The sequence below is a fragment of the Catenulispora pinistramenti genome (assembly GCF_018274385.1).
GTDB lineage: Bacteria > Actinomycetota > Actinomycetes > Streptomycetales > Catenulisporaceae > Catenulispora > Catenulispora pinistramenti.
Window position 1 is genome coordinate 115,344 of the sequence record NZ_JAAFYZ010000001.1, and the last position, 57,671, is coordinate 173,014.

Sequence of the window (57,671 nt, forward strand, 5' to 3'; positions counted from 1 at the left end):
CCACCGCGCGGTGCTCGAAGACCGACCGGGTGGTGGCCAGCGACCACGCGACGTCCCGCGCCTGGATCTCCGGGTGCGCCAGCACGAACTCGCGCAGCCGGCCGGCCTGTGCGCACAGGGCTTCCTCGGTCCGCCCCGACACCGGCCAGCCGACGGCACCGACCAGAACGGGACCGGCGGCATCGGCGGGACCGGCGGCACCGGCCGCCGGTTCCGGTCGGTCCGCCCCGGTCTGCGTCCCCGGCTCGGCCGGCGGCTCAGCCAGGATCACGTGCGCGTTCGTGCCGCTGATCGCGAACGAGGACACCCCGGCCCGCCGGACCCGGTCCGGGCCGGCCGGCCAGGCCGCCGGCTCCGTCAGCAGCTTGATGTCCCCGGCGGTCCAGTCCACCTTGGACGAGGGCCGGTCCACGTGCAGGGTCCGGGGCAGCCGCTCGTGCTGCATGGCCAGCACCATCTTCATGACCCCGGCCACGCCGGCGGCCCACTGGGTGTGGCCGAAGTTCGACTTGATCGAGCCCAGCCACAGCGGCCGGCCCTCGGGCCGGTCCTGGCCGTAGGTCGCCAGCAGCGCCCCGGCCTCGATCGGGTCGCCGAGGGTGGTGCCGGTGCCGTGGCCCTCCACCACATCGACGTCGGTACCGCGCAGACCGGCGCCGGCCAGCGCCGTCTTGATCACCCGCTGCTGCGAGGGACCGTTCGGGGCGGTCAGGCCGTTGGAGGCGCCGTCCTGGTTCACCGCGCTGCCGACGAGTACTGCCAGCACCGGGTGGCCGTTGCGGCGCGCGTCGGACAGCCGCTCCAGCACGACCACGCCGACGCCCTCGCTCCAGTTGGCGCCGTCGGCGCTGTCGGAGTACGCCTTGCTGCGGCCGTCGTGCGCCAGCCCCTGCTGACGGGAGAAGTCGACGAACCGCTCCAGGGTCGCCATCACCGTCACCCCGCCGGCCAGGGCCAGCGAGCACTCCCGGGCCCGCAGGGACTGCGCCGCCAGGTGCATGCCGACCAGCGAGGAGGAGCACGCCGTCTCGATGGTCAGCGCCGGGCCCTCCAGCCCGAAGGTGTAGGAGAGCCGGCCGGAGGCGACGCTGGCGGTGGTGCCGATCATCAGGTAGCCCTCGGCGCCCTCGTCGATGGCCAGGCCCGGGCCGTAGCCGGAGATCGCGGCGCCGACGAAGACGCCGGTGTCCGAGCCGCGCAGCGCCACCGGGTCGATCCCGGCCCGCTCGAACGCCTCCCACGACGTCTCCAGCAACAGCCGCTGCTGCGGGTCCATCGCCACCGCCTCGCGCGGGCCGATGCCGAAGAATCCGGGGTCGAACTCACCGGCCTCGTACAGGAACCCGCCCTCGTTGACGTAGGAGGTGCCGGCCCGCCCGGACGGGTCGTAGATCCCGTCGATGTTCCAGCCCCGGTCGGTCGGGAACTCCCCGATGCAGTCCCGGCCGGTGTCGAGCACCTCCCACAGGTCCTCGGGGCTGCCGATGCCGCCGGGGAAGCGGCAGCTCATCCCGACGATCACGATGGGGTCCTGGGCCGCCGCGCCGGACCCGCCGGCCGACGGTGCGCCGGCCGCGGGGTCCGCGATCCCCGCGAACAGTTCGCTGTCCAGGTGCGCGGCCAACAGGGCCGGCGTCGGGTAGTCGAAGATCAGGGTCGAGGACAGCCGCAGCCCGGTGGCCCCGTTGATCCGGTTGCGCAGGTCCACCGCGGTCAGCGAGTCGAAGCCGAGGTCCTTGAACGCCCGCTGGGCGTCCACCGCGCTGGTCGAGGCGTGGCCGAGCACCGCGGCCGCGCTGGCCTGGACCAGGTCGACCAGGGCGTGGGCGCGGTCGTCGGCGGGCAGGGTGCCCAGCCGCTCCCGCAGCGAACCGCCGGCGCCGCCGGCCGCCGGCGCGGCCGCGGCGGACGGCCGGGCCGAGATGCCGACCAGGGTGCGCCACAGGGCCGGGACCGCCTCGCCGCGCGCCGCCGCCGCCCGCTGGCCGGCGACGTCGAGCAGGGCCGGGACCAGCACCGCCTCGTCCCGGGCCAGCGCGGCGTCGAACAGCGCCAGACCGTCGGCGGCCGGGAGCGCGGCCATGCCGCGGGCGGCCCGGGTGCGCTGGCCCTCGTCCAGGGTGCCGCCCATGCCGCCGGTGGCCCACAGGCCCCATTGGAGCGCGACCGCCGGGAGTCCGGCGGCCCTGCGGTGCGCGGCCAGACCGTCCAGGAAGGCGTTGCCCGCGGCGTAGTTGCCCTGGCCCGCACCGCCGAACAGGGCGGAGGCCGAGGAGTACAGGACGAACGCCGACAGGTCGCGGTCGGCGGTCAGCCGGTGCAGGTTCCAGGCCGCGTCGGCCTTGGGGCGCAGGGACGCGGCGATCCGCTCGGGGGTGAGCGAGGTGAGCACGCCGTCGTCCAGGACACCGGCGGCGTGGACGACCACTGACAGCGGGCGGTCCGCCGGGATCGTCCCGGCCAGCGCGGCCAGGGCGTCGTATTCGGCGGCGTCGCAGGACACCACCCGGGTGTCGGCGCCGGACTGCGCCAGGTCGGCGGCCAGCGCCGCGACCCCGGCGGCGGCCGGGCCGGCGCGGCCGGCCAGGATGACGTTCCCGGCGCGGCCGGTCCGCACCAGATGCCGGGCCGCCAGCCCGGCCAGCGTCCCGGTGCCGCCGGTGACCAGCGCGGTACCGGCGGCCGGGGCGGGCACCGGGATGGTCAGCACGATCTTGCCGATGTGCTTGGCCTGGCTCATGAACCGCAGGGCGTCGCCGATCCGGCGCACGTCCCAGCACCGGATCGGCGCGGCGGTGAACACCCCGTCCTCGATCAGGGTCCTGATCCCGGTCAGCATCTCGCCCAGCCGGTCCGGGCCCGCCGTCTCGCTGGTGGCGAAGGTGCGGTAGCGCACGCCCGGGTGGGCGGCGGCGATCTGGTCGGGATCGCGGGCGTCGGTCTTGCCCATCTCGATGAAGGCCCCGCCGCGCGGCAGCAGCCGCAGCGAGGCGTCGGTCAGCTCGCCGGCCAGCGCGTTCAGGACGATGTCCATGCCCTGATCCGCGGTGACGGCGGCGAACTTCTGCTCGAAGCCGACGTCCCGGGAGGAGGCGATGTGGTCCTCATCCAGGCCCATGGCTCGCAACGCGCCCCACTTGCCGGGGCTGGCGGTGGCGAACACCTCCAGGCCCAGATGCCGGGCGACCTGTACCGCCGCCGAGCCGACGCCGCCGGTCGCGGCGTGGATCAGGATCCGCTGACCGGGCACGGCCTGGGCCAGATCGACCAGGCCGTACCAGGCCGTCGTGAACGCCACCGGTATCGCCGCGCCCCGGGCGAAGGACCAGCCGGTCGGCAGCGGCACCGCGGTCCGCGCGTCCACGACCGTGAACGGGCCGAAGCCGCCGCCGGCCATCGCCATCACCCGGTCGCCGGGCGACAAATGCGGAACCCCGGGACCGACCTCGGCCACCACCCCGGCGACCTCGTTGCCCAGCAACGGCTCCCCCGGGTACATCCCCAGGGCGGTCAGCACGTCGCGGAAGTTCACACCGGCGGCGCGGACCGCGATCCGGACCTGCCCCGGACCAAGCGGGTCCAGCGCCTCCGGATACTCGGCGAAGGCCACGCCTTCCAGGGTGCCGGCGCGCGCGACCTCGGCCCGCCAGGGACCGGCCGGCAGGGCCAGCGGCGGGGCCGGGCGGACCAGGCGGCGGGCCAGGACGGCCCCGGCACGGACCGCCAATTCCGGCTCGCCGGAGGCCAGGGCGCCGGGCAGCAGGTCAGAACCCTGGCCCGGGACGTCCAGCAGGACGAAGCGGTCGGGGTTCTCGGTCTGCGCGGTGCGAATCAGGCCCCAGACCGCGGCGCCGGAAAGATCGGCCACGTCCTCGCCGGAGGTGGAGATCGCCCCGCGAGTCAGCACCACCAGGCGGGCCGCCGCCAACTCCTCGGCGGCCAGCCACTGCTGCACCACGGCGAGGACGTCGGACACGGCATCGCGAGCGCAAGCCGCGGTGTCCTCAGCGGTCTCGGTCGCGGTCGCCGAAGGCGAACCAGCAGGGGCACCCACCGCGAGCAACACCTGATCCGGAACCGGCTCACCGGCCCGCACCGCCGCGGCCAAAGCCGCCACATCGGCGAACGCGCCGTCCACCGGCAGCCCGGTGACGTCACCGCCGCCGAGCGCCACGATCCGCCCGGCCGGCTCGCCGGCCGGCACCGAGGTCCAGTCCACCGCGAACAGCCCGTCGCGCACCACGGCCCCGCCGCCGTGCCCGGCCGTGATCGCCCGCATCACCAGCGAGTCGACCGAGATCACCGGGGCGCCCCGGCCGTCGACGGCGCTCAGGGTCAGGCCGCTGCCCCCGTCCGGGGCCAGGCGGACCCGCAGCTGCGAGGCGCCGGAGGCGTGCAGGCCGACCCCGCGCCAGGCGAACGGCAGCGGGATCTCGCCGGGGCGCCCGGCCGGCAGCACCAGGCCGGAGACGTGCAGTGCGGCGTCCAGCAGTGCCGGGTGCAGGCCGAACCAGCCGGCCTCGGAGGCTGCCTGGTCCGGCAGCCGCACCTCGGCGAACACCTCCTCGCCCCGGCGCCAGGCCGCGTACAGGCCCTGGAACGCCGGGCCGTAGCCGTTGCCGCCGGCGGCCATCCGCTCGTACCAGCCGTCCAGATCGACCGGCGTGGCCTCGGTCGGCGGCCAGACCGCCAGGTCCCCGGCCGCCATCGCGCCGCCGCCGGGCGCCAGCGTCCCGCTGGCGTGCCGGGTCCACGGCGCGTCCAGGGCCGGGCGGGCGTGGATCCACACTGGGCGCAGGCCGTCCTCGGCGGCGCCCACGGTCACCTGGACCTGGGTCAGCGGGCCGTCGTCGGCCAGGATCAGCGGCGCTTCCAGGGTGAGCTCGTCGACCCACCCGCAGCCGACCGCCTCGCCGGCCCGGACCGCCATCTCCACGAACGCGGTGCCGGGCAGGATCACCGTCCCGCCGACCGCGTGGTCGGCGAGCCAGGGCTGCACCCGGGGCGAGAGCCGGCCGGTGAGCACCACACCGCCGTCGCCGGCCAGTTCCACCGACGCCAGCAGCAGCGGGTGGCCCATGGCGTTCAGGCCCGAGGCGGCCATGTCCGCCTCGCCGAGCACACCGGTGGGCCAGAACCGCTGACGCTGGAAGGCGTAGGTGGGCAGCTCCACCCGGTTCCCGGAGCCCAGGACCGCGGCCCAGTCGACCGGCGCGCCGTGCACCCAGGCCCGGGCCAGCCCGGTCACGGTCGTGGTCGCGGCGTCGTGGTCGGGACGGAGCAAGGAGACGAACTCGGCGTCCGGCGCGGCTCCGGCGCCGAGGGCCGACAGCGTGCCGTCCGGGCCGATCTCGACGAACAGGTCGATGTCCAGACCGGCCATGGTGGTCACGGCGTCGGCGAACCGCACCGCGCCCCGGGCCTGACCGGCCCAGTAGGCACCGTCGCAGGACTCGACGACCGCCCCGGTGGCCGTGCTCACCCACGGGACCTCGGTCCGGGCGAAGCCGATGGCTCCGGCGACCCGCGTCAGCTCGGCCAGCATCGGGTCCATCCGATGGGAGTGGAACGCGTGGCTGACCCGCAGCGAGCGGACCCGGGTGCCCCGGTCGGCGAACACCGCCGCGACCGCGTCCACCGCGTCCTTCTCGCCGGAGACCACGGTCGCCGACGGACCGTTCACCGCGGCGATGTGAACGCCTTCAACGCCGTCGAGCGCCGCCAGGACCTCCGCTTCCGGCGCCGCGATCGACGTCATGGCGCCACCGGTGGGCAGCGCCTGCATCAGCCGGCCCCGAGCCGCCACCAACGCACACGCCTCGGCCAGCGGGAGCGCCCCGACCGCATGAGCGGCCGCGACCTCGCCCACCGAGTGCCCCGCCACGGCAGCCGGCGCGACCCCCACCGCTGCCAGCATCGCCACCACGCCGACCTGCAAGGCGAACAAGGCAGACTGCGCATAAACAGTCTGATTCGCCAACTCCCCGGCATCGGCAGCCGTGCCGAGTGCCACAGCACGCACCGGCAGACCGAGATGCCCCTCGATCAGAGCGCAAGCCTCATCGAAAGCCGCCGCGAACACCGGCGAGGCCGCGTACAAACCCGCGGCCATCCCAGCCCGCTGCGAACCCTGACCCGCGAAGACGAAACCCACCCGGGTCCCGGTCCGCGCCACACCGCTCACGGTGTGCTCGGCCGGCGTGCCGTCCTGGAGCGCGGCCAGTTCCCGCACCGCGTCGGCCGCGCTGTCCGCGGCGCCGAACACCACCGCCCGGTGCTCGAACACCGACCGGGTGGTGGCCGCCGACCACGCCACATCGGCCAGCGCGGGCCCGGCTTGGCCGTCCAGCAGTTCGCGCAGTCCGGCGGCCTGACCACTGAGCGCCTCCGGGCCCCGGGCGGACAGCACCAGCGGCACCACACCGGTCAACGGCGCCGGGGCCGGCCCCCGGTCAGTCAGTTCCTCAGCACTGAGAGCCGGCACCGATGCGGGCGGCTCCTCTACGATCACGTGCGCGTTCGTCCCGCTGATCCCGAACGCCGAGACCCCGGCCCGGCGCGGCCGGTCGCCGGCCGGCCAGGACCGCGCCTCGGTCAGCAGCTCGATCTCCCCGCTCGCCCATTCCACCTGGCCCGAGGGCCGGTCCACGTGCAGGGTGCGGGGCATGACGCCGTGCTGCATGGCGAGCACGACCTTGATGACCCCGGCCGCCCCGGCCGCGGCCTGGGTGTGGCCGAAGTTCGACTTCACCGAGCCCAGCCGCAGCGGCCGGCCCTCGGGCCGGTCCTGGCCGTAGGTCGCCAGCAGCGCCCCGGCCTCGATCGGGTCGCCGAGCCGGGTCCCGGTGCCGTGCCCCTCCACCATGTCGACGTCCGAGGGGGTGAGCCCGGCCCCGGCCAGCGCGGCGCGGATCACCCGCTGCTGGGCCGGGCCGTTCGGGGCGGTCAGACCGTTCGAGGCGCCGTCGCCGTTGGTGGCGGTGCCGGTGATCACGGCCAGCACCGGGTGTCCCCGGCGGCGCGCGTCGGAGAGCCGCTCCAGCAGGAGCACGCCGGCGCCTTCGCTCCAGCCGGTGCCGTCGGCGGCCTCGGCATACGGCTTGCACCTGCCGTCGGCGGCCAGCCCCTGCTGCCGGGAGAAGTCGACGAAGGTGCCGGGGCGCGGCATCACCGTGACCCCGCCGGCCAGCGCCATCGAGCACTCGCCCGAGCGCAGCGCCTTGGCCGCCAGGTGCATCGCGACCAGCGAGGAGGAGCAGGCCGTGTCGATCGTCACCGACGGCCCCTCCAAGCCCAGGGTGTAGGCGACGCGGCCGGAGATGATGCTGGTGGCGCTGCCGGTGATCTGGTAGCCGGAGGCCTCCTCGGAGGTCACCTCGTAGCCCGAGGCGCCGGCGCCGACGAACACCCCGGTCGCGCTGCCGCGCATGGCCGCCGGGTCGATCCCGGCGTTCTCGAAGGCCTCCCAGGAGATCTCCAGCAGCAGCCGCTGCTGCGGGTCCATGGCCAGCGCCTCGCGCGGGCTGATCCCGAAGAACGCCGGGTCGAAGGCCGCCACCTCGTCCAGGAAGCCGCCCTCGGCCACGTAGGAGGTGCCGCTGTGGTCCGGGTCCGGGTCGTAGATCTGGCTCAGGTCCCAGCCGCGGTCGGTCGGGAACGGCCCGATGGCATCGCCCCCGCGCTCCAGCAGCCGCCACAGGTCCCGCGGACCGCGGATCCCGCCGGGAAACCGGCACCCCATGGCCACGATCGCCAGCGGCTCGGAGTCACCGGCCTCGATCCGGCGCAGGCGCTGGCGGGTCTCCTGAAGTTCGGCGGCAGTTCTCTTCAAGTACTCGAAGAGCTTGTCCTGGTTCTCCATAGCACTGTCTCCCATTAGTTTTCACCGAACTCCCGGTCCAGGAAGTCGAAGACCTCGTCCGGGGTGGCGGAGCCGAGATCGACCACCGCCTCGTGGGCCTGCTGGGCGCCCTGGTCCCCGATCCAGCGGGACAGCAGGGCCTGAATCCGCCGGGTGACGTCGTCGCGGGTCCGGGAGTCGGCGGTCAGGCCGGCCAGGCTGGTCTCCAAGCGGGCCAGCTCGTCGAAGATCGGCGCCGGCGCGTCGGCCGGGACGACGTCGTCGTCGAACATCAGGGTCCGCAGGTACTCGGCCACCGCCGCCGAGCTCGGCCAGTCGAAGACCAGCGTCGAGGGCAGCCGCAGCCCGGTCGCGGCGTTGAGCCGGTTGCGCAGTTCCACGGCGGTCAGCGAGTCGAAGCCGAGCTCCTTGAACGCCCGCGCCGGTTCCACCGCCTCGCGCGAGGAGTGGCCGAGCACGTCGGCGACGTGCGCCCGCACCAGCTCCAGCAGCATCCGGTCGCGCTCGGCCCGGGCCATGCCGCCGAGCTGCTGCACGATCGAGCGGTCCGCGGCCACCGGGGCGCCGCCGGCCGCCGGCCGCGCCGGGCCGCCGGCCAGGCCCCGCCACAGCGCCGGCACCGGCTCGCCGCGGCCGGCCCGGGCCCGCATGCCGGGCACGTCCAGCAGCGCCGTCACCAACAGCGCCTCGTCCCGCTCCAGCGCGGCGTCGAACAGGGCCAGGCCCTGCGCTGCGTCCAGGGCGGTCATCCCGCCGCGGTTCATCCGGCTCTTCTGCTCGGCACTCAGATCGCCAGTCAGGGCACTGGCCTCGGCCCACAGCCCCCAGTCCAGAGCCACGGCGGCCAGACCGGAGCTGCGGCGACGCGCGGCCAAGCCGTCCAGGAAGGCGTTGGCCGCCGCGTAGTTGCCCTGGCCCGAGCCGCCGAACGCGGCCGCCGCCGAGGAGAACATCACGAAGGCGTCCAGGTCCAGGCCCGCCGTCAGCTCGTGCAGGTGCCAGGCGGCGTCGGCCTTGGGCCGCATCACCGCCGCCACCCGGTCCTCGGTCAGCGAGGTGACCACGCCGTCGTCCAGGACGCCGGCCAGGTGCACCACCGAGGTCAGCGGCCGGTCGGCGGGCACCGCGGCCAGCACTGCGGCCAGCGCGTCGCGATCGGCGGTGTCGCAGGACACCACCGAGGCCGCGGCCCCGCTGTCGGCCAGCCGCGCGGCCAGCGCCGCGACCGCCGGAGCCGCCGGGCCCGAGCGGCTGGCCAGGACCAGCCGGCCGGCCCGGCCGGAGCCGGCCAGGTGCCCGGCGACCAGTGCGGCCAGCGTCCCGGTGCCACCGGTGAGCAGGACCGTGCCGTCGCGGCGCGGCGTGGTCGGCACCGTCAGCACGATCTTGCCGATCTGTCGGGCCTGGCTCATGAAACGCAGCGCGTCGGGCGCGCGGCGCACATCCCAGCACCGCACCGGCAGAGCCGTCAGGCTCCCGGCCGCCAGCAAAGAGGTGATCTCGGCCAGCAGCTCGCCCAGCCGGTCCGGTCCGGCCTCGGCGGTGGAGAACGCCCGGTAGCGGACGCCGGGATGGTCGGCGGCCACCTGCTCGGCGTCCCGGATGTCGGTCTTGCCCATCTCGATGAACGCGCCGCCGCGCGGCAGCAGCCGCAGCGAGGCGTCGGTCAGCTCACCGGCCAGGGCGTTCAGGACGATGTCCATGCCCTGGTTCGCTGTGCCGACCGCGAACTTCTCCTCGAAGCCGGCGTCGCGGGAGGACGCCAGGTGATCGTCGTCCAGGCCCAGGGCCCGCAACGCGTCCCACTTGGCCGGGCTGGCGGTGGCGAACACCTCCAGCCCCAGATGCCGGGCCAGGTGGACCGCGGCCATCCCGACCCCGCCGGCCGCGGCGTGGATCAGGATCCGCTGACCGGCCCGGGCCCCGGCCAGGTCGACCAGGCCGTACCGGGCGGTCACGTAGGCGACCGGGACGGCCGCGGCCTGGGCGTGGGTGAGCCCTGCCGGGACGGGGGCCGCCAGCCGCGCGTCGAGCACGGCCACCGGCCCGACCGCACCGGTCGCCATGCCGAGCACCCGGTCGCCGACCGCGATCCCGGTCACCGCGCCGCCGATCTCGGTGACCACCCCGGCGACCTCGCTGCCCAGCTGCCCGCGGTCCGGGTCCAGCTCCAGCGGCAGCAGGTCCAGCGTGGCCATGACGTCGCGGAAGTTCACCCCGGCCGCGCGGACCGCGACCCGGATCCGGCCCGGGCCCAGCGGTTCCAGCGCCGCCGGGTGTTCGACCAGGCCCAGGCCGTCCAGGGTGCCGCGGTTCAGCACCGCCAGGCGCCAGGGCCCGTCGGCCGGCGGCACCAGCGTGCCGAACGGCCGGGACAGCCGCCGGGCCAGCACGATCCCGGCCCGCACGGCCAGCTCCGGTTCGGCCGAACCGAGCGCCGCCAGGAGCGTGCCGACCCCGTCGGAGCCTTCGTTCGGCAGGTCGGCGAGGACCAGTCGGTCCGGGTTCTCGGACTGCGCCGAGCGGATCAGGCCCCACAGGGCGGCGCCGCCCAGGTCGCCGACGAAATCGCCGGGGCCGGTCGCGACCGCGCCGCGGGTCACCAGGACCAGGCGGGCCGACAGCAGTTCGTCGGCGGTGAGCCAATGCTGGGCCAGGGCCAGGGCGTCGGCGGTGGCCCGGCGGGCGGCGGCGGCTTCGTCGGCCGGGTTGTCGGCCGGGTTGTCGGCCGGGTGGTCGCTCTGGCCGCCGGTCTGGCTGCCGACCGCGGCCAGCACGGTGTCGGGCACCGGCGCGCCGTCCCGGATCGCCGCGACCAGCGCGGCCAGGTCCGGGAACGTCCCGGTGAACGGGATCGCGGCGGCCAGGCGATGCCGGTCCGGGCCGACCAGGACCATGCGCCCGGCCGGGGCGTCCTCGGCGACCGGGGTCCAGTCCAGGCTGAACAGCCCGTCCCGGGTCGGGCCGGTGGCCGCGCCCAGCCGGGCCGCCGGCACCGGCAACGACACCATGGACTCCACCGACAGCACCGGGAGCCCGGAATCGTCGGCGACGGCCAGGGTCAGCCCGGAGCCCTTGGCGTCCACGCCGAGCCGCACCCGCAGCGCGCCGGCCCCGGAGGCGTACAGCGTCACCCCCTGCCAGGCGAACGGCAGCAGGATCTCGCCCGGTCCGGCTTCCCCGACCACCGGACCGGCCAGCATCGAGGCGTGCAGGACGGCGTCCAGCAGCGCCGGGTGCAGCCCGAACGCCGCGGCCTCGGCCGCCGCCGGTTCCGGCAGCCGGACCTCGGCGAACACCTCGGCGCCGCGCCGCCACACCGCGCGCAGGCCTTGGAAGACCGGGCCGTATCCGTACCCGGATTCGGTCAGCCGCTCGTAGAAGCCGTCCACCGGGACCGGCGTCGCGTCGGCCGGCGGCCAGGCCGCCAGCCCCTCCACCGTGCCGGGGCCGACCACCGGGGCCAGCAGCCCGGTGGCGTGCCGGGTCCAGCCGGTCAGCTCGTCGGCGTCGACCGGCCGGGAGTGGATCTCCAGCGTCCGGTAGCCCTCGGCGTCCGCGTCGGCCACCCGCACCTGGACCTGCACCCCGGCGTTACCGGCCGGCAGTACCAGCGGCGTCTCCAGGGTCAGCTCTTCCAGCCGGGGGCAGCCCGCGACGTCGCCGGCCCGGACCGCCATCTCCACGAACGCGGTGCCGGGCAGCAGCACCACGCCGCCCACCGCGTGGTCGGCGAGCCAGGGCTGCAGACTCGGCGCCAGCAGACCGGTCACCAACAGGCCGCCACCGGCCGCCAGTTCCACGGCCGCCGCGAGCAGCGGGTGGTCGGTGGTGTCCAGCCCGATCGACGAGGCGTCGGGACGGCGCGGCACCGGCACCGGCCAGAAGCGCTCCGACTGGAACGCGTAGGTGGGCAGCGGGACCCGGCGGCTCGCGCCGACGACCGCCGGCCAGTCGACGTCGACACCGCGCACCCACGCCTCGGCGAACGAGGCCAGCAGGCGCTCCGGGCCGCCGTCGTCGCGCCGCAGCGAGCCGGAGACCAGGGCGTCGGGGGCACCGGCGCGTTCCAGCGTCTCGGTGACGGGAGCGGTGAGCACCGGATGCGGCGACATCTCCAGGAAGATCTCGTGCCCGGAGTCGGCCAGGGCGCGCACGGCCCGGTCGAACTCGACCGTCGCGCGCAGGCTGTCGAACCAGTAACCGGCAGCCAGCTCAGGGCCCTGAAGCCACTCGCCGGAGACAGCCGAGACCATCGGAATGCTCAGCCGGCCGGGGGTGATCGGGGCGAGCGCGGCGGTGATCTCCTCGCGCAGCTGCTCGACCTGGGCGCTGTGTGAGGCGTAGTCGACGGGGATACGACGGGCCCGGACCTCATCGGCCTCACAAGCCGCGAGGAGTTCGGACAGCGCGTCCGGCTCGCCGGAGACGACGGTCGCGGACGGGCCGTTGACCACCGCGATCGAGAGGCGGTCGCCGAAGCCTGCGATCCGAGCCCGTACCGCCTCGACCGGCTCGGCTACGGAGACCATCCCGCCCGCGCCGGCCAACACCCGCAGCGCACGGCTACGAAGAGCCACGACCCGCGCGCCGTCTTCCAAAGACAACGCACCGGCGACAGTCGCAGCAGCGATCTCGCCTTGGGAGTGGCCGACCACGGCATCCGGGACCACCCCGGCGGCCTGCCACACGGCAGCCAGCGAAACCATCACCGCCCACAAAGCCGGCTGCACGACATCCACGGCCTCAAGCGCGGCCGGATCAGCCAGAACCTCGTCCAGGGACCAGTCCACGAACGGCGCCAAGGCGCGGCCGCATTCGGCGAGGCGGTCAGCGAACACCGGCGAAGACTGGGCCAGTTCGCGGCCCATACCGGCCCACTGAGCACCCTGCCCCGGGAACACGAACACCGACCGGCCGGACACCGACGTCGAACCGGCCACCACCGAACCGGCGGTCTGGCCGGTCGCCACCGCGGCCAGGCCGGCGGCCAGTTCCAGACGGGCCGATCCCACTACTACCGCTCGGTGCTCGAACACCGAGCGCGTGGAGGCCAAGGACCATGCCACATCGCGCACGTCCAGCTCCGGTCGCGCGACAGTGGATTCCCGCAACCGCTCAGCCTGCGAGCACAGCGCCGAATCCGAACGGCCCGACACGGTCCACGGCACCACGCCACCGACCACCAGGCCAGCCGCGGTACCAAGACCCGCCGCACCCACCGGGTCAGCCTCGGTCACCGCGCCAGCCGCACCCGCCGGATCGGCTCCGGCAGCTCCGGCAGCCTGCGCATCCTCGGCGACCGGCGGCTCCTCCAGAATCACGTGCGCGTTCGTCCCGCTGATGCCGAACGAGGACACCCCGGCCCGCCGCGGACGCCCGGACGCCGGCCACGGCACCGACTCGGTCAGCAGCCTGACGTTGCCCGCGTCCCAGTCGATGTGCGGCGACGGCTCGGTGATGTGCAGGGTCTGCGGCAGCGTCCGGTTCTGGAGCGCCAGGACCATCTTGATCACGCCGGCGGCGCCGGCCGCGGCCTGGGTGTGGCCGATGTTCGACTTCACCGAGCCCAGCCACAGCGGCCGGTCCTCGGGCCGGTCGCGGCCGTAGGTCGCCATCAGCGCGCCGGCTTCGATCGGGTCGCCGAGTTCGGTGCCGGTGCCGTGCGCCTCGACCACGTCCACGTCGGCGACCGAGAGCCCGGCCCCGGCCAGTGCGGCGCGGATGACCCGCTGCTGCGACGGGCCGTTCGGGGCGGTCAGGCCGTTGGAAGCGCCGTCCTGGTTCACCGCGCTGCCCCGGACCACCGCGAGGACCTGATGTCCGTTGCGGCGCGCGTCGCTCAGCCGCTCCAGCACCACCATGCCGACGCCCTCGGCCATGCCCATGCCGTCGGCCGTCGCCGAGAACGCTTTGCTGCGGCCGTCGGGGGCCAGGCCCCGCTGCCGGGAGAACGACACCAGGTCGCCGGGGGTCGCCATGATCGTGACACCGCCGGCCAGGGCCAGCGCGCACTCCCCACCCCGCAGTGCCTGGGCCGCGAGGTGGATCGTGACCAGCGAGGACGAGCAGGCGGTGTCCACGGTCACGGCCGGGCCTTCGAGCCCGAGCACGTAGGACACCCGCCCGGACAGCACGCTGGTCGCGTTGCCGGTCATCAGGTGGCCTTCCAGCCCGCCGGTCCCCTGCAACGCCGCCTGCAGTCCGACGCCGTAGTTGGACGTCGCGCCGCCGACGAACACGCCGGTCCGGCTGCCGCGCAGGGCCCGGGGATCGAGCCCGGCCCGCTCCAGCGCCTCCCAGGACACTTCGAGCAACATCCGCTGCTGCGGGTCCATCGCCAGCGCCTCGCGCGGGCTGATCCCGAAGAACGCGGCGTCGAAGTCCGTGGCCGCGCCGACGAAGCCGCCGCCGCGCACGTAGGAGGTGCCCTCGCGGGTCGAGTCGGCGTCGTAGATCAGGTCCAGCGGCCACTCCCGGTCCCGCGGCAGGTCCGAGACCGCGTCGGTCCCGGTGGACAGCAGCCGCCAGAAGCCCTCCGGGTCCCGGACGTCGCCGGGGTACCGGCAGCTCATCGCCACGATCACGATCGGGTCGGCGTCCGAATCGGCGGCCGGTCCGGCCGGGGCCGCCGGCGGGTTCGCGACCGTGGCCGGCTCGGCCTCCGCCGCCCCGAACATCTCAGTGCGCAGATACCGCGCCAGCACCAGCGGGGTCGGGTAGTCGAACAGCAGCGTGGCCGGCAGCCGCAGCCCGGTCACCCGGCTGACCTGCTGGCGCATCTCCAGCGTGGTCAGCGAGTCGAAGCCGAGGTCGGCGAAGGCCCGCTCGGCGTCGACGGCGTCGGCCGAGTCGTGGGACAGGACGATGGCCACACCGGTGCGGATCAGGTCGATCAGCGCCCGCTCCTGCTCGGCCGCCGGCCGGCCGCCCAGCCGCTCGGCCAGCTCGCCCCGGTCCAGGGCGGTCTGCGGGCCGGCGTCCGTGCCGGTGGCGGCCTGTTCCTGCTGAGCGGCCACCACCTCGGGCAGATCCCGGACGAACGGGCTGGGCGCGGCGGCGAACTGCGGCCAGTCCACGTCCATCACCGCCAGCAGCGGGTCGCCCTCGGCCAGCGCCTGGCCCAGGGCCTTGAGCGCCGGCTCGGGATCCATCGGCGGCAGCGCGCCGCGCCGCATGCGCTGCCGGACCGCGTCGTTGGCCTCGGCGACACCGCCGCCGGCCCAGGGTCCGTAGGCCACGGACAGCGCGGCCAAGCCCTGCGCCGCCCGGTGTTCGGCCAGCGCGTCCAGGTAGGCGTTCGCGGCGGCGTAGTTGCCCTGGCCCGCGCCGCCCAGCGTGGCGGCGGCGGACGAGAACAGCACGAAGGCGTCAAGGTCCTGATCGGCGGTCAGCTCATGCAGATGCGCGGCGCCGGTGGCCTTGGCCGTCAGGACCGAGGCCAGGCGGGCGGCGTCCAGGCCGTCCAGCAGACCGTCGTCCAGGATGCCGGCGGTGTGCAGGATCGTGGACAGCGCCGGGCCGTCCGCGCCGATCCGCGCGAGCAGACCGGCCACCTCTTCCCGGCGGCCGACGTCGGCGGCCAGCACCGCCACCGCCGCGCCGCGCTCGGCCACCTGCGCGGCCAGGCCCGCGACCCCGGTCGCGACCGGGCCGGACCGGCTGGTCAGCACCACTCGCGGGGCGCCCAGGCCGGCCAGCCAGCCGGCCAGGTGCCCGGCGAGGGCGCCGGTGCCGCCGGTGATCAGGACACTGCCGCGCGGCGACCACTCGTCGGCCACGGTCCGCGCCAGCGGCGCGTGCCCCAGCCGCCGGGCCAGGATGCCAGAGCCGCGCACCGCGACCTGGTCCTCCTCACAGCCGGCCAGCACCGCGCACAGTCGCTTCGCGGCCCGGTCGTCCAGCCCGGCGGGCAGGTCGATCAGGCCGCCCCAGCGGTCCCGGTGCTCCAGGGCCACCACCCGGCCCAGGCCCCAAGCCTGGGCCTGCACCGGGTTGGCCAGCGCCTCGCCGGCCCCGGTGGCGACGGCGCCGCGGGTCAGGACCCACAGCGGGGCGTCGGCGCCGATATCGCCGAGCGCCTGCACCAGGGTCAGTGTTCCGGCCAGACCGCGGGAGACCTCGGGCTGGTCGGTCAGCGGCGTCTCATCCAGGGCGAGCAGCGACACCACGCCGGAAACCGGAGTCCCGGCTTCGGCTTCGGTGATCCGCGCCACCAGCGCCGCGCGGTCGGTGTCGCCGTCGATCACGACGGTCTGCGCACCATGACTGGCGAGTGCCCGCGCCGTCTCGGCGGCGGTCTCCGCTTCCGTCTCCGGCGCCACGATGAGCCACCGGCCGTTCAGACGCACGTCCTGCGGGTCGGCGACCGGGGACCACCAGACCCGGTACCGCCAGTTGTCGATGGCGGCCCGTTCCCGTTCCCGGCGCCGCCAGGCGGCCAGCGCCGGGACGATCTCGTCGAAGGAGCGGGTCCCGTCCACGGCCAGGGTGTCGGCCAGGACTCGCAGGTCGCCGCCTTCGACGGCGGCCCAGAACTCGGATTCGGCGGGCAGGCCCGATCCGTCGGCTCCGGCCGACAGGACAGAACCCTGCGACGTCAGCGGGGCCGGCCAGAGCCGGCGTCCCTGGAAGGCGTAGGTGGGCAGCGCGATCCGCCGCCCGCCGCCGAGGACCTTGGCCCAGTCCACGGCGACGCCCTTGCCGAAGGCCCGCGCCATCACCGAGAGGATCTGGACCGCGCCGCTGTTGTCCTGGTGCGTGGTTCCGGAGACCACCGGGGTGACCGCGATGCCGGTCTCCTCGAAGACATCCGCGACCGCGCCCTCCAGCGTCGGATGCGGAGACACCTCAATGAACGAATAGAACCCTTCGTTCGCCAGATCACGGATCGCGTCGGCGAACCGGACCGTGTTGCGGACGTTGGCGAACCAGTAGCCCGCATCCAGCTCGTCACCGGGGACCCACCGGGACAGGGCCGTCGAGAAGAACGGCACCCGGCCCGCGTCAGGCACCACGTCGGCCAGGTCTCGCGCCAGCGCCGATTCCAGCGTCTCCACCCCGGCCGAATGCGCCACGAAATCGGTCTCCGGAACCCGCCAGCGCATCATCCGCTGCGCAGCCAGCTCCGCCTCGAACTCGGCAACCGCATCCGGCTCACCAGACACCACCGTCGCCGCCGGACCGTTCACCGCCGCCACCGAAAGCCGCTCACCCCACGGCTCCATCAGGGCACGAACCCGCTCCTCGCCCATCACCACGGACACCATCGCGCCCGACGACCCCAGACCCGACAGAGCCCGTGACCGCACCACCACCACGCGCGCCGCATCGCTCAGCGACAACGCACCGGCAACCGTCGCCGCCGCGATCTCACCCTGCGAATGGCCCACCACCGCATCCGGTATGACGCCGGCGGTCTCCCACACCGCGGCCAAAGACACCATCACCGCCCACAGGACCGGCTGCACAACCTCAGCCGCATCCAACGACGGCGCACCCTCAAGCCCGTTCACCACATCCAGCAACGACCACGACACCAACGGAGCCAACGCAGCCGCACACTCCGCCATCCGCGCCGCGAACGCCGGGCAGGACACCAACAGCTCGCGACCCATACCAACCCACTGCGCACCCTGACCAGGGAAAACAAACACCGTCTTCCCGACATCACCCGCGACACCGGTCATGACAGTCGGCAGGCCGCGGCCCTCGGCGAGGGCGTCCAGACCGGCCAGCGCCTCGGTGCGGTCGGCGCCCAGCACGATGGCGCGGTGCTCGAACAGCGATCTCGTGGTGGCCAGGGACCAGCCGACGTCCTGCGGGTCCGCGTCCACGCCATCCGCGTTGTCCATGCCGTCCATGGCGTCCAGGAACCGGGCGAGCCGGGCTGCCTGGGCCCTCAGGCCGTCAGCGGTGCGGGAGGAGACGAGCCACGGCGTCACCCCGGTCACCAGCGGCTCGGCCGGACCGCCGACGCCCAGGTCGGCCGGGTCGGCCGCCGGCTCCTCGGCCGGCGCCTGCTCGATGATGGTGTGGACGTTCGTGCCGCTCATGCCGAACGCCGAGACCCCGGCCCGGCGCGGCCGGTCCACGGCCGGCCAGGCGACCGGCTCGCTCAGCAGCCTGACGTTCCCGGCCGTCCAGTCCACGTGCGACGAGGGGGTCTGGGCGTGCAGGGTCCGCGGCAGCACGCCGTTGCGGATCGCCATCACCATCTTGATCACCCCGGCGACGCCGGCGGCGGCCTGGGAGTGGCCGATGTTCGACTTCACCGAGCCCAGCCACAGCGGCCGGTCGGCCCCGTGGTCCAGGCCGTAGGTGGCCAGCAGCGCCTGGGCCTCGATCGGGTCGCCGAGCACCGTGCCGGTGCCGTGCGCCTCGACCGCGTCCACCTCGTCCCCGGACAGCCCGGCGGCGGCCAGCGCGGCGCGGATGACCCGCTGCTGCGAGGGGCCGTTCGGGGCGGTCAGGCCGTTGGACGCGCCATCCTGGTTGATCGCGCTGCCGCGGACCACCGCCAGCACCTCGTGCCCGTTGCGGCGGGCGTCGGAGAGCCGCTCCAGCAGCAGCATGCCGATGCCCTCGCCGATACCCATGCCGTCTGCGGAGTCGGAGAACGCCTTGCACCGGCCGTCCGGAGCCAGGCCCTGGGTCTGGCTGAAGCCGATGAACACCGCCGGGTTGGCCGTCACCCACACCCCGCCGGCCAGCGCCAGCGCGCACTCGCCGTTGCGCAAGGCTTGCGCGGCCAGGTGCAGGGCCACCAGCGCGGAGGAACACGCGGTGTCCACGGTCACCGCCGGACCGATCAGGCCCAGCGCGTAGGACACCCGGCCGGACAGCACGCTGGCGGCGTTGCCGGTGATCATGTGCCCGTCCAGGTCGCCGAGGCTGGCGCTGTAACCGGACGGCGAGGCGCCGACGAAGACGCCGGTCTGGGTGCCGCGCAGCGCGACCGGGTCCAGGCCGGCCCGCTCGAACGCCTCCCAGGAGGTGTCCAGGAGCAGCCGCTGCTGCGGGTCCATGGCCATCGCCTCGCGCGGGCTGATCCCGTAGAAGGCGGCGTCGAAGTCGGCGACTCCCTGGGCGAAACCGCCGGCCTTCACATACGAGGTGCCCGGGTGTGCCGGATCGGGGTGGTAGATCTCTTCGATGTTCCAGCCCCGGTCCCGGGGGAACTCCGCGACCGTGTCGGCGCCGGCGTCCACCAGCTGCCACAGGTCTTCCGGAGTGCGCACCCCGCCCGGGTAGCGGCAGGCCATCGCCACGATGACGATCGGGTCGTCGTCGGCCGCGGCCCCGAACGGCTGCGGGACCGGCGTCACCGGATCGGCGGCCGGTGTGCCGCCGAGCCGCGTGCGCAGGAAGTCGGCGACGGCGGCCGGGTTCGGGTGGTCGAACAGCAGCGTGGCCGGCAGCCGCAGACCGGTCTCGGCGTTCAGCCGGTTCCGCAGTTCCACGGCGGTCAGCGAGTCGAAGCCGAGGTCGCTGAACGCCCGGCCGGCCGGCACGGCCTCGGTCGAGGTGTGGCCGAGCACGCTGGCCGCCTCGGTCCGCACCAGATCGACCAGCAGCCGGTCCTGGTCGGCGCGGGACAGTCCGGCCAGCCGCCGGCCCAGGCCGGTCGGCTCAAGGGCACCGGCCGGACCGGTGCGCTCGGCATCGGCGTCGGCGTCGGCGGCCAAGGCGCTCCGCACCTCGGGGAGATCGCCGATCAGGGTACTGACCCGGCGCAGGCTGAAGGCCGGGGCGAACTTGGCCCAGTCGACGTCGGCCACGGTGAGCAGGTCCTCGCCGGCGTCCAGGGCCTCGCCCAGCAGCCGGACCAGCGTCGCCGGCTCCATCAGCCGGAGTCCGCGGCGCTCCAGGTACCGGGCGCCCTCGCCCTCGGTCATGCCGCCGCCGCCCCACGGGCCCCAGGCCAGCGAGGTGGCCGCCAGGCCGCGCGAGCGCCGGTCCTGGACCAGCGCGTCGAGGTGGGCGTTGGCCGCCGAGTACCCGGCCTGGGTGCCGCTGCCCCACGTCGCGGCGATCGAGGAGAAGACCACGAACGCGTCCAAGTCCAGCCCGGCGGTCAGCTCGTCCAGGACGGTCGCGCCGACCGCCTTGGCACGCAGCGCGCAGGCCAGCTCCTCGGTCGTGCTGTCGGCGAGCGCCGTCGACTGGACGACGCCCGCGGTGTGGATCACGGCGTTCAGTGGGGAGTCGCCGGCCGCGAGGCGGTCCAACAGCCCGGCGGTCCGGGCGCGGTCGGCGACATCGCAGGACACGACCTCGACCGCAGAACCCTGTGACGCCAACAGCGCCGCCGAGCGGGCCACCCCGGCAGCGGCCGGACCGGTGCGACCGGTCAGCACGATCCGCGGGGCGCCACGCTCCGCGAGCCAGCCGGCGACGTGGCCGGCGACCGCTCCGGTGCCGCCGGTGACCAGGACCGTGCCGCGCGGCGTCCAGGATCCGGTGCCGCCCCGGCGCTCGGCGGCGCGGGTCAGGCGGCGGGCGGATACCCCGGTGGCCCGGATCGCGACCTGGTCCTCGACGCCCGATCCGGTGTCGGCGGCGGCCAGCACCCCGCACAGCCGGGCGGCGGCGCGGTCGTCCAGCACCGCGGGCAGGTCGACCAGACCGCCCCAGCGCTCGGGGTGTTCGAGGGCTGCGACCCGGCCCAGGCCCCAGACCTGGGCCTGCACCGGGCTGGTCTGCGGATCGTTCGCCCCGGTGGCGACGGCGCCGCTGGTCAGAACCCACAGCGGGGCCTGCACGTCGGCATCGCCGAGCGCCTGCACCAAGCCCAACGTGCCGGCCAGACCGGCCGGGACATCCTGCCGGCTCGGCAACGCCCGCTCATCCAGCGCCAGCAACGAGACCACACCGGCGATCGCTTCGGACCGATCGCCCAGCGCCGCCTCGATCAGAGCGCCCAGCACCACGCGATCGGTGCCCGCGTCGCCGAGGACGTCGACGACCACCGACGCCACCTGGGCACCACGAGCAGCCAAGGCTTCCCCGGTCGCCGCGACCAGGTCCGGCCGGACATCCGTCGGCGTGACGAGCAGCCAGGTCCCCGACAGCGTCGAGGACGCGGGGTCGGTGAGCAGCTTCCAGTCGATCCGATAGCGCCACGCCTCGGTCGCCGCCCGGTCCCGCTCGCGGCGGCGCCACGCGGCCAGGGCGGGCACCACCTCGCCGAGCCGGTCGCGGTCGCCGACGTCGAGGGTGTCCGCCAGCGCCGCCAGGTCACCGCGCTCGACGGCGGCCCAGAACCGTGCGTCGACCGTCTCGGCCGGGCCGACCCCGGGCCGGGCGGCGAGGGCCGACGCCTGGTTCGGCTCCGGCCAGAACCGCTGCCGCTGGAAGACGTACGTGGGCAGCCCCACCGGCCGCCCCGGGACGACCGCGGACCAGTCGACGCCGACCCCGGCGGCGAACGCGGCGGCGAAGGCCCGGATCAGCCGCTCGGCCCCCGGGTCTTCCCGCTCGACGGTCCCGGTGACCAGGTCGAGGTCGTACCCGGCGTCCTCGGCGGTCTCCGAGACCGCCGTGGTCAGCACCGGCTGCGGCGAGACCTCGATGAAGTTGCGATAACCGTTGCCCGCCAAGGTCCGGACGGCGTCGGCGAAGCGGACGGTGTCGCGGACGTTCGCGAACCAGTAGCCGCCGGTGAGCTCAGTGCCCTCAATCCAGCTGCCGGTGACCGTCGACAACATCGGAATCCGTGCGGCCTGCGGCTCGATCCCGGCAAGACCCTCGGCCAGCACACTCTCAAGCGCATCCGCACCAGCCGAATGCGCGACATAGTCCACCACCGGGAGCCGCCACCGCAGCACCCGCTGCTTCGCCAACTCCGCCTCGAAAGCGTCCACCGACTCGGGATCGCCCGAAACAACAGTCGCAGCAGGCGAATTCACCGCAGCGACTGCAAGTCCCTCGCGCCCCGCGATCAGCTCCCTGACGCGATCCTCGGGCATGACGACCGACACCATCGCGCCAGCCGCGTTCAGCGAGGACAGAGCCCGCGACCGGACGACGACAACCCGCGCCGCATCCTCCAACGACAACGCCCCGGCAACCGTCGCCGCAGCGATCTCGCCCTGCGAATGACCGATCACCGCATCCGGGACCACCCCGGCGGCCTGCCAGAGGGCAGCCAGGGACACCAGAATCGCCCACAGCACCGGCTGGAAGACCTCGGCAGCATCAAGCGAAGGCGCGCCGTCGGTCCCGGCCACCACATCCAACAGCGACCACGACACCAACGGAGCCAACGCTTCTGCGCACTCCGCCATTCGCGCCGCGAACACCGGAGACGAGCTCAACAGCTCTCGGCCCATGCCGGCGAACTGCGCACCCTGACCCGGGAACACGAACACCGACCGACCCGCGCCAGCGTCCGACACCACACCGGAGACCACCGCATCAGCAGCCTGACCAGTCGCCACCACCGCCAACGACTCCGCATACGACCCGAGCACCACAGCCCGGTGCTCGAACACCGACCGCGTCGCCGCGAGTGAGTAGCCAACATCGCGCGGATCCAGCTCCGGCCGCGCCAGCGCGAACTCCCGCAGCCGGCCGGCCTGCGCCCGCAACGCCGTCTCGCTACGCCCGGAAACCACCCACACCGGGCTCGGCGCGGCCAGCACCGCGGGACGGTCGTCGATCGGCTCCGAGGCCGCGAGCGACGCCGAACCGGGGTTCTCAGGGTCCTCATCCGGCTCGGCCGCGCTCGGCGCGGGCGGGTCGGCGAGGATGATGTGCGCGTTGGTCCCGCTGATGCCGAACGAGGAGACCCCGGCCCGGCGCGGCTTCTCCCCGGCGGGCCACGGCCGCGCCTCGGTCAGCAGCTTGACGTTCCCGGCCGACCAGTCGATCAGGTGCGAGGGCTGCTCGGAGTGCAGCGTGCGCGGCAGTTCCTCGTTCTGGAGCGCCAGGACCATCTTGATGATCCCGGCCACGCCGGCGGCGCACTGGGAGTGCCCGATGTTGGACTTGACCGCGCCCAGCCACAGCGGCCGCTCCGCGCTCCGGCGCCGGCCGTAGGTGGCCAGCAGCGCCTGGGCCTCGATCGGGTCGCCGAGGGTGGTCGCCGAGCCGTGCGCCTCCACGGCGTCCACGTCGTCGGGGGCGACCCCGGCGTTCTGGAGCGCGGCCTGGATGACCCGCTGCTGCGAGGGGCCGTTCGGCGCGGTCAGACCGTTCGACGCACCGTCCTGATTCAGTGCGCTACCGGCGACCACGGCCAGCACCTGGTGCCCGTTGCGGCGGGCGTCCGAGAGCCGTTCGAGGACGACGACACCCGCGCCCTCGGCCCAGCCCGAACCGTCGGCGTCCGCGCTGAACGACCGGCAGCGGCCGTCCGCTGAAACGCCGCGCTGCCGCGAGAACCCGACGAACACCGCCGGGGTGGACAACACCGTCGTGCCGCCGGCCAGGGCCAGGTCGCACTCGCCGATCCGCAGCGCCCGGCAGGCCAGGTGCATCGCGACCAGCGAGGAGGAGCACGCCGTGTCGATCGTCACCGCCGGGCCCTCCAGGCCCAGGGTGTAGGAGACACGGCCGGACAGCACGCTGGTGGACACACCGGTCATCAGGTAGCCCTCGGAGGCGGTGCCCGCGAGGTCGGCGCCGTAGCCGGAGGCGAAGGCGCCGGCGAAGACACCGGTGGCCGAGCCGCGCAGCGAGGCCGGGGCGATTCCGGCCCGCTCCAGCGCTTCCCAGGACACCTCCAGCAGCAACCGCTGCTGCGGGTCCATGGCCAGCGCCTCACGCGGGCTGATCCCGAAGAACGCCGGATCGAAGTCCGCCACGCCTTGCAGGAACCCACCGGAGGCGACGTAGGAGGTGCCGGGCTTGTCGGGGTCCGGGTCGAACAGCCCCTCGACGTCCCAGCCCCGGTCGGTGGGGAACGGCACGATGGCGTCGCCGCCCGCGGACAGCAGCTGCCACAGGTCCTCCGGGCTGCGCACCCCGCCGGGGTAGCGGCAGCCCATTGAGACGATCGCGATCGGCTCGGCCGCGCGCTCCTTCTCCTCACGAAGCCGCTGACGAGTCTGCCGCAGCTTGGCGGTCACCTGCTTGAGGTAATCGCGAAGTTTTTCCTCATCCGTCACTTTGCATCGCCATTCTGTGTGACCGTGTTGGATCTGCGGCTAGTCGAAGTCAGGGTCTTGGAGTTCGCGCTCCAGGAGCTCGAACATCTCGGCGTCGGTCGCGGTCTGGAGCTCCCGGTCGGGGACCGGCTCGGCGCTCTGCGCGCCCCGCAGGTCCCGGGCCAGTGCCTCCAGCCGGGCCAGTACGTCACCGCGCCCGGCGCCGTCGAGCCCGGCCGCGGCCAGCGTCTCGGCCAGCTCGTCCAGGCTGGTCAGGATCGGCTGGTGGTCCGGCTCGTCCGCGGCGAACGCCTCGGAGCGCAGGTGCTCGGCGAGGATCGCCGGGGTCGGGTAGTCGAAGACGAGCGTCGCCGACAGCGGCAGCCCGGAGGCGACCGCCAGGTTGTTGCGCAACTCCAGCGAGGTGAGCGAGTCGAAACCGAGGTCGCTGAACGCCCGGTCGGCGCCGACCGCGTCAGCGGACGCATAGCCGAGGACAGCGGCCGCGGCGGTCCGGACCAGATCGGTCAGCACCGTCAGCCGCATCGCCGCCGGGACCCCGGCCAGGCGCCGTTCCATCTCACCGGAAAGACGCTCGCCGGCCGGTGCCGCGCCGTCCTCGGTCTCCGGGGCCAGCTGCCGGATCTCGGGGACCCCGCGCAGGAACGGCGCCGAAGAGGACGCGAAGTGCGCCCAGTCCACGTCCATCACCGCGACCGTCGCGTCCGGTCCGGCCGCCACCCGGCTCAGGGCCCGCACCGCCGGCTCCGGTTCCATCGCCGGCAGACCGCCGCGCCGCACCCGCTGCCGCACCGCGTCGCTGGCCGCGGCCAGTCCGGCCCCGGCCCACGGGCCCCAGGCCACTGACAGTCCCGGCAGTCCGCGACCGCGACGGGCCTCGGCCAGCGCGTCCAGATAGGCGTTGGCCGCCGCGTAGTTGCCCTGTCCGGGACCGCCGAACGTGGCAGCCGCCGAGGAGAACAACACGAACGCGTCCAGGTCCTGATCCGCGGTCAGCTCGTCCAGGTTCGCCGCGCCCACCGCCTTCGCCGCCAGCACGGTCCGCAGCCGCCCGGTGTCCAGGCCGTCCAGGACGCCGTCGTCCAGCACCCCGGCGGTGTGCATGACCGCGGACAGCGCCGCCCCGGCCGCGCCGATGCGGGCCAGCAGCCCGGCGGTCTGGTCCCGGTCCACGATGTCGGCGGCCACGACGTCGACCTCCGCGCCGCCGGCGGCCAGGTCGGCGGCCAGCCGCCCGACGCCGGCCGCGTCCGGTCCGGAGCGGCTGGTCAGCACCAGCCGGTCCGCGCCGCCGCCGGCCAGCCAGTCGGCCACCTGCCCGGCGATGGCGCCGGTGCCGCCGGTGACCAGGACCGTGCCGTGCGGCGTCCAGGGCGTCCCGCCCCCGGCCGGGGCGTGCTCCAGGCGGCGGGCGTGGTTGCCGTCGGCGCGGACCGCGACCTCGTTCTCCCCGCAGCCGGCCAGCACGCCGCACAGCCGCGCGGCGGCCGGCGCGTCCAGCACCGGCGGCAGGTCGACCAGACCGCCCCAGCGGTCCGGATGTTCCAGGGCTGCCACCCGGCCCAGGCCCCAGGCCTGCGCCTGGAGCGGCCGGCTCGCGGTCTCGCCGGCGGCGGCCCCGATCGCGCCGCGGGTCAGGACCCACAGCGGCGCCGTCGCCCGCAGGTCGCCCAGCGCCTGGATCAGGCCCAGGGTGGCGGCCAGACCGCGGGGCACCTCGGGCGCGCCGGGGACCGGGCTCTCGGCGAACGCGAGCAGCGACACCACACCGGCCGGGCCGCCCGACGGCAGGCGGTCACCGATCAGCCGCGCCAGATCCTCGCGGGAAGTCTGTCCGGCCGCGGCCTCGACGGTCGTCACCTGCGCGCCGTGCTCGGTCAGGGCTCCGACGACGGCGGCCAGGTCCGAACCGGCGTCGTCCGAACCAGCGCCGTCCGGACCGGGCGCCGGCGCCACCACCAGCCAGTCCCCGGCCAGCGCCGGGGAGGCGGGCTCGGCGATCAGCGGCCAGGACGCCCGGTAGCGCCAACCGTCGGTGAGCGCGTTGTCCCGCTCGCGCCGCCGCCATGTGGCCAGCTCGCCCAGCACTTCGCCGAACGGCCGTTCACCGTCGGCGGCGAATCCTTCCGCCAGCGCGCCCAGGTCGCCGTCCTCGACGGCGGCCCAGAACCGGGCGTCGATCGCCGACTGGCCGCTGTCGTCGGCGCCCGGGGTCCCGGTGCCGAGCAGCAGCGAACGGGAGAGCGTCACCGAGGGCCAGTACCGCTGGCGCTGGAAGGCGTAGGTGGGCAGCTCGACCCGGTTGCCGGAGCCCAGGACCGCGGCCCAGTCGACCGGGGCGCCGTGCACCCAGGCCCGCGCCAGGCCGGTCAGGGCGGTGGTCGCGGCGTCGTGGCCGGGACGGAGCAAGGGGACGAACTCGGCATCGGGCGCGGTCGCCGTCCCCAGGACGGACAGCGTGCCGTCGGGGCCGATCTCAACGAACAGGTCGATGTCCAGACCGGCCATCGTCGTGACGGCATCGGCGTAGCGCACCGCGCTGCGAGCTTGGTCGGCCCAGTACGAACCGTCGCAGGACTCGACGACAGCGCCGGCGGCCGTGCTCACCCACGGGACATCCGCCCGGGCGAAGTCAACGGAATCAGCAACCTGCGACAGCTCGGCCAGCATCGGATCCATCCGATGCGAGTGGAAGGCATGGCTGACCCGCAGCGACCGGACCCGGACGCCTCGCCCGGCGAACACCGCCGAGACCGCGTCCACCGCATCCTTCTCGCCGGAGACCACGGTCGCTGAGGGACCGTTCACCGCGGCGATCCAGACCCCTTCGACGCCGTCGAGCGCTGTCAGGACCTCGGATTCCGGCGCCGCGATCGATGTCATGGCACCGCCGGTCGGCAGCGCCTGCATCAACCGGCCACGAGCCGCCACCAGCGCGGAGGCATCAGCCAGGGACAACACCCCGGCCGCGTACGCCGCGGCGACCTCGCCCACCGAATGGCCGGCCACCGCGGACGGCGCGACACCGACAGCCGCCAGCATCGCCACCACACCGACTTGCAGCGCGAACAAAGCAGCCTGCGCATAAACAGTCTGGTTCGCCAGCTCCTCGGCGTCGGCGGCCGTACCCAGCGCGACTCCACGCACCGGCAGACCGAGGTGGCCCTCGACCAACCCGCAGGCCTCATCGAAAGCCGCCGCGAACACCGGAGAGGCCGCATACAACCCGGCCGCCATCCCGGCCCGCTGCGAACCCTGACCCGCGAACACAAAGCCAACCCGGGTCCCCGGCCGAGCCGTGCCCACCGGAACACCCGGCGTGGTGCGACCCTCCGTCACCGCGGCCAGGCCGTCGAGGTCGAAGGCCACCGCGCGGTCCTCCAGCGCGGAGCGGGTGGTCGCCAGGGACCACGCCACGTCACCCGGGTCGAGGTCGGGCCTGGCCGTCAGGAACGCCCGCAGGCGCTCGGCCTGTGCCCGCAGCGCGTCCGCGCCCCGTCCGGACACCACCCACGGCGTCACGGCGCCGGACAGCACCGGCGGCCGAACCGACTGTGTCGCCTCCTGGGCATCGTCCGGAGCGGCGGTCTCGGCGTCAGCCTCAGCCTCCGGGCCGAAGACCGGGGCCTCCTCAAGGATCGTGTGGACGTTGGTGCCGCTCATCCCGAAGGACGACACCCCGGCCCGCCGCACCCGCTCCGATCCGGTCGGCCACGCCACCGGCTCCGCCAGGAGCCGGACGTTCCCGGCCGTCCAGTCCACGTGCGACGACGGTTCGGCGGAGTGCAGCGTCCGCGGCAGCTCCTGGCGTCGCAGCGCCATCACCATCTTGATCACGCCGGCCACCCCGGCGGCGGCCTGGGCGTGCCCGATGTTCGACTTCAGCGACCCCAGCCACAGCGGACGGCCGTCCTCGGGACGGTGCTGTCCGTAGGTGGCCAGCAGGGCTTGCGCCTCGATCGGGTCGCCGAGCCGGGTCCCGGTGCCGTGGGCCTCCACGGCATCGATGTCGGCGGCGGTCAGACCGGCGTTGGCCAGCGCGGCCCGGATCACCCGCTGCTGCGAGGGGCCGTTCGGCGCGGTCAGACCGTTGGACGCGCCGTCCTGGTTCACCGCGCTACCCCGCACCACCGCAAGGACCTGATGTCCGTTGCGGCGCGCGTCGGACAGCCGCTCCACCACGATCATCCCGGCGCCCTCGCCGACGCCCATGCCGTCGGCCGACTCGCCGAACGCCTTGCTGCGCCCGTCCAGGGCGAGGCCGTGCTGTCGGCCGAAGCCCAGGAACACACCCGGGGTCGCGGTCACCCACGCGCCGCCGACCAGCGCCAGCTCGCACTCCCCGGCCCGCAGGGCCTGCGCGGCCTGGTGCAGGGCGACCAGCGAGGAGGAACAGGCGGTGTCCACGGTCACCGCCGGGCCCTCCAGGCCCAGGGCGTAGGACACCCGGCCGGAGACCACGCTGGTCGCGGTGCCGGTCATCAGGTAGCCCTCGGCCGGGCCGCCCTGGAGACCGTATCCGTACCCCGACGGCGAGGCGCCGACGAACACACCGGTGGCCGAACCGCGCAGCGAGTCCGGATCGATGCCGGCCCGCTCCAGCGATTCCCAGGCGACCTCCAGCAGCAACCGCTGCTGCGGGTCCATCGCCAGCGCCTCGCGCGGGCTGATCCCGAAGAACGCCGGATCGAAGCCCGCCGCGTCGGCGACGAACGACCCCTGCCGGACGTTCATGGTGCCGGGCTGGTCGGGGTCCGGATCGAAGAGGCTGTCCAGATCCCAGCCGCGATCAGCCGGGATCTCGCCCACCGCATCAGTGCCGGAGGCGACCAGCTCCCACAGGTCCTCGGGGCTGCTCACCCCGCCGGGGAACCGGCAGCCCATCGCGACGATGACGATCGGGTCGTCCTGCACCGCGGCCGAGGCCACGACGACCGTCCCGGCCGCGTCCTCGGTCGCCGCCGCTCCGCCGAGCTGGTCCCGCACGAAGTCCGCGACCGCGCCCGGCGTCGGGTAGTCGAACAACAGCGTGGCCGGCAGCCGCAGCCCGGTGGCCGCGCTCACCCGGTTCCGCAGCTCCACCGACGTGAGCGAGTCGAAGCCGAGCTCGCTGAAGGCCCGGCCGGCCTCGACCGCGTCGGCCGAGTCGTGGCCGAGGACGGCCGCGGCCTCGGTGCGGACCAGGTTGACGAGGTGCCGTTCGCGTTCGGCGGCCGGCATATCGGCCAGCCGCCCGGTCAGCGCCGAAGCGGCGTCAGACGCACCGCCCGCCTGCTCCGAGTCCCCGGCCAGTGCCCGGCGCGCCTCCGGCAGGTCGGCCAGCAGCGGGCTGGGCCGACGCAGCGTGTACGGCGGGGCGAAGCGGTCCCAGTCCACGTCGGCGACCGTGATCGGCCCCTCGTTACCGTCGACCGCCTCGGCCAGCGCCCGGACCAGCAGCTGCGGGTCCATCGTCCGCAGGCCGCGGCGCTCAAGCTGCTGACCGGCATCGGCGTCGGTCATGCCGCCGCCGCCCCACGGGCCCCAGGCCACCGAGGTCGCGGCCAGACCGCGCGAGCGCCGGTTCTCCGCGAGCGCGTCCAGGTAGGTGTTGGCCGCCGAGTAGCCGGGCTGCAGACCGCTGCCCCACGTGGCGGCGATCGAGGAGAAGAGGATGAAGGCGTCCAGCTCGCGATCGGCGGTCAGCTCGTCCAGATGCCGCGCGCCGGCGGCCTTGCCGCCCAGGACGGCAGCCAGTTCCTCGACAGTGGTGTCGGCGGTCGCGGTGCCCTGACCGACGCCCGCGGTGTGGACGACGGCACGCAGTTCCGGGCCGTCGGCGTCGATCCGGTCCAGCAGGCCGGAAACCCGGTCCCGGTCGGCGGTGTCGCAGGCCACGACGGTGACGCTGGAGCCGGCGGCGGCCAGCCTGGCCACCGGTCCGGCCAGGGCACCGGCGGCCGGACCGGTGCGGCCCGCCAACACGATCCGCGGGGCGCCGCGCTCGGCCAGCCAGGCCGCGACGTGCTGAGCCGCCGCGCCGGTGCCGCCGGTGATCAGGACACTGCCACGGGGCTGCCAGGTGCGGCCGCCCCGGAGCCGGGCGGCCCGGATCAGGCGGCGCGCGTAAGTCCCACCGGCCCGGATCGCGACCTGGTCTTCGAAGCCGTCTTCGAAGCCGGATCCCGGTTCGGCCGCGGCCAGCACCGCGCACAGCCGCGCGGCGGTGCGGTCGTCGAGCGCCGCCGGCAGGTCGATGACGCCGCCCCAGCGCTCGGGGTGCTCCAGCGCCACGACCCGGCCCAGACCCCAGACCTGGGCCTGCGTCGGACGGGTCAGGGCCTCGCCGCTGCTGACCGCGACCGCGCCGGAGGTCAGGAACCACAGGGGCGCCTCGACCGCGCTGTCCCCGAGGGCCTGCACCAGCGTCTGCGACGCCGCGATCCCGAAGCCGACACCGGGCCGGCCCGGCAGGTCGCCCTCATCGAGTGCGAGCAGGGACAGGATGCCGGACAGCGGTTCGTCCGCGGCGTCCCGCAGGGCACTGATCCGCTCGGCCAGCGCCGTGCGGTCCACACCGTCGGTGTCGACGTCCAGCGCCACGACCCGCGCACCGCGGTCAGTCAAGGTCGCCGCCGTCGCCTCGACCAGAGTCCGGTCGCCGTTCGCCGCGGCGATCAGCAGCCAGGTCCCGGACAGCACCGACGCCTGCGGCTCGGGCACCGCGACCCAGTCGGCCCGATAGCGCCAGCCGGCCGTCGCCGACCGGTCGTTCTCCCGGCGCCGCCACGCGGCCAACGCCGGGACGACGGCGCCGAGCCGTTCGGAGTCCTCGATGGCCAGCGTGTCGGCCAACGTCTCCAGGTCCATGGCCTCCACGGCGGCCCAGAACTGATCGTCGGTCGCGTTCGCGGTGTCGGCGGGCGCCGCGGCGGCGACCTCGTCCGGCCAGTAACGCTGACGCTGGAAGGCGTAGGTCGGGAGCTCCACAGTCTCGCCCGCGCCGATCACCGCCGGCCAGTCGATCCCGATTCCCGCGACGAACGCGGTCGCGAAGGCGCGGATCAGGCGTTCGGCACCGGGGTTCTCACGGTCGACGGTGCCGGTGACCAGGTTGAGATCGTGCCCGGCCTCCTCGGCGGTCTCGGTGACGGCCATGGTGAGCACCGGCTGCGGCGAGATCTCAAGGAACGAGCCGTAGCCATCGGCAGCCAAAGCCCTGATGGCGTCGGCGAAGCGGACGGTGTCGCGGACGTTCGCAAACCAGTAGCCGCCATCCAACTCAGTGCCCTCAAGCCACTGACCGGTCACCGTCGACAGCATCGGGATGCGCGCCGCCTGCGGCTCGATCCCGGCCAGCCCTTCAGCCAGCACGCTCTCAAGCGCGTCGGCCCCTGCCGAATGCGCGACATAGTCCACCACCGGGAGCCGCCAACGCAGCACCCGCTGCTTCGCCAACTCGGCCTCGAACGCGTCCACCGATGCCGGATCACCCGATACGACAGTCGCAGCAGGCGAATTCACCGCCGCAACCGCGAGCCCTTCGCGACCGGCAATCAACTCCCTGACACGAGCCTCGGGCATGACGACCGACACCATCGCGCCAGCCGCGTTCAGCGAGGACAGAGCCCGCGAGCGGATGACAACGACCCGCGCCGCGTCTTCCAAGGACAGTGCCCCGGCAACCGTCGCAGCGGCGATCTCACCCTGCGAATGACCGACCACCGCATCCGGTATGACACCTGCGGCTTCCCACACCGCAGCCAGGGACACGAGAACTGCCCACAGCACCGGCTGGAACACCTCGGCCGCATCAAGCGAAGGCGCACCCTCAACCCCGGCCACCACATCCACCAGCGACCACGACACCAAGGGAGCCAACGCAGCTCCACACTCGGCCATCCGCGCCGCGAAGATCGGCGACGTGTTCAGCAACTCACGGCCCATACCGGCGAACTGCGCACCCTGACCCGGGAACACGAACACCGACCGACCCGCACCAGCGTCCGACACCACACCGGAGACCACCGCATCAGCAGCCTGACCAGTCGCCAGCGCTGCCAACGACTCGGCATAGGACCCGAGCACCACAGCCCGGTGCTCGAACACCGACCGCGTCGCGGCCAACGAATGGCCCGCGTCCCGCGGATCCAACTCCGGCCGCGCCAGCGAGAACTCCCGCAACCGACCGGCTTGGCCGCGCAGCGCGGCCTCAGTACGGCCCGAAACCACCCACGGCACCAAGGCGTCGGCGACTGCCACCGGAACTGCGGGCGTCACGGTCAGAGCCATGGCCCCGGCTTCGATCTCCGCAGCGGCCTGATCCGCCGGATCGGCGGCGGGCGACGCGGGGGCCTCGGCCGCTTCGGCGGCGTCCGGCGCGTCCCCGATGATGATGTGCGCGTTGGTCCCGCTCATGCCGAAGGCCGACACCCCGGCCAGCCGGGCCCGTTCCCCGACCGGCCAGGCGCGCGCCTCCGTCAGGACCCGGACGGTGCCCGGCGTCCAGTCCACGTGCGGCGACTGCTCCTCGGCATGCAGCGTCTTGGGCAGCACGCCGTTCTGCAGCGCGAGCACCATCTTGATGATCCCGGCCACACCGGCCGCCGCCTGCGGGTGCCCGAAGTTCGACTTGATCGAGCCCAGCCACAGCGGCCGGTCCGGCGTCCGGGTCTGGCCGTAGGTGGCCAGCAGCGCCTGCGCCTCGATCGGGTCACCCAGCGAGGTGCCCGAACCGTGCGCCTCCACCACGTCCACGTCGTCCGGGTCCACGCCCGCGTTCTGCAACGCCGCGCGGATGACCCGCTGCTGCGAGGGACCGTTCGGGGCGGTCAGACCGTTGGACGCGCCGTCCTGATTCAGCGCGCTGCCGGCGACCACGGCCAGCACCCGGTGCCCGTTGCGGCGGGCTTCGGAAAGCCGTTCCAGGACGATGACACCCGCGCCCTCGGCCCAGCCCGAACCGTCCGCCTCCGCACCGAAGGACTTGCAGCGGCCGTCCTCCGACATGCCGCGCTGCCGCGAGAACCCGACGAACACCGCCGGGGTCACCATGAGCGACACACCCGCGGCCAGCGCCATCGTGCACTCGCCCGAACGCAGCGCCTGGGCAGCCTGGTGCAGGGCCACCAGCGAGGAGGAGCACGCGGTGTCGATCGTCACCGCCGGGCCCTCCAGACCCAGGGTGTAGGAGACACGGCCGGACAGCACGCTCGTCGCGGTCCCGGTGAGCAGGTAGCCCTCCGAGGAACCGCCGACCAGCGGGCCGCCGTAGCCCGAGGTGGTCGCGCCGGCGAACACGCCGGTGCGGGTGCCGCGCATCGCCTCCGGATCCAGGCCCGCGTGCTCGAAGGCCTCCCAGCAGACCTCCAGCAGCAGCCGCTGCTGCGGGTCCATCGCCAGCGCCTCGCGCGGGCTGATCCCGAAGAACGCCGGATCGAAGCCGCCGGCGTCGTTCACGAAGCCGCCGTAGCGCGTGTACGAGGTTCCGGCGTGGTCCGGGTCCGGGTCGTAAAGGCTCTCCAGGTCCCAGCCGCGGTCGGTCGGGAACTCGGCGATCGCGTCCCGGCCCTCGGCCAGCAGCTCCCACAGCCGCTCGGGGCCGTCCGCGCCGCCGGGGAACCGGCAGCCCATGCCGACGATCGCGATGGGCTCGTCCACCGGCGCCTGCACCACGGTCACCGACGCGCCCGAGCTGTCCTCGGCGAGCCCGCCGAGCAGTTCCTCGCGCAGATGACCGGCCAGCGCCAGCGGGGTCGGGTAGTCGAACAGCAGGGTCGCGGTCAACCGCAGCTCGGTCGCGGCGCTGAGCCGCTGCCGCATCTCCAGCGAGGTCAGCGAGTCGAAGCCGAGGGCGCTGAACGGCCGCCCGGGATCGATCGCGGTGGCCGCCGGGTCGTGTCCGAGCACTGCCATGACCTCGGCGAGGACCAGGCCGACGAGTTGCCGCTCCTGGTCGGCGCGGGAGAGCACGGCCAGCCGGCGGGCCAGGTCGCCGGCCGGCGGCTCGGGCTCGGCGGCCGTGGCCGGGCTGGCGACGATCTCGCGCACGTCGGGCAGGTCCCGGAAGAACGGGTGCCGGGCGGCGGCCGGATCGGCGACCACCTGCGCCCAGTCCACGTCCATCACCGCGACCTGGTCGTCCCCGGCCGCCAGCGCCCGGCCGAGCGCGGCCAGCGCCGGACGCGGGTCCATCGGCGGCAGCGGGCCGCGGCTCATCCGCTGCCGCACCGCCTCGTTGGACTGGGCCATGCCGACCGCCCACGGACCCCACGCCACGGACAGAGCGGGCAGGCCGCTGGCCGCGCGGCGGCGGGCGAGAGCGTCGAGGTAGGCGTTGGCGGCCCCGTAGTTGCCCTGCCCCGGGCCGCCGAGGGTAGCCGCCGCCGAGGAGAAGAGGACGAAGGCGTCCAGGTCCGTCTCGGCGGTGAGCTCGTCGAGGTGCGCGGCGCCGGTGGCCTTGGCGGCCAGCACCGAGGCCAGCCGCCCGGGGTCCAGGCCGTCGAGCAGGCCGTCGTCCAGGACGCCCGCGGTGTGCAGCACCGTGGACAGCGCCGGTCCGTCGGCGCCGATGTGGGCCAGCAGCCCGGCCGCGTCCGCGCGCCGGGAGACGTCGCAGACCACGACGTCGACCCGCGAACCGGCCCCGGCCAGGGCGGCGGCCTGGGCCGCGGTGCCGAAGGCGGCGGGGCCGCCCCGGCTGGCCAGGACGATCCGCGGGGCCTCGCGCTCGGCGAGCCACCCGGCCAGATGTCCGGCGATGGCGCCGGACCCGCCGGTCACCAGCACGGTGCCGCGCGGCGTCCACGGGTCACGCTCGCGCGATCCCACGGCCCGGACCAGACGCCGGCCCAGCACGACGCCGTCACGGATGGCGACCTGGTCTTCGACCCCTGATCCGGTGTCAGTCGCGGCCAGTACCCCGCACAGCCGCGCGGCGGCCCGGTCGTCCAGCACCGGTGGCAGGTCGATCAAGCCGCCCCAGCGGTCCGGATACTCCGGCCCGGCGGCCAGGCCGAGACCCCAGACCTGCGCCTGCACGGGGCCGGTCAGCGGCTCGCCCACGTTCGTGGCAACCGCACCACTGGTCAGAACCCACAGCGGGGCCGGCACACCGGCATCGCCCAGCGCCTGCAACAGGCCCAACGTGCCGGCCAGACCGGCCGGAACATCTTCCAGTCCGGGTATCGGACGCTCGTCCAGCGCCAACAGCGAGACCACACCGGCGATCGGCTCAGACCGACCGCCCGACGCCGCCTCGATCAGCGCACCCAGCGCCGCACGACCGGCGTCCGCACCGCCGAGGACACCGACCACATCGACGGCCACCGACGACACCTGCGCGCCACGGCCGGCCAGCGCCGCCTCAGTCGCCGCGACCAGATCCGGCCGGACGTCCGCCGGCGCGACAAGCAGCCAGGTCCCCGCCAGCGTCGCCGACTCCGACGCACTGAACGGCGACCACGTCACCCGGTAGCGCCAGCCGTCGCCCGCGGAGCGATCCCGCTCCCGACGACGCCAGGCGGCCAACGCCGGGAGGACCGTGCTGAGCTGACCGTGGTCCGCCATCTCCAGCGCGTCGGCCAGGACCTCGAAGTCCTCGTTCTCGACCGCGGCCCAGAACCGGTCGTCCGCCGGATCGGCCGTGGCCTGCGCAGGCATCGCGGGGTTGCTGTCCGGCCAGTAACGCTGACGCTGGAAGGCGTAGGTCGGGAGCTCCACGGCCTCGCCCGCGCCGATCACCGCCGGCCAGTCGATCCCGATTCCGGCGACGAACGCGGTCGCGAAGGCCCGGATCAGGCGTTCGGCACCGGGGTTCTCGCGCTCGACGGTGCCGGTGACCAGGTTGAGGTCACGGCCGTCCGCTTCAGTGGTCTCGGTGATGGCCATGGTGAGCACCGGCTGCGGCGAGACCTCGATGAACGAGCCGTAGCCACCGGCAGCCAACGTCTTGACCGCATCAGCGAAGCGGACGGTGTCCCGGACGTTCGCGAACCAGTAGCCGCCGTCCAACTCAGTGCCCGCAAGCCACTGACCGGTCACCGTCGACAGCATCGGGACACGCACCGCCTGCGGCTCGATCCCGGCCAGCCCTTCAGCCAGCACGCTCTCAAGCGCGTCGGCCCCTGCCGAATGCGCGACATAGTCCACCACCGGGAGCCGCCAACGCAGCACCCGCTGCTTCGCCAACTCCGCTTCAAAAGCCGCGACCGATTCCGGATCGCCGGACACCACCGTCGCCGCAGGCGAATTCACCGCCGCAACCGCGAGTCCTTCACGACCGGCGATCAGCTCCCTGACACGATCCTCGGGCATGACGACCGACACCATCGCGCCCTCAGCGTTCAAGGAGGACAGTGCCCGCGAGCGAATAACGACGACCCGCGCCGCATCCTCCAGAGACAACGCCCCGGCGACCGTCGCCGCCGCGATCTCACCCTGCGAATGACCGACCACCGCATCCGGCGTGACACCGGCCGCCTGCCAGACCGCAGCAAGGGAAACCAGAACCGCCCACAGCACCGGCTGGAAAACCTCAGCCGCAGCAAGCGAAGGCGCGCCTTCAACTTCGGCCACCACATCCAACAGCGACCACGACACCAACGGAGCCAAAGCAGCCGCACACTCCGCCATCCGCGCCGCGAAGATCGGGGACGACCCCAGCAACTCACGGCCCATACCGGCGAACTGCGCACCTTGGCCCGGGAACACGAACACCGTCCGGCCGGTCCCGGTCGCCGGCATCACACCCGAGACCACCGCGTCAGCAGCCTGACCAGTCGCCACCGCAGCCAACGACTCCGCATAGGAACCGATCACCACGGCCCGGTGCTCGAACACCGACCGCGTGACCGCCAACGAATGGGCGACGTCCACCGGATCCAGGCCCGGCTGCGCCAGCACGAACTCCCGCAGCCGGCCGGCCTGCGCCCGCAGCGCGACGTCCGAGCGCCCCGACACCACCCACGGCAGCGCACCGGCGGCAAGCACCACCGGAACCGGTGCCGCCGCGATGACAGCCGCGGCATCGGCCGAGCCGTCGCCGTCTCCGTCCGCGGGGCCGTCGCCATCCGCCGCGGCATCAACCGCGGCCGGCGCCTCTTCCAAGATCACGTGCGCGTTGGTCCCGGAGATCCCGAAGCCGGACACCCCGGCTCGGCGCGGACGTCCGTCCCCGTCCCACGGCATAGCGGTGGTCAGCAGCCTGACATCGCCCGCCGACCAGTCGACCAGCGGTGACGGCTCCTCGGCGTGCAATGTCTTCGGCAGCACGCCGTTCCGCAGCGCCATCACCATCTTGATCAGGCCCGCGGCACCGGCCGCGGCCTGGGCGTGTCCGATGTTCGACTTCACCGAGCCCAGCCACAGCGGCCGATCCTCCGGCCGGTCCTGTCCATACGTCGCCAGCACCGCGCCGGCTTCGATCGGGTCGCCCAGCGAGGTGCCGGAGCCGTGCGCCTCCACCACGTCCACATCGCCGGTGCCCAGACCCGCGTTACGCAACGCGGCCCGAATCACCCGCTGCTGCGAGGGACCGTTCGGCGCCGTCAGACCATTCGACGCACCGTCCTGGTTCGTCGCACTACCCCGCACCACAGCCAACACGCGGTGACCGTTGCGCACCGCGTCCGACAGCCGCTCCACCACGATCATGCCGGCGCCCTCGGCCCAGCCGGAGCCGTCGGCCCCGGCGCCGAAGGACTTGCAGCGGCCGTCCTCCGACACGCCGCGCTGCCGGGAGAAGCCGACGAACACCGCCGGGGTGACCGTCACCGACACGCCGCCGGCCAGGGCCAGATCGCATTCCCCGGTGCGCAGCGCCTGGCAGGCCAGGTGCAGCGCCACCAACGAGGACGAGCACGCGGTGTCGATCGTCACCGCCGGGCCCTCCAGGCCCAGGGTGTAGGCGACGCGGCCGGACAGGACGCTCGTGGAGATCCCGGTCAGCAGGTAGCCCTCGGTCGAGCCGCCGGCCAGGCTCATCCCGTAGCCGGAGAAGGCCGCGCCCGCGTAGATCCCGGTCGCAGAGCCCTGAAGCGTCTTGGGTTCGATCCCCGCCTGTTCCAGCGCTTCCCAGGACACCTCCAGCAACAGCCGCTGCTGCGGGTCCATCGCCAGCGCCTCACGCGGGCTGATCCCGAAGAACTCCGGATCGAACTCGGTCACGTCGTGGATGAAGCCGCCGGCCCGCACATACGACGTCCCGGGCCGGTCCGGGTCCGGGTCGTAGATGTCGTCCATGTCCCAGCCGCGGTCGGTCGGGAAGCCGGAGATGGCGTCGCCGCCGGCGGCCAGCAGGTCCCACAGACCGCGCGGGTCGCGGACCCCGCCGGGGAACCGGCAGCCCATACCGACGATCGCGATCAGCTCGTCCGCGGCGGCCGGGCCCCGGGACGCCGGGTGCGCCGGGTCCGAGGGCAACTGCCCGACCAGCTCGGCCCGCAGGTGCTGGGCGAGCAGGATCGGGGTGGGGTAGTCGAAGACCAGGGTGGCCGACAGCTTCAGACCGCAGGTAGCCGACAGCCGGTTGCGCAGTTCCAGAGAGGTCAGCGAGTCGAAGCCGAGATCCTTGAAGGCCCGCCCGGCCTCGACAGTGTCGGCGGTGGCGTGCCCGAGCACCCCGGCCGACGCCGAGCGCACCACGTCGGTGAGCTCGCGCACCTGCTCGGCCGGGGACAGACCGGCCAGCTGCCGGGCGAGTTCGCCCTCCGGTTCCGGGACCGAGGTGACGACCCGGGCCGCGCGGGCGATGTCAGGGAGCTCACGCAGCAGCGGGAAGGCCAGGGCCTGCGCGCTGTCGCCGAACCGGTCCCAGTCCACGTCCATGACCGCGACCAGCGCCTGTGGACCGACCGCCACCCGGCCGAGTGCTTCCAGGGCCGACTCCGGTGCCATCGCCGGCAGGCCGCTGCGCCGCACCCGCTGCCGCGCCGCCTCGCTGGCCTGTGCCATGCCGTCGCCGGCCCACGGGCCCCAGGCGACGGAGGTCGCCGGCAACCCGCGGTCGCGGCGGGCCTGGGCCAGCGCGTCCAGATAAGCGTTCGCCGCCGCGTAGTTGCCCTGCCCGGGACCACCGAACGTCGCCACCGACGACGAGAACAGCACGAACGCGTCCAGGTCCTGATCCGCGGTCAGCTCGTCCAGGTTCGCCGCGCCGACAGCCTTCGCCGCCAGAACCCGGGCCAGCTTCGCGGAGTCCATACCGTCGAGAAGGCCGTCGTCTACGACGCCGGCGGTGTGCAGGACCGCGGACAGTTCGCCGGTCCGGGTCACAAGCTCAGAGAGCTGATCCCGGTCGGCGACGTCGGCGGCGATCAGCTCCACCTCGGCGCCCCGGTCGGCGAGCCCGGCGACCAGTCCGGCGGCTCCGGCCGCGGCCGCCGCGGACCGGCTGGTCAGCACCAGCTTCGACGCGCCTTCGTCAACCGCCCAGCGGGCCACGTGACCGGCGACGGCCCCGGTGCCCCCGGTGATCAGGACCGTGCCGCGCGGTGTCCACGAAGTATCGGCGGACCCTGTGGCCCGGCTCAGCCTGCGGGCCAGCACTCCGGTGGCCCGGAGGGCTACCTGGTCCTCGCCGCACCCGGCCAGCACCCCGCACAACCGCGCGGCGGCCCGGTCGTCCAGCACCGGCGGCAGGTCGATCAGACCGCCCCAGCGGTCCGGGTGCTCCAGCGCGGCCACCCGGCCCAGACCCCAGGCCTGGGCCTGGATCGGAGCCGAGAGGACATCGGCGGATCCGGCCGCGACCGCGCCTTGGGTCAGCAGCCACAACGGCGCCTCGACACCGGCGTCGCCGAGCGCCTGCACCAGGCTCAAGGTCCCGGCCAGACCCGTCGTCACTTCCGGATTCGCCGCCAGCGGCGAGGAATCGAGGGCGAGCAGCGACAGCACCCCGGCCACCTGACCGGCCTCGTCCCAGGCCCGCCCCAGCCGCTCGGCCAGCGCCTCCCGCCGGGTGTCCCCGGCCACCTCGATGACCTGGACGCCATGCGCGGACAACGCGGTCGCGACCGATGAGACCGTCGCGGCCGCCTCGCCGTCCCCGGCCGGGGCCACCAGAAGCCAGTTCCCGGCCAGACCGGTTGCCTCCGGGTCCGCCACCGGCGACCAGCCGAGCCGGTAGCGCCAGCCGTCCGTCACCGTCCGGCCCGATTCCCGGCGCCGCCACGCGGCCAGCTCCGGCACGACGTCGCCGAACGGCCATTGCTCGCCGACCGCCAAAGTCTCGGTCAGGGTGTCCAGATCGCCGTCCTCGACGGCGGCCCAGAACCGGTCCTCGGCCGGCGACCCGGCGCGGGCGCCGTCCGACTCGGCGGAGGCCGACGTCTGGAGCCAGTAGTGCTGGTGCTGGAAGGCGTAGGTCGGCAGGTCCAGTCGCTGCCCGGAACCGAGGACCGCGGTCCAGTCCACGGACACGCCGGACGTCCAGGCGCGCGCCAGACCGTTCAGGACCGTGTCCGATGCTTCGTGCCCGGGACGCAAAAGCGACGTGAAGCCGGCGTCCGGCAGAGTCTGCGTGCCGAACGCGCACAGGGTGCTGTCCGGTCCGATCTCGATGAACTGCTGGACGTCCAGTCCGGCCATCGTCGTCACGGCGTCGGCGAACCGCACCGCGCCACGGGCCTGACCGGCCCAGTACGCGCCGTCGCAGGACTCGATGACAGCGCCGGTCGCGGTGCTCACCCACGGAATGGTCGTGACATTCCAGGCCAGGACATCAGCAGCCTGCGACAGCTCGGGCAGCGCCGGATCCATCCGGTGCGAGTGGAAGGCATGACTGACCCGCAGCGACCGGACCCGGATGCCACGCTCGGCGAACACCGCCGCGACCGTGTCCACCGCGTCCTTCTCACCGGAGATCACAGTCGCCGACGGACCGTTCACCGCGGCGATGAAGACCCCTTCGACACCGTCGAGCGCGGCGACGACCTCCGCTTCCGGCGCCGCGATCGACGTCATCGCACCGCCGGTCGGCAACTCCTGCATCACCCGGCCCCGAGCCGCCACCAACTCGCACGCATCGGCCAAAGACAACGCACCGGCGGCGTACGCAGCGGCGACCTCACCCACCGAATGACCGGCAACAGCGGCAGGCGCGACACCGACAGCGCCGAGCATCGCCACCACACCGACCTGCAAAGCGAACAAAGCAGACTGCGCATAAACAGTCTGATTCGCCAACTCCTCGGCATCAGCGGCCGTACCCAGCGCCACCTCACGCACCGGCAGACCGAGATGCCCCTCGATCAACCCGCAAGCCTCATCGAAAGCAACCGCGAACACCGGAGACGCCGCATACAGCCCGGCAGCCATCCCAGCCCGCTGCGAACCCTGACCCGCGAACACGAAACCCACCCGGGTCCCGGGCCGGGACACTCCCGTCGGCGCCTCCGCCGACAGCCGCCCCTCGGCCAGTGCGGCCAGTTCCTCCGTGGTCCGCACCACGGCCCGGTGCTCGAACGCCGACCGGGTGGCGGCCAGCGACCACGCCACATCTCGCAGGTCCGTCTCCGGCCGGGCGGCCAGGAAGCCGCGCAGCTTGGCGGCCTGGGCGCGCAGTGCGGCGTCCGACCGCGCCGACACCACCAACGACGCGGTCCCCGACACCACCGGGACGGCGGGCCGGGCGTCCGCGCCGGCCTGCTCGCCGTCAGCCGACGCGGTGTCCTGAGATCCGGCGACCGAGACGTCTTCCGGCGCCTCCTCCAGGATCACGTGCGCGTTCGTCCCGCCGACCCCGAACGCCGACACGCCGGCCCGGCGGACCCGCTCCCCGGCCGGCCACGCCACCGGCTCCGTCAGCAGCCTGACATTCCCGGCGCTCCAGTCGACCAGCGACGACGGCTCGTCCACGTGCAGGGTGCGCGGCAGCTTCTGGTGCCGCAGCGCCATCACCATCTTGATGACGCCGGCCGCACCGGCCGCGGCCTGCGCGTGCCCGATGTTCGACTTCAGCGACCCCAGCCACAGCGGGCGGTCCGCCGCGCGGGCCCGGCCGTAGGTCTCCAGCAGCGCCCGCGCCTCGATCGGGTCGCCGAGCGTGGTCCCGGTGCCGTGGCCCTCGACCGCGTCCACGTCGGCGGCGGTCAGGCCGGCGCCGGTCAGCGCGGCCCGGATGACGCGCCGCTGCGAGGGGCCGTTCGGCGCGGTCAGACCGTTGGACGCGCCGTCCTGGTTCACCGCGCTGCCCCGCACCACCGCGAGGACCTCGTGACCGTTGCGGCGCGCGTCGGACAGCCGCTCCACCAGGATGATGCCCGCGCCCTCGGCCCAGCCGGTGCCGTCGGCGGCGGTGGCGAACGACTTGCACCGGCCGTCGGCGGCCAGGCCCTGCTGCTTGGAGAACTCGGTGAAGACCGCGGGGTCGGCCATGACCATGACGCCGCCGGCCAACGCCATGTCGCATTCGCCGGAGCGCAGCGCCTGGCAGGCCAGGTGCAGCGCCACCAGCGCCGAGGAGCAGGCGGTGTCCACGGTGACCGCCGGGCCTTCCAGCCCCAGCACGTAGGACAGGCGGCCGGAGATGACGCTGCCGGAGATGCCGGTCAGCAGATAGCCGGCGACCTCGCCGGCCTCCCCGGCCCGACCGGCCAGGCCCACGCCGTAGCCGGACAGCGAGGCGCCGACGAAGACGCCGGTCCGGCTGCCGCGCAGCGACCGCGGGTCCAGGCCCGCGCGCTCCAGCGCCTCCCAGGACGTCTCCAGCAGCAGCCGCTGCTGCGGGTCCATCGCCAGCGCCTCACGCGGGTTGATGCCGAAGAAGCCGGCGTCGAACTGCCCGGCGTCGTAGACGAACCCGCCTTCGCGCACATAGGAGGTGCCGGCGTTCTCCCGGTCGGCGTTGAAGAGGGCTTCGACGTCCCAGCCCCGGTCGGCCGGGAAAGCGCCCATCGCGTCGGTGCCGGAGTCGACCAGGTCCCACAGGCCCTCCGGGTCGCGGACGCCGCCGGGCAGGCGGCAGCCCATCGCCACGACCGCGATCGGTTCGTGGGCCCCCTCCTCCAGTTCGCGCACCCGTTCGCGCGCTTCGTGCAGGCTGGTCGTCGCCCACTTCAGGTAGTCGCGGAGTTCCGCCTCGCTAGCCACCGAAATCCCAATCCTCTCGGAAATTCCCAGCTGTGGACTCAGGATCTCCCGAGCTCGTTGTGGATGAAGTCGAAGATCTCGTCGTCGGTCGCGTCCGCGATCCGCCGGCCGGCCGTTTCCCCGGCCGTCCGGCCGGCCTCGTCCTCGCGGCTCCAGGCCGCCAGGACGATGCGCAGCCGTTCGGCGACCAGGGACCGGGTGGCCGGATCCGGGTCCGCCCCGGCCAGTGCCGCCTCCAGCCGGTCGATCTCGTCCAGCACCGGAGCCGGCGCGTCCGCGTCGGCGAATCCCTCGGCCCTGATGTACTCGGCCAGGGCCGCCGGGGTCGGGTAGTCGAATACGAGCGTGGCCGGCAGCCGCAGACCGGTCCCGGCGTTGAGCCGGTTCCGCAGCTCGACCGCGATCAGCGAGTCGAAGCCGAGGTCCCGGAACGGGCGGTCGGCCGCCAGGCCGTCCGCGGACGGGAAGCCCAGCACCGCGGCGGCCTCGGACCGGACCAGGTTGGTCAGGATCCGGTCCTGCTCCGGACGCGGCAGCCCGGCCAGCCGGGCGGCCAGGCCGTCGGCGGCGTCCCGGTCGGCGACGGCGTCCCCGCCGTCCTCGGCCAGCGCCTGCCGGACCTCGGGGAGATCGGAGATCAGCGGGCTGGGACGCCACACCGTGAAGGTCGGCGCGAACCGGCTCCAGTCCACGTCCGCGACGGTCAGCGTGTCCTCGGCGCCGTCCAGCGCCTGGCCCAGGGCCTGCACCGCCAGCCGCGGGTCCATGAACCGCAGCCCGCGCTTCAGGACCTGCTCACCGGCCTCGCCGGCGCTCATCCCGCCGCCGCCCCACAGGCCCCAGGCCACGGAGGTCGCGGCCAGGCCGCGGGCCCGCCGGTGCTCGGCCAGCGCGTCCAGGTAGGCGTTGGCGGCGGCGTAGCCGGGCTGCCAGCCGCTGCCCCAGGTCGCCGAGGCGGAGGAGAACATGACGAAGGCGTCCAGGTCCTCACCCGCCGTGGCGGCGTCGAGGTGGGCGGCGCCGGCGGCCTTCGCGGCCAGCACCTCCGCCAGTTCCGCCGAGGTCGTGGCCTCCACCGCGGTGGACTGCGCGGCCCCGGCGGCGTGCAGGACGGCGGTCAGCCGCGGGCCGCTGCGGCCGATCCAGGAGACCAGTTCGGTGGCCGCGTTCCGGTCGGCGAGGTCCCCGGCCACCACCGTGGCCGTGGTCCCGGCGGCGGCCAGCTCGGCGGCCAGCCGGGCCACGCCGTCCGCGCCGGGGCCGGAGCGGCTGGCCAGCACCGTGCGCTGGGCGGCCCGCTCGGTGACCCAGCGGGCCAGGTGCCCGCCGACCGCGCCGGTGCCGCCGGTGATCAGGACACTGCCGCGCGGGGACCAGGCCCGGCCCCGCTCCCGCGGCCGGCCGGCGCGCACCAGGCGGCGGGCCCGGAGACCGGCGGCGCGCAGCGCCACCTGGTCCTCACCGCACCCGGCCAGCACCGCGCACAGCCGGGCCGCCGACCGCTCGTCCACCTCGGTGGCCGAGGGCAGGTCGACCAGACCGCCCCAGCGGTCCGGGTGTTCCAGCGCGACGGCCCGCCCCAGACCCCAGACCTGTGCTTGAACCGGGCTGGCCGGAGCCTCGCCGGGCGCGGCGGCGACCGCTCCGGCGGTCAGCACCCACAGCGGGGCGCCGAGCTCGGCGTCGCCGAGGGCCTGGACCAGGGTCTGGGTGTTCGCCAGGCCGTTCGTGACGGTCGAGTCCGCGACCAGCGGGGTCTCGTCGAGCGCGAGCAGGGACAGGATGCCGGCGAACGGCGCGTCCTGGTCCCGGGACGCGGCGGCCAGCCGCTCGGCGAGCGCCGCGCGGTCGGCCGCGCCGGAGCCGACGGCGAGCGTGACGGTCTTGGCGCCGCGGGCGCTGAGCGCTTCGCCGAGCACGGCGGCCGGATCGGCGCCTTCGCTCGGTCGCAGCACCAGCCAGACTCCCGACAGCTGCACTGTTTTGGGTTCCGGCACCGGGACCCAGGACACCCGGTACCGCCAGGCGTCGGTGGCCGACCGGTCCCGTTCCCGGCGCCGCCACGAGGCCAGCGCCGGGAGCACGTCCCCGAGGCCGTCCCGGGCTTCCAGGGCCAGGGTGTCGGCGAAAGTATCGAGGTCTCCGCCCTCGATCGCGGCCCAGAACTCGGCCTCGGCGGCGGTTCCGGTGGCGGTGTCGGAGCCGGCCGTACCGAAACGGACCGAGGGCAGGAAGACAGAGGCGCCTTCAGGCCAGTAGTGCTCGTGCTGGAAGGCGTAGGTGGGCAGGTCCACCCGCTCGGCGGCGCCGATGACCGCGGGCCAGGCGAGGTCGACACCGCGCACCCAGGCCTCGGCGAAGGAGAGCAGCAGACGCTCCGGGCTGCCGTTGTCGCGGCGCAGCGAACCGGAGACTACGGGGGCTGCGACCCCCTGGTCTTCCAGGGTCTCGGTCACCGCTGCGGTCAGCACCGGATGCGGCGACATCTCCAGGAAGACGCTGTGCCCGGAGTCGGCCAGGGCACGGACGGCGCGGTCGAACTCGACCGTGGCCCGCAGGCTGTCGAACCAGTAACCGGCGTCGAGCTCAGGGCCCTGAAGCCACTCCCCCGACACCGCCGAGACCATCGGAATCGTCAGCTGGCCAGGGGTGACCGGAGCGAGCGCAGCGGTGATCTCCTCGCGCAGCTGCTCGACTTGGGCGCTGTGCGAGGCGTAGTCGACAGGGATGCGGCGCGCGCGGACCTCATCGGCCTCGCAGGCCGCCAGCAGCTCCGTCAGCGCGTCGGGCTCACCGGAGACGACTGTGGCCGAAGGACCATTCACCACCGCGATCGACAGGCGGTCGCCGAACCCTGCGATACGAGCCCGCACCGCATCGACCGGCTCAGCCACGGAGACCATCCCGCCAGCACCGGCCAACACCCGCAGCGCACGGCTGCGAAGCGCCACAACCCGCGCGCCGTCGTCCAAAGACAGCGCACCGGCAACTGTCGCGGCAGCGATCTCACCCTGCGAGTGACCAACGACCGCATCCGGAACCACACCGGCGGCCTGCCACACCGCAGCCAGCGAAACCATCACCGCCCACAAGGCCGGCTGCACCACATCCACGGCTTCCAGGGCCGCGCTGTCAGCGAGGACATCGTCCAGGGACCAGTCCACAAACGGCGCCAACGCACGACCGCACTCGGCGAGGCGTTCAGCGAACACCGGAGATGCGGCAGCGAGTTCGCGGCCCATACCGGCCCACTGCGCACCCTGGCCGGGGAACACGAACACCGATCGGCCGGTCGCCGACGCCGAACCGGTCACCACTGAACCAGCAGCCTGACTCGTCGCCACCGCGGCCAAGCCGGCGGCCAGCTCCTGCCGGCCCTGCGCGACCACCACCGCCCGCTGTTCGAACGCCGAGCGCGTAGCGGCCAAGGACCACGCCACGTCCCGCACATCCAGGTCAGGCCGCGCCACGGTCGACGCGCGCAACCGCTCGGCCTGCGAGCACAGCGCCGCATCGGAGCGGCCCGACACGATCCACGGCACCACACCACCGACCACCGAACCGGCCCCGGCGACCAGGCCAACCGCGCCCGCCGAATCAGGCCCGGCAGCCAGACCAGCCGCACTCACCGAGTCAGCCCCGGCAGCCGGACCAGCCGCACCGACCGGGTCAGCCACACCATCCGCCGAACCCTCGGCGACCGGCGGCTCCTCCAGGATCACGTGCGCATTGGTGCCGCTGATCCCGAACGAGGACACCCCCGCCCGCCGCGGACGTCCCGACACCGGCCACGACACCGACTCACTCAGCAGCCTGACATTCCCCGCGTCCCAGTCGATGTGCGGCGAGGGGTCCTGCGCGTAGCGCGACCGCGGCAGCTCCTCGTGCCGCAGCGCCTGCACCATCTTGATGATCCCGGCCACCCCGGCCGCGGCCTGGGTGTGGCCGATGTTCGACTTCACCGAGCCCAGCCACAACGGCTGGTCCGCGGGCCGGTCCTGGCCGTAGACCGCCATCAGCGCCCCGGCCTCGATCGGGTCGCCGAGTTCGGTACCAGTACCGTGCGCCTCGACCACGTCCACCTCGGACGGCTTCAGACCCGAAGCAGCCAGCGCGGCCCGGATCACCCGCTGCTGCGAGGGACCGTTCGGCGCGGTCAGACCGTTGGAGCTGCCGTCCTGGTTGATCGCGCTGCCGCGGATCACGGCCAGGACCGGGTGCCCGTTGCGGCGCGCGTCGGACAGCCGCTCCACGGCCACCATGCCGACGCCTTCGGCCATGCCCATGCCGTCGGCCGCCGCCGAGAACGCCTTGCTGCGGCCGTCCGGCGCCAGGCCCCGCTGCCGGGAGAAGGACACGAACTCGCCGGGGGTGGCCATGACCGTGATCCCGCCGACCAGCGCGAGGGAGCATTCCCCGTTACGCAGCGCCTGGCTCGCCAGATGCAGGCAGACCAGCGAGGACGAGCAGGCGGTGTCCACGGTCACGGCCGGGCCTTCCAGGCCCAGGACGTAGGACAGTCGGCCGGACAGCACGCTGGTCGCGTTGCCGGTCGACAGGTGACCCTCCAGCTCGCTCAGCCCGCCCTGGAGCGCGAGCTGGATGCCGTAGCCGGAGGAGTATCCGCCCACGAAGACACCGGTCTTGGACCCGCGCAGCGACCTCGGGTCCAGGCCCGCGCGCTCCAACGTCTCCCAGGACGTCTCCAGCAACAGCCGCTGCTGCGGGTCCATCGCCAGCGCCTCACGCGGGCTGATCCCGAAGAACGCGGCGTCGAAGTCACCGGCGTCGTGCAGGAAGCCGCCGGCCCGCGCGTAGGTGGTGCCCTCGCGGTCCGGGTCCGGGTCGTAGAGGTCGTCGGCGTTCCAGCCGCGGTCGACCGGCAGCGCGGAGATGCCGTCGCCACCGGAGGCGACCAGCTGCCACAGGTCTTCGGGGCTGCGGATCTCGCCGGGGTAGCGGCAGCTCATCGCGACGACGGCGATCGGGTCGTCGTCGATCGGGGCCGGCAGGGCCGTGCCGCCGGCCGGGGCGTCCGCCGGTTCCTGCTCGGCGCCGACCAGTTCGCCGCGCAGATAGGCGGCGAGCGCGGCGGGCGTCGGGTAGTCGAACAGCAGGGTCGCGGACAGCCGCAGACCGGTCAGGGCGCTGAGCCGCTGCCGGGTCTCCAGCGTGGTGAGCGAGTCCAGGCCCAGGTCGCTGAACGCCCGGCCGGCGTCGACCGCGTCGGCGCGGGTGTGGCCCAGGACCGCCGCGGTCTCGGCGCAGATCAGCTCGGTCAGGGTCCGGTCCTGGTCGGCCCGGGACAGCCCGGCGAGCCGGCCGGCCAGTTCGCCCTCTGCCAAGCCCGCGCCGGCCGGCCCGGCGGCGGCCGCCGCGGCGGCGCGTTCGGCGATCTCGGGCAGGTCGCGGACCACGGACAGCTGGGCCGCGCCGGGCGCGGCCACGAACTGGTCCCAGTCGATGTCCATGACGGCCAGGACCGGATCGGTGCCGGCCAAAGCCGCGTCGAGGGCCTTGACCGCGAGCGCGGCGTCCATCTCCGGGAGCAGACCGCGCCGCATCCGCTGGCGCACGGCGTCGTTCGCCCCGGCGACACCGCCGCCGTCCCACGGGCCCCAGGCCACGGACAGCGCGGGCAGCCCGCGGGCCGCCCGGTGTTCGGCGAGCGCGTCGAGGTAGGCGTTGGCAGCCGCGTAGTTGCCCTGGCCCGCGCCGCCGAAGACCGCGGCCGAGGAGGAGAAGAGGACGAAGTCCTCAAGGTCCTGATCCGCGGTCAGCTCGTGCAGATGCGCCGCCCCGGCCGCCTTCGCGGACAGCACCGAGGCCAGGCGCGCGGCGTCCAGACCGGCCAGCAGGCCGTCGTCCAGGATGCCGGCGGTGTGCAGCACCGTGGACAGGGCCGGGCCGTCCGCGGCGATCCGGCCGAGCACCCCGGCCAGGGCGTCGCGCCGAGCGGCGTCGCAAGCGAAGACGTCGATGGTCGAGCCCTGATCCGCCAACCGGGCCGCCAATCCCGCCACGCCTGCGGCCGTCGGACCGGAGCGGGCGGTCAACACCAGCCGGGCGGCGCCCCGCTCGGCCAGCAGGCCAGCGACATGTCCGGCAAGCGCGCCGGTACCGCCGGTGATCAGGACGCTGCCGCGCGGCGACCACGGCCGCGCGGACCGGTCGGTCCGGTCGGTCCGGTCGGTCCGGGGCTGCGGCGCGTGGACCAGTCGGCGGGCCAGGATCCCGGTGCCGCGGATCGCGACCTGGTCCTCATCACCGGCGGCCAGCACCGCGCACAGCCGGGTCAGGGTCCGGTCATCCGGGAGCGCGGGCCCGGCGGGCAGATCGACCAGGCCGCCCCAGCGGTCCGGGTGCTCGATCGCCACCGCCCGGCCCAGGCCCCAGACCTGGGCCTGCACCGGGTTGGCCAACGCCTCGCCGGCCCCGGTCGCGCCCCGGGTCACCGGCCACAGCGGAGCCTCGACGCCGATATCGCCGAGCGCCTGCACCAGAGTCAGCGTTCCGGCCAGACCACCGGCGACCTCGGGCTGATCGGCCAGCGGCGCCTCGTCCAACGCCAGCAGCGACACCACCCCGGACACCGGCACCCCGGCCTCGGTGCGGGCCAGGCCGATCCGTTCGGCCAGGGTTTCCCGGTCGACGCCGCCTTCGATGACAACCGCCTGCGCGCCCCGACCGGTCAGCGCCGTGGCCACTGCTTCGGCCAGCGGACCGTCACCGGGCGCGGCGACCACCAACCAGGCCCCGGACAGCGCGGCCGGATCCGGGTCCGCGATCGGGGACCAGATCAGCCGGTAGCGCCAGCCGCCGGTCACCGACCGTTCCCGCGCTCCTCGCCGCCAGGCGGCCAGCGCCGGGACGATCTCGTGGAACGGCCGGGCGCCGTCCACGGCCAGGGTGTCGGCCAGGGTCCGGACATCGCCGTTCTCGACCGCGTCCCAGAACTCGTCGTCGGCGCCTCCGGCCGATCCGACGACGCCATCGACGCCGCCCACCGAACCGCTGGGCCAGTACCGCTGACGCTGGAAGGCGTAGGTGGGCAGATCAACGGTCTGCCCCGTCCCCAATACCTTGGCCCAGTCCACCGGGACGCCTCGGGCGAAGGCCCGTCCCATCACCGACAGGATCTGGACCGCACCGCTGAAGTCCTGGTGCGTGGTACCGGACACCACCGGGACCACCGCGATACCGGTCTCCTCGAAGACATCCGCGACCGAAGCCTCCAGCGTCGGATGCGGAGACACCTCGATGAAGGTGTAGAAGCCCTCGTTCGCCAGATCACGGATCGCGTCAGCGAACCGGACCGTGTTGCGCACGTTGGCGAACCAATAGCCGGCATCCAGCTCGTTGCCCGGGACCCACCGGGACAGGGCCGTGGAGAAGAACGGCACCCGACTCTCACCCGGCACCACATCCGCCAGGTCTGTAGCCAGCGCCGATTCCAGCGTCTGCACCCCGGCCGAATGCGCCACGAAGTCCGTCTGCGGAACGCGCCAGCGCATCATCCGCTGTGCGGCAAGCTCCGCCTCGAACTCGGTGACCGCCTCCGGCTCACCCGACACCACCGTCGCCGCCGGACCGTTCACCGCCGCCACCGAAAGCCGCTCACCCCACGGCTCCATCAGGGCACGAATACGTTCCTCACCCATCACCACCGACACCATCGCCCCAGCGGTGTTCAGGCCGGACAAGGCCCGAGACCGCACCACCACCACCCGAGCCGCATCAGCAAGCGACAACGCGCCGGCCACTGTCGCCGCCGCGATCTCACCCTGCGAGTGGCCGACCACCGCATCCGGGGTGACGCCAGCCGCCTCCCAGATCGCGGCCAGCGACACCATCACCGCCCACAACACCGGCTGCACAACCTCAGCCGCATCCAACGACGGCGCGCCATCGGCCCCGTTCACCACATCCAAAAGCGACCACGACACCAACGGCGCCAAAGCAGCCGCACACTCCGCCATCCGCGCCGCGAACGCCGGGCAGGACACCAACAACTCCCGACCCATACCAACCCACTGCGCACCCTGACCCGGGAACACAAACACCGTCTTCCCGACATCACCGGCGACACCCGACAACACCGACGGCATGGCGACACCGTCCGCGAGAGCTGACACCCCGGCCGGCAGCGCTTCGGGCTCGACGCCGAGGATCACGGCCCGGTGCTCGAACAGCGACCGGGTCGTGGCCAGTGACCACGCCACGTCGGCCGGGTCCAGGTCGGGCCGCGCGGCCAGGGCCTCGCGCAGCCGGCCGGCCTGGGCCTGGAGCGCCGCCTGTGAGCGGGCGGACAGGACCCACGGCGTCACGCCGGTCACCAGCGGCTCGGCCGGAGCTTCGAGCGCCGGGGCTTCGGGCGCGGAGGCAACCAGGGCTTCAGGCTCCGAGGCAACGAAGGCCTCGGACTCCGCGTCCGCCGAGAGCTCCGCCTGGCCTGCCGGGTCCGCCTCGGACTCCGGGCTGAGCGCTTCCTGCTCCGCCGACGGCTCTTCCAGGATCAGATGCGCGTTCGTCCCGCTCATCCCGAACGAGGACACCCCGGCCCGGCGCAGGCGGTCGGCCGCCGGCCAGGCGACCGGCTCGCTCAGCAGCCTGACATTCCCGGCCGTCCAGTCCACGTGCGGCGACGGCTCCTCGGCGTGCAGGGTCCGCGGCAGCACGCCGTTGCGCAGCGCCAGCACCATCTTGATCACCCCGGCGACCCCGGCCGCCGACTGGGTGTGCCCGATGTTGGACTTCACCGACCCCAGCCACAGCGGCCGGTCCTCGGGGCGGTTGCGGCCATACGTCGCCAGCAGCGCCCGCGCCTCGATCGGGTCGCCCAGCGCGGTACCGGAGCCGTGGGCCTCCACGACGTCCACGTCATCGCCCGACAGCCCGGCGGCGGCCAGCGCCGCGAGGATCACCTGCTGCTGGGCCGGACCGCTCGGGGCGGTCAGGCCGTTTGAGGTGCCGTCCTGGTTGATCGCGCTGCCGCGGATCACCGCGAGCACCTCGTGCCCGTTGCGGCGCGCGTCGGACAGCCGCTCCAAGAGCACCATCCCCGCGCCCTCGCCCATGCCCATGCCGTCGGCCGCCGCGCCGAACGCCTTGCTGCGGCCGTCGGCGGCCAGGCCGCGCTGCCGGCTGGCCCAGACGAACACCGCCGGCGTGGACATCACGGTCGTGCCGCCGGCCAGCGCCAGCGCGGACTCGCCGGAGCGCAGCGACTGGCAGGCCAGGTGCAGCGCCACCAGCGCCGAGGAACACGCGGTGTCCACGGTCACCGCCGGGCCCTGCAGCCCGAGGAAGTACGACAGCCGGCCGGACATGATGCTGCCGGCGGTCCCGGTCGACAGGTGGCCCTCCACCTCGTCGGGCAGTCCCGGAAGGGACGAGCCGAAGCCGTAGCCGGACAGCGAACCGCCGATGAAGACCCCGGTCTTGCTGCCGTGCAGCGAGGTCGGGGCGATCCCGGCGCGCTCCAGCGTCTCCCAGGACACCTCCAGCAGCAGCCGCTGTTGCGGGTCCATGGCCAGCGCCTCGCGCGGGCTGATCCCGAAGAAGCCGGGGTCGAAGTCCGTCGCCTCGTGGACGAACCCCGCCGAGCGCGTGTACGAGGAGCCCACCCGGTCCGGGTCGGGGTCGTACAGGTCCGCGTCCCAGCCGCGGTCGGCCGGGAAGTCGCCGATCGCGTCCACGCCGCCGGCGACCAGGTCCCACAGGTCCTGCGGGCCGCGCACGCCGCCGGGGAACCGGCAGCCCATCGCCACGATGGCGATCGGCTCACCGGCTGCCGCCTGCGCTTCGGCGAGTCTTTGGCGGGTCTCGTGAAGGTTCGCCGTGACCCGCTTCAGGAAGTAACGAAGCTTGTCTTCGTTCACTGCTGCCACCTCAATCGGGTCGTCACGAGATGCCTAGCTCTTTGCCGATGAAGTCGAAGACTTCGTCGTCGGTCGAGTCCTCGAGCCGGTCGGCGACCGACGGGGCCGAGTCGGCCGCCTGCTTCCACCGGGCCGCGACCGCTTCCAGCCGGGCCGCGATCCGGGAGCCGTCCTCGCCCTGCGGGTCCAGGCCGGACAGCAGGGCCTCCAGCCGGTCGAGCTCCGAGAGCACGGAGGCCCCGGACTCGGCGTCCTGGACCAGTTGCTCCCGGACGTGGATTCCGAGCGCCGCCGGGGTGGGGTGCTCGAACAGCGCCGTGGCCGGCAGCCGCAGGCCGGTGACCGCGTTCAGCCGGTTGCGCAGCGCCACCGCGGCCAGCGAGTCGAAGCCCAGATCGCTGAACGCCCGGCCGGGCTCCACCGCGGTGCCCGAGGTATGCCCGAGGATCGGCGCCGCCTCCGCCCGCACCAGGTCGATCACGATCCGGTCCTGTTCGGTGCGCGGCCGTCCGGTCAGCCGCCGGACCAATTCGGCCCCGGCGTCGGCGTCGGCCGGTCGCGGCGCGTCGTCCAGCTCTGCGGCGGCCATCGCCGCCGCGGCCTCGGGGACCCCGAAGATCAGGGGGCTGGTCCGGCGCATGGTGAACGCCGAGACGAACGCGGCCCAGTCCATGTCGGCGACGGTGAGCAGCGCCTCGCCGGCAGCCACGGCCTGGTCCAGCACCCGGACCAGCGCCGCCGGGTCCATCAGCCGGATGCCCCGGCGGGCCAGGCGTTCGGCGCTGTCCGGGTCGGTCATGCCGCCGCCGCCCCACGGGCCCCAGGCCACCGAGGTGGCGGCCAGACCGCGCGAGCGCCGGTTCTCGGCGAGCGCGTCCAGGTAGGTGTTGGCCGCCGAGTAAGCCGGCTGCCAACCGCTGCCCCAGGTGGCGGCGATCGACGAGAACAAGATGAAGGCTTCGAGGTCCAGACCGGCGGTCAGCTCGTCGAGGATCGCGGCGCCGGCCGCCTTGGCGCCCAATACGGCCGCCAGTTCCTCGGTCGTGGTGTCGGCGAGCGCGGTGGCCTGGACGACCCCGGCGGCGTGGACCACGGCACTGAGCGGGGCGCCGCTGGCCGCGATGCGTTCCAGCAGCCCGGCGGTCCGGTCGCGGTCGGCGACATCGCAGGACACGACCTCGACCGCGCTGCCCCGGGCGGCCAGGCCCGCGGCCAGCCGGGCAAGGCCGGAGGCGGCCGGGCCGGTCCGGCCGGCCAGCACGATCCGGGGCGCGCCGCGCTCGGCGAGCCAGTCGGCGACGTGCCCGCCGGCGGCGCCGGTGCCGCCGGTGAGCAGCACCGTTCCGCTCGGGGACCAGGGCTCTGCGACGGCCGGGCGGGGCACGGCGCGGGTCAGGCGGCGGGCGAGGATCCCGGCGGCGCGGATCGCGAGCTGGTCCTCGTCGGCGCAGCCGCCGGCCAGGACCCCGCACAGGCGGGCGGCCACAGAGGCATCGAGGGACACTGCCGACGGCACGTCGATCAGGCCGCCCCAGCGCTCCGGGTGCTCCAGCGCCACGACCCGGCCCAAGCCCCAGACCTGGGCCTGCGACGGGCTGGTGAGCTGCTCGCCCGGGCCGGTGCTGATCGCACCGGAAGTGAGGAACCACAGCGGGGCCTCTACGCCGCTGTCGCCCAGCGCTTGCACCAGCGCCTGCGAGGCGGCGATGCCGAAGCCGACCCCGGTCGATCCGGTCAGCGGGGACTCGTCCCCGGCCAGCAGGCTGAGCACGCCGGCCGGCGGTTCGTCGCGATCGGCCAGCACGGCCTCGATCCGCGCGGCGAGGGTGCCGCGGCTGACGTCCTGCGGGCCGACCGTCAGGGTTCGTACTCGCGCGCCGCGGCCGGTCAGGGCGGCCACCGCCGCTTCGGCCGACTCCGCCCCGGCCCGCGCCGGGGCGACCAGCAGCCAGGTCCCGGACAGCACCGACGCCTCCGGCTCGGGCACCGGGGCCCAGGTGAGCCGGTAGCGCCAGCCGTCGGTGACCGAGCGGTCCCGAGCCCGGCGCCGCCACGCGGCCAACGCCGGGACGAGGTCGCCGAGCCGATCGAGGTCGTCGACGGCCAGCGTGTCGGCGACGGTCTCCAGATCGGCGTTCTCGACCGCCGTCCAGAACCGCTCGTCAGCCGGATCGGCCGCACCGGACGGCGCCGTAACCGCGGGCTCGTCGGGCCAGTAGCGCTGGCGTTGGAAGGCGTAGGTCGGGAGGTCGACGGTGCGACCCGCGCCGATCACCGCCGGCCAGTCGATGCCGATTCCGGCGACGAACGCGGCGGCGAAGGCCCGGATCAGCCGCTCGGCACCGGGGTTCTCGCGCTCGACGGTCCCGGTCACCAGGCTCAGCTCGTGATCGGTCTCTTCCGCGGTCTCGCTGATCGCCGTCGTCAGCACTGGGTGCGGGGAGACCTCGATGAAGGACCGATAGCCATCCGCGGTCAGTTCCCTGATCGCGTCGGCGAAGCGGACCGTGTCCCGCACGTTCGCGAACCAGTAGCCGCCATCCAGCTCAGAGCCCTCAAGCCACTGACCGGTCACGGTCGACAGCATCGGGATCCGAGCCGCCCTCGGCTCAATCCCAGACAGACCTTCAGCCAGCACACTCTCAAGCGCGTCGGCTCCAGCCGAATGGGCCACGTAATCCACCACCGGCAGCCGCCAGCGCAGCACCCGCTGCTTGGCCAACTCGGCCTCGAACGCGTCCACCGATGCCGGATCACCGGAAACGACAGTCGCAGCAGGCGAATTCACCGCCGCGATGGCCAGCCCCTCGCGACCGGCAATCAGCTCCCTGACACGAGCCTCGGGCATCACCACGGACAGCATTGCGCCTGTGGCCTTCAACGAGGACAAGGCCCGCGAGCGGATGACAACGACCCGCGCCGCGTCCTCCAACGACAGCGCCCCAGCGACTGTCGCAGCGGCGATCTCACCCTGCGAGTGACCGACCACCGCATCCGGTATGACACCGGCGGCTTCCCAGACCGCGGCCAAGGACACGAGAACTGCCCACAGCACCGGCTGGAACACCTCGGCCGCATCAAGCGAAGGCGCACCCTCAGCCCCGGCCACCACATCCAGAAGGGACCACGGCACCAGCGGGGTCAAGGCCGCCGCACACTCGGCCATCCGCGCCGCGAAGATCGGCGACGTGTTCAGCAACTCACGGCCCATACCGGCGAACTGCGCACCCTGACCCGGGAACACGAACACCGATCGGCCAGTCCCGACAGTCGGCATCACACCGGAGACCACCGCATCAGCAACCCGACCAGCGGCCACCGCGGCCAACGACTCCGAGCGTGCCCCGACCACCACGGCGCGGTGCTCGAACACCGACCGCGTCGCCGCCAATGAGAAGGCGACATCCCGCGGGTCCAGCTCCGGCCGCGCCAGCACGAACTCCCGCAGCCGGCCGGCCTGCGCCCGCAACGCCGCGTCAGAACGCCCCGACACCACCCACGGCACCAGACCATCGCCGAGCACCACCGGAACCGGCTCCGCCACAATGGCAGCCGCGGCGCCCGCCGAACCGTCTGCGTCCGCAGACCCGTCGTCCTCGCGAGCCCCGGCCGGGGCCTCTTCCAGAATCACGTGCGCGTTCGTCCCGCCGATTCCGAACCCTGACACCCCGGCCCGCCGCGGACGCTCCCCCGGCTCCCAGCGCACGGCCTCGGTCAGCAGCCGGACGGTCCCGCTGGTCCAGTCGACGTGCGGCGTCGGTTCGTCGGCGTGCAGCGTCTTCGGCAGCACGCCGTTCCGCAGCGCCATCACCATCTTGATCAGACCGGCGGCACCGGCCGCGGCCTGGGCGTGCCCGATGTTCGACTTCACCGAGCCCAGCCACAGCGGCCGGTCATCCGGCCGGTCCTGGCCGTACGTCGCCAGCACCGCCTGCGCCTCGATCGGGTCACCGAGTGAGGTGCCCGAGCCGTGCGCCTCGACCACGTCCACATCGCCGGTGCCCAGACCCGCGTTACGCAGCGCAGCCCGGATCACCCGCTGCTGCGAGGGACCGTTCGGCGCCGTCAGACCATTCGACGCACCGTCCTGGTTCGTCGCACTGCCCCGCACCACAGCCAACACCTGGTGGCCGTTGCGGCGCGCATCCGAAAGACGTTCCACCACCAACAGCCCGGCACCCTCGGCCATGCCCATGCCGTCGGCCGCCGCGCCGAAGGACTTGCTGCGGCCGTCCGGCGCCTCACCGGCCTGCCGTTCGCGGGTGAAGCCGAACCAGGTCGGGCTGGCGAACACGGTCACCCCGCCGACCAGTGCCATCGAGCACTCGCCGGAGCGCAGGGCCTGGCCGGCCAGGTGCAGGGCCACCAGCGACGAGGAGCACGCGGTGTCCACGGTCACCGCCGGCCCTTCGAACCCGAAGGTGAAGGCCACCCGGCCGGACAGGACGCTGGTGGCGTTGCCGCTCACCATGTTGCCCTGCAAGCCCTTGTCCGCCAGCCCCGGGACGCCCCGGTTCAAAGCGTCCTGGAGTCCCACGCCGTAGCCGGAGAAATAGCCGCCGACGAAGACACCGGTCCGGCTGCCGCGCAGCGATCGCGGCGCGATTCCGGCCCGCTCCAGCGATTCCCAGGCGACTTCCAGCAAGAGCCGCTGCTGCGGGTCCATCGCCAGCGCCTCGCGCGGGCTGATCCCGAAGAACGCCGGATCGAAGCCCGCCATGTCGTAGACGAATCCGCCTTCGCGGATGT

At 74.1% G+C, this 57,671-nt stretch carries 4 protein-coding genes and 1 pseudogene (2 of these 5 cut by a window edge); all 5 read right to left on the reverse strand.

The window, feature by feature from the left end; genetic code table 11:
* Positions 1-7,819, reverse strand: a pseudogene (locus KGQ19_RS00150) (type I polyketide synthase); its annotated part reaches 4,889 nt to the left of the window's first position; the annotation flags it as partial.
* A 56-nt stretch (positions 7,820-7,875) separates the two neighbouring features.
* Positions 7,876-24,006, reverse strand: a complete 16,131-nt coding sequence (locus tag KGQ19_RS00155; RefSeq protein ID WP_438801857.1) for a type I polyketide synthase — start codon at positions 24,004-24,006, stop codon at positions 7,876-7,878.
* A gap of 6 nt (positions 24,007-24,012) precedes the next feature.
* On the reverse strand, positions 24,013-43,041 hold the full coding sequence (locus KGQ19_RS00160; RefSeq protein ID WP_212006942.1) for a type I polyketide synthase: 19,029 nt from the start codon (positions 43,039-43,041) through the stop codon (positions 24,013-24,015).
* Positions 43,042-43,079: 38 nt separating this feature from the next.
* On the reverse strand, positions 43,080-52,931 hold the full coding sequence (locus KGQ19_RS00165; RefSeq protein WP_438801856.1) for a type I polyketide synthase: 9,852 nt from the start codon (positions 52,929-52,931) through the stop codon (positions 43,080-43,082).
* Between the two features lie 13 nt (positions 52,932-52,944).
* Positions 52,945-57,671, reverse strand: the end of a protein-coding gene (locus KGQ19_RS00170) for a type I polyketide synthase (protein WP_212006944.1). It continues 9,466 nt past the right edge of the window; only the last 4,727 of its 14,193 coding nucleotides appear in the window; its start codon lies beyond the right edge, outside the window; it ends in the stop codon at positions 52,945-52,947.